Raw genomic sequence first — 57,671 nt, 5'->3', positions numbered from 1 at the left:
GGTAGTTGGGCACGTTATCGATAATGCCCAGTGACCTGAGTTGGCGGATCGGCACGTCGTAATCCAGGATTCGGGCGTCGACCTTGTCGATGAAGCTCTGGCGGCGCAATTCGGTGGAGGGGCCTGCTTCGTCGCCTATCGCCGTGTGTGCGCCGGCGATTTCCGACTGCCTGCTGCGCTCATTGGCGTCGAATTCGTCGAGCTGCCTGCGCAGGTCGCCGATTCGAGACGTATTGCGGATTTGCACGGCCTTGCGCCGGTTTTTGAAGCCACCACCGCGCAGGCGCAGGCGTGTGTCCACAAACCATTGGCCCGCCTTGTTGTTGAGTAGCATGGGGCCCATTCGCGAGGGATTGCCTGGGTCGATGATGACCACGTTATCCGCTTCGTCTACGTTGACTTCGAACCAGCGCGTGCCGACCACGGCGTACCATTTCTGGGCGTTCGGGTAGAGGTGCAGATAGATACCAGGCTCTGTGACCTGAGGTTCCAGGCCCGCGGGCCTCTCGATTTTGAAGCTGTCCAGCGTGGCCTCCAGGCTTGGACGGTCGGTGGGGATGGCGCCGCGAATGTTCAGCAGGCCCTGATGCCGACTCGGCAGCTCGGTGCCCGTTACGTTTTCCAGCCGGGCCACGGAGGTTTTGCTGGGCGGCGGCTCGATTTTTTCGGCGGGTTCGACCGCTGACGATTCTGTTTTCAGCCTGGTTTCTTCGCTGGGTTTTTCGACCGGCACGTGACGCAAGGCCCCGTGCAGCGCCAGGGCCATGCCAAGGTTGAGTAACAGGTCGACCTGGGCTATCCAGGCGCCTTCGGGGTCCGCTTCGGGGTCGTCCTGCTGGGCGATGTCCTGCAAGTCATCCATGATCTGCCAGATCCAGGCGGCGATACCGGCCGTGCGCCCCAGGAACGGCAACGTCGCATTGAAGATTTGCCAGCCTGCCTGGCGCAAGGTTGCCCAGCGTTTTTGCGCATTGGAGACTGACTGGCGGCCCGCCAGTTCGACCATGGCCTCGGCATTGGCTTTGAACAGTGCGGCCAGCGGGGCTGCGCCAAGCACCTGGTCGCTCAAGGTAATGGAGCCGCTCATGTACACCATGACCTGCGGCTCGACCAGCCCTCGAATGACCGTCCATGGCGATGGCCATTTATCGGGGAATACATACTGCGCGTAGTTGAAGCGCGCCGCCTCTGGCAGCCAGGCCAGCACCGAGTCGCGAAGTGGACGCGTGTGTTTGATGGCGTAGATCAGGTTTTGCCGTGACGGATACTGCAGCAGCGTTGGTTCCAGCAAGGGACGGTACAGCAGGCACGGGCCCGCGGCGGCGTCTTTGGCGCCGATCACGAACATATTGGCAACCACATCCTGATCATTGCCGGGGCGCAAGGTCGGTAAGAATGCTAAGGGGCGAATGACAATCTCCTGCCCGTCGACGAGTCGCCCGTGGTCTTCGTCCTGCATTACGGCAGCGACGTAGCGCGCACCGAGTTCATCGACCCCGTGTTGTTGGCGAATCTTGAGTTGCAGTGCCAGCAAAGGCAGCTGTACGCGCAAATGGTTGATGTAGAGCGTTTGTCTGCCCTTGGCCTGAACCGTATCTTCCAGCAGCGTGCGCTTGATCAGCGCCGGGTAGTGCTGGCCGATATCGATGTTTTCAATCACGCCCTTCAGGTAGGTGTAAGACAGCCACGGGGGAGCTGCGCTGCCGTTATAGAGCACGCGGGGTTGGCCGGTCGGCAGGCCTGTGAGGTTTTCCAGGGCTAGGTCGATCAGGTTACGGCGTGTTATGTCCGGCGCCGTGGGCACGATGAACGTGCTTCCCCAGACAACCGGGCTTTCGATGTGAACTTCGATCTTGTCGACGTTGATGTTTGCACCTTGGGCGTGCGCACGAATCTGGCTCTGCAACTGATCGCGGGTGTATTCGCGGATCGGCGCAATATCGTCATTGAAGGATGCGCCCTTCTGGAGGGTATGCAACTCGGCAAGATCGATCAGGCGCCGACTGTAGGTGGAAATATCCAAGTCCGAGGCGTGGGCCAGCCAGTCGGGCAACCGCTCATGGATGTCACGGATATTGGATAGCGAGTGATCGCTCAAGTCCTCGACCACCGGCAGGACGTTGGCAACCGCGACCAGGGGGCTGGCGTCGGCGTCCACGTTGATCGCTTTGCGGTCGTCTTTGTCAATCGAGCCTATTGCGTCGAGTTGCAACGCAATCAGTGCGCCGGCCAGGCTGTCGAAGAAATTGCCCGGCGGTTCGTACAGCCGCCACTGCAGGCTTAGCTCATTGTTCCGTGCGTTCATTCGGTCGGGCAGTTGTTCTCCGAATTGCTCCAGCGAGTCGAATTTCTCGTAGCCGTTGACCAGTGAGTAAACCAGGACCCGCTGGCCCTGCTCATGCTCGCCAATCACTACGGCGATGTCCATGAGGGCGGTGTGAGCGGTCTGGCTGTCTTGCAGCGCATCGACGTCGATCAGGTAGGCGTGAGTGTTGTAGCTGTCCTGGGCAGAGCGTGTGGCTCGCTCCGGAAAAAGGAACAGCGACCTGGCTATGGCGCAATCATGTTCATCCCAGCCCTCTTGCGCCGTGACATTCCATACTTTGCGCAGGGATTGTGAGAACACTTTCCAGCGGTGCCCGCTTCGGCCATCGGAGGCATTCCAGTAATTGAGGTACTGCTCCTGGAAGGCAGACAGCATCAGTTCTGACAGCTCATTGATCATGCGCGCAATGGCATCGATTTTTACCGGTAAATGCACCGGTGGCCGGGCGTCGGGTTGCAGTGTCAGGAAGTGTTCGCCATCGAGGTAGATCACCGGCTTCGGGTTCAGCATCTGGCTTGCCAGCACCGAAGTGAGCGACATGGCATAGGCCGGGGCGGATAGGACTTGATCATCGACGACGCGCCAATTCGGCGTGACGACCATGGCCAGGTCCGGGTCGATGGCCAGGGTTGGATACAGCTCCTTGAGCGCCGAGCGCAGGGTCACGGCGGCCACCTCCCGGCTGTTCGGGCCGGAGGTCAGTTGAGTCAGTAGCTCATAGGTAGTAGGGGGTCGATTGTGGCTGGTGGCCGACGGATGATCAGGAAGCGTTGCTTCAGGCATAGGCAAGTCCTTTGCAGAAATGAAGGGCGCTTGAGCGTGGGTGGCTCGGGGCCCTTTCTTGGGAAGTACGGCGCCGGGGTGCGGCGCCGTTGCAGAGGACAACGGTAGTGAGGGGAGGATTGGCGCGGGCGGTAATTACTTAGCCTGAGTCCTGTGTGAGGGGCGGTCAGGTCCCCGATTTGATCTTGGTCCAGGCCCGGGTCCTGGCGCGTTCAGCTTTACTGTCCAACGGCTTCAAGGTGTACAACGTCGCCATCGCCGCCTCGGTCGGGTACAGGTTAGGGTTATTGCGGATGGTCGGGTCGACCCGTTCGGTGGCGTCCTTGTTTGGGTTGGGGTAGCCGACGAAATCGCTGATCGGCGCAATCACCTCAGGTTGCAGCAGGTAGTTGATGAAGGCGTAGGCGTCCTGCGGGTTCTTTGCGCCCTTGGGAATGGCGAGCATGTCGAACCAGATCGGCGCGCCTTCCTTGGGCAGGCGCATGTCCACGGTCACGCCGTTCCTGGCCTCCTTGGCGCGGTTGGCAGCCTGGGAGAAGCTGCCGGAATAACCGACGGCCACACAGATGTCGCCATTGGCGATATCGGCCATGTATTTGGAGGAGTGGAAGTAGGTGATGTACGGGCGGATTTTAAGCAGCAGGGCTTCGGCTTTCTCATAGTCCTTCGGGTTATTGCTGTTGGGGTCCAGGCCCAGATACTGCAAGGCCAGCGGCAGGATCTCCGATGGCGAATCCAGCAGGGCGACGCCGCACTGCTTGAGCTTGCTGATGTTCTCTTCCTTGAAGATCAGGTCCCAGCTGTTCACGGGAGCGTTGTCGCCCAGCACGGCCTTGACCTTGGCCGGGTTGAAGCCAATCAGGATGGTGCCGTACATGTAGGGCACGGCGAATTTATTACCGGGGTCATTGGCCTCGATCAGCTTCATCAGCTTGGGGTCGAGGTGGTTCCAGTTTGGTAACTGGCTGCGGTCCAGGGGCTGAAACACACCGGCTTCAATCTGCTTGGCCAGAAACACGTTGGACGGCACCACCACGTCATAGCCGGAGTTGCCGGTGAGTAGCTTGGCTTCCAGGGCTTCATTGGTGTCGAAGATGTCGTAGACCAGTTTGATCTGAGGGTTCTGACCCTTGAAGTCTTCCAGCGCCTTGGGGGTGATGTAGTCGAACCAGTTGTAGACCCGCAGGGTTCTTTCTTCGGCGTGGACGGCGCTGCTTAATACGGCGGCGCACAGCGCAAGCGACTTGAGCATGTTCATTGGATTGACCCCTCAAAACCTTCGAGAACGTTGACGGCATTGATGCCGATTTCTTCCACCGCGTAGCCGCCTTCCATGACGAACAGCGTGGGCTTGCCCAGCCGGGCGATACGCGCACCCATCGCCAGGTAATCCGGGCTGTCGAGCTTGAACTGCGAGATGGGATCGTCCTTGAACGTGTCGACCCCCAGGGACACCACGATGATGTCGGCGCCATAGCGCTCGATTTGCGCGCAGGCCTGATCCAGCGCGGCGCTCCAGGTATCCCAGCCGGCACCGGCCGGCAGCGGGTAATTGAAATTGAAGCCTTTGCCGGCGCCGTCGCCCAGCTCATCGGCATAGCCGAGGAAGAATGGAAACTCGGCTTCCGGATGTCCGTGGATCGAGGTGAACAGCACGTCACTGCGGTCATAGAAAATCGATTGGGTGCCGTTGCCGTGGTGGTAATCCACATCAAGGATCGCGACCTTGGCATGGCCTTGATCGAGAAAGGCCTGGGCGGCAATTGCAGCGTTATTGAGGTAGCAATAGCCGCCCATCAAGTCGCCTGCAGCGTGGTGCCCCGGTGGGCGGCAGAGGGCAAAGGCACTTTGAGCACCTTGTTGAATCGCTTGTTGCGCGGTCAGCGCCACCTGCGCTGCGCTATAGGCCGCTTGCCAGGTGCCGGCGGTGATCGGCGCGCCGCCGTCGAAGCTGTAATAGCCCAATTGACCGTGCAGGCTGGTGGGCAGCACGCGGCGCAAGGTGCGGGCTGGCCACGTGTAGGGCAGCAGGTCGCCGTCCTGGCCGAACTCAACCCAGCGTGCCCAGGCCCCTTTGAAAAAATCCAGGTAGGCGTGGCTGTGGATGCGTTGCAGCGGTGCCAATCCAAAGTCCTCGGGGGCTCGCACCGGCCCCAGATCACGGTTCTTGACCCGTTGCAGTACGTGATCAGCACGGGAGGGCATTTCGAAACAGGGCATCAGTTGCCCGTCCATCAGTTCGCATCGACCGTGGTGCAGATGGTGATCGTCCGAGTAGATCGTCAGCATAGTGGTGTACTCGCAGGCGTTTGGCGGTGTCTTGCAGTGTTGCCTCGCCGACGCGGCAAGAGAACGGCAGGAGCGGCCAAAAGGGGATGAATATGGCCAAAGGCACTGTCCGTATTCACCCCGCCTGGACGTGGGGATCAGGGGCGGAACTGGCTTGGCGCGACCCCGCTCCAGCGCACAAAGGCATGACGGAAGCTGGCGGTCTCACTGAAACCCAGGTGCTCGGCAATGCGGTGGATGGGCATTGCATCGTTGGCCAGCCACTGCTTGGCCTGCTCGAAGCGCAGTTCGTCGAGCAACTCCTGATAGCTGCTGCCCAAGTCATGCAGGTGCCGGCGTAAGGTGCGTGGCGAGCAATTCAACTGCTCCGCCAGTTTATCCAGCCCTGGCGCTGCCGGCAGTTGCGCCGCCAGCAGTTGACGCACGCGGCCCAGCCAGGCCTGGCGTCCGGTGAACTCGGTGTTTTGTTTGCGGCAGCGCTCGGTCATGGCGCGATGGGTGACGGCGTCGGCCAAGGGCAGCGGTTGATCGAGCCACTGGCGGTCGAAGGCAAAGGCGTTGCTGGTGGCGTTGAATTCCAGCGGGCAGGCGAAGCGCTCTTCGTAACGCGCCTGGTAGGTCGGCGCCGGGTATTCAAAACGCGCACCCAGCAGAGGGAGCGGGCGACCGAGCAAGTCGTCGCAGATGACGTTGAGTGAAGCCAGGCACAACTCAATATTGAACGCGGCCAGCGCAGGGTCTTCACGGTAATCGCGGGCGGTGAACCAGACGCGTTGGCCGTCCTCCTCAAGGCTCAGCTCGAAAAGTGTTCCCAACAGCGCCGGGTAGCGTAGGGCCAGGCGCAAAGCGTCACCGAAGGTGGCACTGGTGAGCAGCGCGTAGCCCAACAGGCCGTAAGACGACACGCGCATGCGCTGGCCCAGTTCCAGGCCGATGGCTTGGCGCAGGGCCACCGCGTTGGCGCACACCTGCATTTCCTGGCGCGTGGTGATGCGTGTATCGGCGTGGTTCAGGTCCGCAGCTGCAATACCGCTGCCGGCCAACAGCACCTCAGGGCTGATGCCCTGGGCGCTGAAAGCCTCAAGCACCAGCGAAACGGCGTTGAGGGTAGTCAGGTGCGAGTGCAGCATGGGGATGATCCCGGCCAATGAATACCTGAGCCGAGCAATTCCCATGCCGTGCGCCGCCGGGATCGTGGCGGGAGTGACGCTCTACCGGATCGCTTGAGTGGGATCTCAAGCCAACTCGGCGCACAGGTCCAGTTCGACCAGTCGGCGAATCTCGGCGTTGGCCAGGCCTGCGCCGATCAACGCATTGAGCTTGCCGAACGCGGCCTCGCGGGTCATGCCGCCACCGGACAGCACGCCCACGCCGCGCAGGCGGCTGCCGGCTTCATACACATCCAGCTCCACGCCACCTTCATGGCATTGGGTGATTGCGACCACGACCACGCCCTGATCCTGCGCGCGCTGGAGGCTGGCGAGGAACGCCGGGTTGTCGCTGGGCCCGGTGCCGCTGCCATAGCATTCAAGCAGCAGCGCCTGGATGCCGCTGTCGACCAGCGGATCCAACTGCGCGGCGGCGATGCCCGGCACCAGCGGCAACACGCCGACGTTGGCCACGGCCTTGGGCTGGCGATAATCCAGGGCGGCGGGCAGTGCCTCCGCCTTGGCTACGCCACCTTTACGCTGCAGCGCGGCGAAGGGGTTGCGACCAAAGCTGCGCACTTTCGCGCAGCGGGTCGGCGCCATCAGCGCACCGTGGAAAAACAGGTGCACGCCGGCGTTCAGGCCTTCGCCCAGCGCGGTCAACGCGCCGCTGACGTTTTCCCAGGCATCGCTGTCAGGCACGCCGGCCGGCAGCATCGAGCCGGTAAACACCACCGGCGCCGGTAAACCCAACAGTTGGAAACTCATGGCCGCTGCGCTGTAGGCCAGGGTGTCGGTGCCGTGCAGGATCAACACCGCATCGCAGCCCTCGTCCACGGCCTCGACCACGGCACTGCGCAGGCGCTGCCAGTAAGCGGGGGTCATGTTGGCACTGTCGATCAGCGGCGCCATTTCGCGAAAGCGCCAGGCTGGCAATGGCGCGTCGGCCAGTTGCTCGCGCATGCGCGCTTCGAAGCCGGACGCGGGCGCCAGGCCATTCGCGCTGGCCTGCATGCCAATGGTGCCGCCGGTGTAGAGCACCATCACGTTGTTAGCTGGTTGCATGAACAAATCTCCTGAACGAAAAACGCCGCCGGGCCCAGAGCATGCCCAAGGCCAGGCGGCGTGTCATCTATCTAGCTGCGCTCAGCGTTGTACTTGAGCGTTCAGTTCAGCCGATGGGGCCGCGTCCGGTTTTGCCGGGTTGGCCGGCCAGGCCTTGCGGTCCAGATCCAGGTCCGGGAATTGGCTGGAATCGAACACCGGGGTCTTGATGCCCGCAGCGCGTTGGCGGTCGTAGTCGTCCAGCACACGCATGGCGATCTTGAACAGGAACGCCAGGGCGAACAGGTTGACGAAGGCGAGCATGGTCATGGTGATGTCGGCGAAGGCGAATACGGTGCCCAGGTTCTCGATCGAGCCCCAGAAAATCAGCACCAGCACCAGCGCGCGATAACCCATCAGCACCTTACGGTTGTTGCCCACCAGGAAGCGCAGGTTGCTCTCGCCGAGGTAGTAGTTGTACATGATCGAGGTGAACACGAACAAAGCCAGGGCCACCGAGATGAACATGCGGCCCCAGTCACCGACCACAGCGGCCAGGGAGTTCTGGGTCAGGGCAATGCCGTCGCCTTCAAAGCCTGGGGTGTAGAAACCGGAGAGCAGGATCAGCAGCGCGGTGCAGGTGCAGATCACGAAAGTGTCGAGGAAAACGCTGAACGCCTGGACCACGCCTTGGGCGATCGGGTGTTCTACGGAAGCCACCGCTGCCACGTTAGGCGCACTGCCCAGACCGGCTTCGTTGGCGAACACGCCGCGTTTCACGCCCATGATGATCGCGCTGCCTACCAGGCCACCGAAGGCTTGGTCGAGGCCGAAAGCGCTCTTGACGATGGTCGCGAGCATGGCCGGCACGTGGTCGAATTGCAGCACGATTACGTACAGGGTCACGGCGATGTACACCAGGGTTTTGACCGGGACCAGCAGGTCGGCGATGGACGCGATGCGCTTGATCCCGCCGATGAACACCAGGCCCAGCAGCACCGCCAGCGCGAGGCCGGTGTAGGTGGTGTCGAGTCCGAAAGCGTTGTTCAGCGAGTGAGTCACGGCATGGGCTTGCAGGCCGTTGAAGGCGAAGCCAAAGGTCACCAGCAGCAGGAACGCCATGACCATACCCAGCCAGCGCTTCTGCAAACCGTGCTGGATGTAATAAGCCGGGCCGCCACGGTAGGTGCCCTCTGCGTCGGTGCGCTTGTACAGCTGGCCGAGGGAGCATTCGATGAAGCTCGACGACATACCCACCAGCGCGGTGACCCACATCCAGAACACGGCACCCGGGCCGCCGAGGGTTACGGCAATGCCGACACCGGCGATGTTACCGGCACCCACGCGACCGGCGAGGCTGAGCATCAGCGCCTGGAACGAGCTGAGTTGGCCGGAGCTGCTCTTCAAGCTGTCTTTGAACACCGAGAACATGTGGAAAAAGTGACGCAATTGAACGAAACGCGAGCGGATCGTGAAATAACCGCCGAGCCCGACAATGAGCACGATCAGTACTTTCCCTGAGAGGAAGTCGTTGATGACTTCGAGCATGGAGTGTTCCTCGCTGATTTTTCTAATGGCAAACGCAGGACGGTCCGACACGTCGCATGGCACCAGGCAGTGCGCGACAGTTCGACCCCAATCCTTTTGCGGGTGTTGTTATTCATGCGGTTTCGCGCTGTACCGGGCCTCGTTACCGACGGCCGCAGACGCGAGAGGGGCGGCACTATACCTAGGAGTACGTGATACGTCTGCACGGGCCGATTAAAGGTTTCAGCGCCGCTGATTCGGGCAAGGCGGGTTTGCAGGGCGATATTGGAATTTTTATGGGCTTCATTTCACAACCTTGAGGCAAAAAAAAGGGCCTGAAGAACGAGCCTTCAGGCCCTCAAAAGGTGAGAGGTGTCTAGTCCCTCAACCTGGTGAGCGGTGCAACAAACGCTTAGGCCTTCAACGGGACCAAACGTGGAGCGATCATGTTTTCGGGGCGCAGGATGTCGTCGAGCATGGCGTCGTCGAGCAAGCCTTCTTCGCGCACCAGTTCCAGCACTCCGCGGCCGCTTTCGAGGGCGATACGCGCAATGCGGGTGGCGTTTTCATAGCCGATGTACGGGTTCAGCGCGGTGACCAGGCCGATGGAATGTTCCACCAGTTCGCGGCAGCGTGCTTCGTTGGCGGTGATACCGACGATGCAGTGCTCGCGCAGCATGTCCATGGCGCGTTGCAGCAGGCGGATCGAGTCGAAGATCTTGAAGGCGATCAGCGGCTCCATCACGTTCAACTGCAGTTGGCCGCCTTCGGCTGCCATGGTCAGGGCCAGGTCGTTGCCGATGACTTGGAACGCTACCTGGTTCACGGCTTCCGGGATGACCGGGTTGACCTTGCCGGGCATGATCGAGCTGCCTGGCTGACGCGCTGGCAGGTTGATCTCATTGATCCCTGTGCGTGGGCCGCTGGACAGCAGGCGCAGGTCGTTGCAGATCTTCGACAGCTTCACAGCGGTACGCTTGAGCATGCCGGAGAACAGCACGAAGGCGCCCATGTCGGAGGTGGCTTCGATCAGGTCGGCAGCCGGTACCAGCGGCTGGCCGCTGATGGTGGCCAGGCGTTGCACGGCCAGGGCCTGGTAACGCGGGTCGGCGTTGATGCCGGTGCCGATGGCGGTGCCGCCCAGGTTCACTTCGGTCAGCAGCTCTGGCGCCAGGGTTTTCAGGCGTGCCAGGTCTTCGCTGAGGGTGGTGGCGAAGGCGCGGAATTCCTGGCCGAGGGTCATCGGCACGGCGTCTTGCAATTGGGTGCGGCCCATTTTCAGCACGTGGCCGAACTCGACGCCTTTGGCGGCGAAGGCTTGGATCAGGCTGTCGAGGCTGGCCAGCAGCGCGTCATGGCCCAGCAGCAGACCCAGACGGATCGCGGTCGGGTAGGCGTCGTTGGTCGACTGCGCCATGTTCACGTCGTTGTTGGGGTGCAGGTATTGATATTCGCCCTTCTGGTGACCCATGGCCTCCAGCGCGATGTTGGCGATGACTTCGTTGGCATTCATGTTGGTTGAAGTGCCGGCGCCGCCTTGAATCATGTCCACCACGAACTCTTCGTGGAAATCGCCGCGGATCAGACGGGCACAGGCTTCGCTGATGGCAGCGTGCTTGGCTTCGCTAAGCTGACCCAACTCGCGGTTGGCATCAGCGGCTGCTTGCTTGACCATTGCCAGGCCGACCACCAATTTCGGGTAATGCGAAATCGGAACGCCCGAGAGGCGGAAGTTATTCACCGCTCGCAGGGTCTGGATGCCGTAATACGCTTGGGCGGGTACTTCGAGTACGCCAAGCAGGTCTTTTTCTGTGCGGAATGATGCAGCGGAGGACATGACGGAAATCATCTCAATATGGACCCGGAACAGGCCGGAACGCTGCGAATGCTAGGCCTGTAGGAAAATTTGGGCCAATGCTGTTAAGCACTGGCCTATGCATAAACGGCATAATGCAGATGTGACCCGGCTATCATGGCGGGCGTGTGTGCCAAAATGGTGCGTACCCGTGGGAGGCAGTGATGAACCTTGAGAGCAAATGGCTGGAAGACTTCAGCGCCTTGGCGGCGACGCGCAGCTTTTCCCAGGCGGCGGAGCGGCGCTTTGTCACTCAGCCAGCGTTCAGCCGACGTATCCGTAGCCTTGAGGCCGCGTTGGGCCTGACCCTGGTCAATCGCTCACGCACACCGGTGGAATTGACGGCAGCGGGGCAGCTGTTTCTGGTCACCGCGCGCACCGTGGTCGAACAGCTCGGCGAGGTCCTGCGCCATTTGCATCACTTGGAAGGCGGGCAGGGCGAAGTCATGCAAGTGGCCGCCGCCCACTCCCTGGCGCTGGGCTTCTTCCCGCGCTGGATCGCGCAGTTGCGCAACGAAGGTTTGAACATCGCCACCCGCCTGGTCGCCACCAACGTCGGCGACGCCGTGCACGCCCTGCGCGAAGGCGGTTGCGACCTGATGCTGGCGTTCTACGATCCGGACGCGGCGATGCAGATGGACGCCGAAATCTTCCCTTCGCTGCACCTGGGTAACACCGAAATGCTCCCGGTGTGCGCGGCCGATGCTGATGGCAAGCCGCTGTTCGATCTGGAAGGCGAGGGCAGCGTGCCGTTGCTGGCCTACAGCGCCGGCGCGTTCCTTGGTCGTTCGGTGCACTTGCTGCTGCGCCAGCGCGCGCTGCGCTTTACCACCGTTTACGAAACCGCCATGGCCGACAGTCTCAAGAGCATGGCCCTGGAAGGCCTGGGCATTGCCTGGGTGCCGCAGTTGAGCGTTCGTGCCGAACTTGCCCGAGGCGAACTGGTGGTCTGCGGTGGGCCGCAATGGCATGTGCCGCTGGAAATTCGGCTGTATCGCTGCGCGTTGGTGCGCAAGGCGAATGTGCGGTTGTTGTGGCGCAAGTTGGAAGGTGGCGCGGCGCAGAACACCTGAGCCCGATCTCGGACCGAATGCAGGGCAAATGTGGGAGGGGGCTTGCCCCCGATAGCGGTGTATCAGTGACAGATAAGTGCCTGGCACACCGCCATCGGGAGCAAGCCCCCTCCCACAGTATTTCGCGGTGTATGGGACTGACTCTTAAGTCAATAAAACCGCCGGTTTGCCCCGCTAGACAGATGGTCATCCGAGGGGCTGTTTATCTGGATTATTACGGTATACTGCGCGGCCTTCGGCCGGTCCAACCGGCCAAAATTCGTACAACAAGCCACGCCGGATTTCCCGCGTGGCTTGTTGTTTTTTGACGCGCCTGCGGGCGCCCAGAGAGAAGAGGCACGACGATGAGTGCATTGGTTGGCGTGATCATGGGCTCCAAGTCCGATTGGTCCACCCTTAGCCACACCGCCGATATGCTGGAAAAACTCGGCATTCCGTATGAAGTGAAAGTGGTCTCTGCCCACCGCACCCCGGATTTGCTGTTCCAGTATGCCGATGAAGCAGAATCCCGTGGCATCGAGGTGATCATCGCCGGTGCCGGCGGCGCAGCGCACCTGCCGGGCATGTGTGCAGCCAAGACTCACCTGCCAGTGCTTGGCGTACCGGTGCAGTCGGCAATGCTCTCGGGCGTCGATTCGCTGTTGTCCATCGTGCAGATGCCGGCGGGTATCCCGGTGGCCACCCTGGCAATCGGCAAGGCCGGCGCGATCAACGCAGCCCTACTGTCCGCCAGTATCCTGGGCGCCAAGCACCCGCAGTTCCACGCGGTGCTGAAAAAATTCCGTGCTGAGCAGACAGACAGCGTGCTGGACAATCCAGACCCACGTATCGCCTGAGGTTGTTGACGATGAAAATCGGTGTAATCGGTGGCGGCCAACTGGGCCGTATGCTGGCCTTGGCGGGCACCCCGCTGGGGATGAACTTCGCTTTCCTGGACCCTGCGCCGGACGCCTGTGCGGCGGCCTTGGGTGAACACCTGCGCGCTGACTACAGCGACCCGGACCACCTGCGCCAACTGGCCGATGAAGTCGACCTGGTGACGTTCGAGTTCGAAAGCGTCCCGGCTGAAACCGTGGCCTTCCTGTCCCAGTTCGTGCCGGTGTACCCGAGCGCCGAAGCCCTGCGCATCGCTCGCGATCGTTGGTTCGAAAAGAGCATGTTCAAGGACCTGGGGATTTCGACTCCAGCCTTCGCCGATATCCAATCGCAGGCGGACCTGGACGCCGCCGTCGCCAGCATCGGCCTGCCAGCCGTGCTGAAAACCCGCACTCTGGGTTACGACGGCAAGGGCCAGAAAGTCCTGCGCACTGCAGATGATGTGGTGGGTACCTTCGCCGAGCTGGGCAGCGTCGCCTGCCTGCTGGAAGGCTTCGTGCCGTTCACCGGTGAAGTCTCGCTGATCGCCGTGCGTGCCCGTGATGGTGAGACCCGCTTCTATCCGTTGGTGCACAACACCCACGACAGCGGCATCCTCAAGCTGTCCGTGGCCAGCACCGACCACCCGTTGCAGGCCCTGGCCGAAGACTATTCCAGCCGTGTGCTCAAGCAGCTGGATTATGTCGGCGTGATGGCGTTCGAGTTCTTTGAAGTCGACGGCGGCCTCAAAGCCAACGAAATCGCCCCTCGCGTGCACAACTCCGGGCATTGGACCACCGAAGGCGCCGAGTGCAGCCAGTTCGAAAACCACCTGCGGGCGGTGGCGGGCTTGCCACTGGGCTCCACGGCCAAGGTCGGCGAGAGCGCCATGCTCAACTTCATTGGCGTTGTGCCGCCGGTGGAAAAAGTCATCGCCATCGATGACTGCCACCTGCATCACTACGGCAAGGCCTTCAAGGCCGGGCGCAAGGTCGGCCACGCCAACCTGCGCTGCAAGGACCGTGCGACGCTGCAAGCGCAGATCCTCAAGGTTGAAGCGCTGATCGCTGAGCAATAAGCCTGGTGACGGCGGGAACCATTGGTTGCCGCCGTCTCTCTGATTGCAGGATGGCAAAGCCTGACTAGGCTTTGGCATGACTCACATTCAATCAGAGGGAAATGCCATGGGCATCATCGGAACCATCTTTATCGGCTTTATCGTCGGCCTGCTGGCGCGTTTCCTCAAGCCCGGCGACGACAGCATGGGCTGGATCATGACTATCCTGCTGGGTATCGCCGGCTCCCTGGCCGCGACCTACGGTGGTCAGGCACTGGGTATCTACCAGGCTGGCCAAGGTGCAGGCTTCCTCGGTGCGTTGGTCGGTGCCATTGTGCTGCTGGTGATCTACGGCCTGATCAAAAAGAAGTAATCAGCCGACAAAGTCCTCTGCGCTGCGCAGGCGCAGAGGGCTAGAATGCTCGGCACTTGTACTTGCCGAGCCTCTCCATGCGCCGTCTTCTGTTGACTCTCCTCCTGCTGGGCTCTGGCCTGGCGCACGCCGGCGAATTGCCGGAAACCGACTGGCTCGACCTGATGCCGCTGTCGGACCAAAAGGCTCTCGAAGCCATGCCCGAGATCGATCACAACTCCCCGGAAGCCCAAGGCACCTTTACCGATAAGGGCGGCCTCAAGCAGAGCAAAGGCTTGCCGGCGGTGATGTATTCCACCAAGACCGTGGCTGCGATGAACGGCAAGGACATCCGCATCGGCGGCTACCCGGTGCCGTTGGAAACCGATGCCAAGGGCCGCAGTACGTTGTTCTTCCTGGTGCCGTATCCGGGCGCGTGCATTCACGTCCCACCACCGCCGCCTAACCAGCTGGTGCTGGTGCGTTATCCCAAAGGGTTGAAGCTGGATGATATCTACACGCCGCTTTGGGTTACGGGTACGTTGAAGGTAGAGAAGGTGAATAACGACCTGGCGGATGCGGCGTATGCGCTGGATGCGGGCAAGGTGCGGGTGGTGAAGGAGTCAGATCTCTAAAATCCGGCGCTTAACAATGTGGGAGGTGGCTTGCTCCCGATAGCGGTCTATCAGCAATAAATCTGCTGACTGACACTCTGCTATCGGGAGCAAGCCCCCTCCCACATTTTCGATTGGGTTTACAGGGCGATAGAGGTGATGCTCACGCCCAGTGTGTGGCTTTCACCTGGGGCCAAGCTCACCACATCATCCAGCACATTCGCCGTCTCGATGCACAGCATGCCCTGCCAGCCATCGTCGGCCATGTCGTCGAAGGCCTTGGCGCGTTCGGTCCAGGGGTTCCAGATCACGGTCGATTTCGAGCCTTCACTGGTGAGTTGGATTTGGCGCTGCCAGTCTCTGTCGACAATGCTCAACTGCGCGGGCGTATCGAGGTAAATGCGGTCGGTTTCGGCACTGAAGTGCAGCAGGCCGGATTGCTTCTTCTCGCTCCAGCCATCGGCGGTATCGATGTACGCCGAGCCTTCCAGGCCGTCGACCTGCACGTTGCGCACATCGCTCACGGCGAAGTAGGTGTGCAGCGCCTGGCTCAGGGTTACGGTGTCGGTGCCACGGTTATGGCTGGTCAGGCGGATGTGCAGTTGATCGTTTAGCAGCAGACTCAAGGTCAGGTCGACCTGATGGGGCCAGCCGGGAAAGCCGCCTGCAGGAACAGGTAGTTCCAGGTCCACCCGCAGCGTTTCACCTTCAAGTGTTGTCCCGGCCAATGCCCAGGTCGCGGTACGCACGAAACCGTGAGCGCCCGCAGGTTGATCACTTTGGCGCATCGCCTTCACGCTCTGCGGGTTGCGGTCGAACACCCCGAACCATGGCCAGCACACCGGTACGCCAGTGCGGATGCCTTTGCCTTGCTTGAATACCGCTTCAGGGTTCGGCCAGATCAGCGGCTGCTCGCCCTCACGCCCGTAACTGAAGATATGCGCGCCCTGCTGGGCAATCATCAGTTCAGCGCCGTTGTGGCGGATACGCCAGCAGTCCAGCTCGTCGATTTTCACGGTTTCAACGTGGGGCGTAGGCATACACAGCACTCTCAATGGCAGGCAATGGGGCAATTGACCGTCAAAACCCGGCGAGGTTTAACGCGCGCGCGACGGCACTGAGCGCGTGCGGCCGCTGCCATCGATAGCGACGAATACAAACACCGCCTCGGTCACCTTGCGCCATTCACTGGACAGTGGGTCGTCGCTCCACACTTCGACCATCATCTGGATCGAGCTGCGGCCGATTTCCAGGGCCTGGGTATAGAAGGACAACTGCGCGCCCACGGCCACCGGCACCAGGAACGCCATGCGATCAATCGCCACGGTAGCCACGCGACCGCCCGCAACCTTGCTGGCCATCGCTGTACCGGCCAAGTCCATCTGCGCGACCAGCCAGCCGCCGAAGATATCGCCAAAGCCATTGGTTTCACGCGGGAGCGCGGTGATTTGCAGGGCGAGATCGCCTTGCGGGATAGGATCTTCTTGTTCGAGTTCGATCATGCCGTGGGGCCTCTGACCCGTGACGCTTTTATAGGTGGAGCAGGGTGGATAGCCGACTGTTAGAAAAACGTTTCAGCACAAACATACTCCGTTCGATACGTTTCTCGTAAGGCGTACTAAAGGGAAACTCTGCCAAATCGGCTGGATGGCACCCAACGACGTTTTGGCACAGCAGCCCCTCAAGGCTGCGGGTCTTGCGCTCGCAAGGGCCGAGTATATCGAGACCCTGGCGCCACGACGACCTCCCGGCGTTCATTTGGTCGGTAAATAGACGCTGTATCGCGGCTTTTGTGCACAACTGTTCTCCTGGCGCTGTGCTTTTACAAGCGATTTGCTATCTTGCCAGACCCGCCGCAAGTCCCGGGCGTGCCGTCCTTATTACGATGATTACTATAAGAGAAGCCTTGCCATGTCCTCCGTGCCCGCAAGCAGTGCGCAACCTTCGCGCCCGCTGACCCGCAACGACTACAAAACCCTGTCGCTGTCTGCCTTGGGCGGGGCGCTGGAATTTTATGATTTCATCATTTTCGTGTTTTTCGCCACTGTGGTCGGAAAGCTGTTCTTCCCTGCCGATATGCCCGAATGGCTGCGAATGATGCAGACCTTCGGCATCTTCGCCGCCGGTTACCTGGCCCGCCCGCTGGGCGGCATCATCATGGCGCACTTCGGCGACCTGCTGGGTCGCAAGAAAATGTTCACCCTGAGCATCTTCATGATGGCCGTACCGACCCTGATCATGGGCCTGCTGCCAACCTACGCGCAGATCGGCCTGTGGGCGCCGATCCTGCTGCTGCTGATGCGCGTCATCCAGGGCGCGGCGATTGGCGGTGAAGTGCCAGGCGCATGGGTGTTCGTCTCCGAACACGTTCCGCCACGCCACATCGGCTACGCCTGCGGCACCCTGACCAGCGGCCTCACCGCCGGCATTCTGCTGGGTTCGCTGGTGGCTACCGCGATCAACACTATTTATAGCCCTGAGCAGGTCTCGGATTACGCCTGGCGTATCCCGTTCCTGCTTGGCGGCGTGTTTGGCCTGCTGTCGGTGTACCTGCGTCGCTGGCTGCATGAAACGCCGATCTTCGCCGAGATGCAGCAACGCAAAACCCTGGCCGCCGAGTTGCCATTGCGCGCGGTACTGCGCGACCACCGTGGCGCGATCGTACTGTCGATGCTGCTGACCTGGCTGCTGTCGGCCGGCGTGGTGGTGGTGATCCTGATGACTCCGACCGTGCTGCAAACCATCTACCATTTCAGCCCGACCGTTGCGCTGCAAGCCAACAGCCTGGCCATCGTGACCTTGAGCCTGGGTTGCATCGCCTCCGGCGCCCTGGCCGATCGCTTTGGTGCCGGCCGCGTGCTGATCAGTGGTTGCGCGCTGCTGCTGGCGACCTCTTGGACGCTCTACCACAGCCTGCTGACTCACCCGGACTGGCTGTTCCCGCTGTACGCCTTGACCGGCCTGTTCGTCGGCACCATTGGCGTGGTGCCGTACGTGATGGTGAAAGCCTTCCCGCCAGTGGTGCGCTTCAGCGGCTTATCGTTTTCCTACAACGTGGCCTACGCCGTGTTTGGTGGCCTCACGCCGCTGGCGGTGTCCCTGCTGATGAAGGAAAGCCCGATGGGCCCGGCTTACTACGTGGCCGCGCTGTGTGTCATGGGGATGGTGGTAGGTGGGTATCTGTGGAAGCGTGGCCGCTAAAAGCAGCCCGATCCACCCGTGGCGAGAGGGCAAGCTCCCTCGCCACGGGGCAGGTGTCCGTTCATTGATTGCAGTGTGTAGCTGATTTACCCCGTTACCTGCGCATTACCCCCGTTTCTCCGCGCCATACCTTCCTGACCTGCTTGATCTCCCAATGCTGGCCTTTCATCCAATTGTCATATTTCAGACATAGAGTGTTCACACGGCCTCTCGATACTTGGCCCCGATCCAACTATCCCTATCTGCTAGGAGCAAGGCATGAAACTGAAACGTTTGATGGCGGCAATGACTTTTGTCGCTGCTGGCGTTGCGACCGCCAACGCGGTGGCCGCAGGTGTTGATCCGGCAATCCCGGCTTACGTTAAGACCACTGGTGTGTCGGGCAACTTGTCCAGCGTCGGTTCCGATACCCTGGCTAACCTGATGACCCTGTGGGCCGAGGGTTACAAAAAGGAATACCCGAACGTCAACATCCAGATTCAAGCTGCCGGCTCCGCTACCGCACCACCTGCGCTGACTGAAGGCACCTCCAACCTGGGCCCGATGAGCCGCAAGATGAAGGACACCGAACTGGCTGCCTTCGAGCAGAAGTACGGCTACAAGCCAACCGCTATCCCGGTTGCCGTGGATGCCCTGGCCGTGTTCGTGCACAAGGACAACCCGATCCAGCACCTGACCATGGAGCAAGTCGACGCGATCTTCTCCTCGACTCGCCTGTGCGGTGGCAAAGCCGACGTGAAAACCTGGGGCGACCTGGGTGTGACCGGCGACCTGGCCAACAAGCCAGTACAGCTGTTCGGTCGTAACTCGGTATCCGGCACCTACGGCTACTTCAAGGAAGAGGCCCTGTGCAAAGGTGACTACAAGCCTAACGTGAACGAACAACCTGGCTCGGCGTCGGTCGTGCAGTCGATCAGCTCCTCGCTGAACGGCATCGGTTACTCGGGCATCGGCTACAAGACCGCCAGCGTGAAGACCGTGGCCCTGGCCAAGAAAGGCAGCACTGACTTCATCGAAGACACCGAAGAAAACGCCCTGAACGGCAAATACCCGCTGTCGCGTTTCCTCTACGTTTACGTCAACAAAGCCCCGAACAAGCCTCTGGCTCCGCTGGAAGCTGAGTTCGTGAAGCTTGTGCTGTCGAAGCAAGGCCAGGAAGTTGTAGTGAAAGACGGCTACATCCCACTGCCAGCCAAAGTTGCCGCCAAGGCCCTGGCTGACCTGGGTTTGAAAGAAGGCAACTGATTGCCTCCGCGGGGCCGGCTCACCGGCCTCGCATCCGAATTTTCTAGTCCGCTGCCAGCTATGCTTCGCGGCGGATTTGTTGCGTCACTGCACTGTCATCTTTCTGTCATACAGGATCGCTAGGGTGTGCGCATGAATGATCTGGCCAATTCCACCATGACGACGACTTCTCCTCCCAAGCGCATTGATTTCAATACGCCTGAGCTGCAACGCAAGCGCCGCATTCGCGCGCTTAAAGATCGCCTGACCCGTTGGTACGTGCTGGTGGGCGGCCTCGCTGTCCTTGGCGCTATCACCCTGATCTTCTTCTTCCTTGCCTACGTCGTCGCGCCATTGTTTCAGGGCGCCTCGTTGACCAAGGAAGACGCGCTGACCCCGGCCTGGATTCAGGACGCCGGCAAGCCGCTGATGATCTCCCTCGAAGAACAGAACCAAGTCGCCATGCGGGTTTCCGACAAGGGCCAGGCGCTGTTCTTTGAAGTCGAGACCGGTGCTGAACTCAAGCGCGTCGACCTGCCGCTTCCAGCCGGCACCAGCGTTGCTTCTATTGGTGAAGATCAGCCGGGCAGCCCGCTGGTGATCCTCGGTTTGTCCAATGGCCAGTCCCTGGTGTTTCGCCACACCTATAAGGTTTCTTACCCGGACGGCAAGAAAACCATCACCCCGGCGATTGAATACCCTTACGGTGAAACGCCGATCGTGCTGGATGACGCCGGCCGCCCGCTGGAGCATGTCGCCCTCAACGCCACTGATAGCTCGTTGGTGATCGCAGGCTCGGCCGGTTCGCACTTGAACGTGCTGACCCTGAGCCGCGAAGAAAACATGATGACTGGCGAAGTCACCAGTGAGCAGAAGCGTGTCGAGCTGCCGCAAATGACCGAGCCGGTGAAGGCGATCTTCATCGACCCGCGCCAGCAATGGCTGTATGTGATCAACGGCCGTGCCCTGGCGGATGTGTTCAGCCTGCGCGACAAGAGCCTCAACGGTCGCTACAAATTGTTGGAAGACGGCAACGCTGAAATCACGGCCAGCACCCAACTGGTGGGCGGTATCTCGCTGATCATCGGTAACTCCAAAGGCGGCCTGGCCCAGTGGTTCATGGCCCGCGACCCGGATGGCGAACAGCGCTTCAAGCAGATCCGCACCTTCCAGATGGGCACTGCGCCTATCGTCGAAATCACCGCCGAAGAGCGCCGCAAAGGCTTCACTGCCCTGGACGCTTCCGGCAAGTTCGGCGTGTTCCATAGCACCGCCCACCGCACCCTGCTGGTGGACCCAGTGGTCGATGGCCAGGGCGTGTTCGGCCTGTCACCACGGGCCAACCGCGTGATCGTCGAAGCCGGCGGCAAGCTGCAACCGCTGTTGCTCGACAACCCGCACCCGGAAGTGTCATGGAGCGCGCTGTGGAGCAAGGTCTGGTACGAAAACTACGACGAGCCTAAATACGTGTGGCAGTCGACCGCCGCCAACACCGACTTTGAACCCAAAATGAGTCTGGCCCCGCTGACCTTCGGTACCTTGAAGGCCGCGTTCTACGCCATGCTGCTGGCCGCACCGCTGGCCGTTGCCGCTGCGATCTACACCGCCTACTTCATGGCCCCGAGCCTGCGCCGCAAGGTCAAGCCGGTGATCGAATTGATGGAAGCGATGCCGACGGTGATCCTCGGTTTCTTCGCCGGCCTGTTCCTGGCGCCGTATGTCGAAGGGCATCTGCCGGGGATTTTCAGTCTGCTGATGCTGTTGCCGATTGGCATCCTGGTGGCCGGGTTTGTCTTCAGCCGCCTGCCTGAATCCATCCGCCTGCGCGTTCCCGATGGTTGGGAAAGCGCAATCCTGATCCCGGTGATCCTGTTTGTGGGCTGGCTCTCGCTGTACATGAGCCCGTACCTGGAAACCTGGTTCTTCGGCGGCGACATGCGTATGTGGATCTCCCACGACCTAGGCATTACCTACGACCAGCGCAACGCCCTGGTAGTCGGCCTGGCCATGGGTTTTGCGGTGATTCCGAACATCTACTCCATCGCCGAAGACGCCGTATTCAGCGTGCCGCGCGGCCTGACCCTGGGCTCCCTGGCGCTGGGCGCCACGCCGTGGCAGACCATGACGCGCGTGGTGATCCTGACCGCCAGCCCGGGCATCTTCTCCGCACTGATGATCGGCATGGGCCGTGCAGTAGGCGAAACCATGATCGTGCTGATGGCCACCGGTAACACGCCGGTGATGGAGATGAACCTGTTCGAAGGCCTGCGAACGCTCGCGGCCAACGTCGCGGTGGAAATGCCGGAGTCGGAAGTGGGCGGCAGTCACTACCGCGTGCTGTTCCTCTCGGCGCTGGTGCTGCTGCTGTTCACCTTCGTCATGAACACCCTCGCCGAGCTGATCCGTCAGCGTCTGCGCAAGAAATACTCGTCGCTTTAAGAAAGGTAGAAGTCTGTGAAACAGAACTCCCTGAATGGATGGTTCAAGAGCGGCGCCCCCGGCGTCTGGATCAGCGGTGGCGCGGTGTCCATCGCGGTCATCATGACCATTGGTTTGCTGGCCGTGATTGCCGTACGTGGTTTGGGCCACTTCTGGCCAGCTGACCTGATCCAGGCCAACTACAACGTGCCGGGCCAGGAAAACCACATCGTCATCGGCGAAGTGGTGCAGAAAGAAGAAGTGCCCCGCGAGCGCCTGAAAAGTGCTGGCCTGCCGGTGCCTGATGAAGGCCCGGAGTTCATGACCCGCGAGCTGATCAAGGTCGGCAACCGGGATTTGAATGGCAACGACTTCACCTGGATCGTTGGCGAGTGGTTGAAAGACCAGAGCACACCGAAAAACCTCATGGCCATCGAGCGTCGTGAGTGGGGCAATTTCTACGGCACCCTGGTCAACGTCAAGCAGGATGGCAAGGTCATCGCCGAAGGCGAGGCCGCTTGGCCGGAGCTGCAGGCCCGTGTCGATCGCGTCAACAAGCTCGCCGCACAGCTCAAGAGCCTGGAAAAGACCGATATCGGCGCGATCAACGCCGGACTCGAACGCATTCGTCTGCACGGTCGCAAACTGGAGCTGGAAGGCAAGCTTGATGCCGCCGCCCAGGCCGATATGGATGCTGACCGCGCCGAGCTGAATGCCCGTTACCAGGACATCGAAGCGCGCCTTGCCGATCTGCACGCCCAGTTCAACCGCGATGCTTTGACTGCTCGCGATGGCAACGGCAAGGAAATTGAAATCGGCATCGGCAAAGTGGTCCACGCCTACCAGCCGAACGCCATGGGCACGATGACCAAGATCGGCTTCTACTTCAGCAAGGTCTGGGAATTCTTGAGCGATGACCCACGGGAAGCCAACACCGAAGGCGGGATTTTCCCGGCGATCTTCGGCACCGTGATGATGACCCTGATCATGGCGATGATCGTGACCCCGTTCGGCGTGCTGGCGGCCGTGTACCTGCGTGAATACGCCAAGCAGAACACCCTGACTCGAATCATCCGCATCGCCGTGAACAACTTGGCCGGTGTACCGGCCATCGTCTACGGCGTGTTCGGCCTGGGCTTCTTCGTGTATGTACTGGGTGGCTCAGTTGACCGCCTGTTCTTCGCCGAAGCCCTGCCGGCACCGACCTTCGGTACGCCGGGCCTGCTGTGGGCCTCGCTGACCCTGGCGCTGCTGGCGGTGCCGGTGGTGATCGTGGCCACCGAAGAAGGCCTGGCGCGGATTCCCCGCACCGTGCGTGAAGGCTCCCTGGCTCTGGGCGCGACCAAGGCGGAAACGCTGTGGAAGATCGTGCTGCCGATGGCCAGCCCGGCGATGATGACCGGCATGATCCTGGCCGTGGCCCGTGCCGCCGGTGAAGTGGCGCCGCTGATGCTGGTCGGCGTGGTGAAACTGGCCCCGTCGCTGCCGCTGGACGGCAACTACCCGTACCTGCACCTGGACCAGAAGATCATGCACTTGGGCTTCCATATTTATGACGTCGGCTTCCAGAGCCCCAACGTCGAAGCCGCACGGCCACTGGTGTACGCCACCGCCTTGCTGCTGGTGCTGGTGATCGCCACGCTCAACTTGTCGGCGGTGTGGATTCGTAACCACTTGCGCGAGAAGTACAAGGCGCTGGACAGCTGATCTGAATTGAACGCGGACTTATTTGTGGGAGGGGGCTTGCTCCCGAGCGGTGTGCCAGCCGGCACACATGTTCCTGAAGCATCGCTATCGGGGGCAAGCCCCCTCCCACACAACAGCACAGGGAGCATCCCATGCAACACGACACCCATTCCCATGGCATCAACATGTCTGCCCTGGGTCGCGACAAGCAGAGCCTGAGCCTGGCCCAGGAAACCGTGGCCATCGAAGTACCGGGCTTGAGCCTTTACTACGGTGACAAGCAGGCGCTCTTCGACGTCAGCATGAACATTCCCAAGCAGCGTGTGACTGCCTTTATCGGCCCGTCGGGCTGCGGTAAATCCACGCTGTTGCGCACGTTCAACCGCATGAACGACCTGGTCGACGGTTGCCGTGTGGAAGGTGCGATCAACCTCTACGGCACCAACATCTACCGTAAGGGCGAAGACGTGGCCGAGCTGCGTCGCCGCGTGGGCATGGTGTTCCAGAAGCCGAACCCGTTCCCCAAGACCATTTACGAAAACGTGGTCTATGGCCTGCGTATCCAGGGCATCAACAAGAAGCGCATCCTCGACGAAGCGGTTGAGTGGGCCCTTAAAGGCGCGGCGCTGTGGGACGAGGTCAAAGACCGTCTGCATGAGTCGGCACTCGGCTTGTCCGGTGGTCAGCAGCAACGTCTGGTGATCGCCCGCACCATCGCCGTGGAGCCGGAAGTGTTGCTGCTCGACGAGCCGTGTTCGGCACTCGACCCGATCTCGACCCTGAAAGTGGAAGAGCTGATCTACGAGCTCAAGTCCAAGTTCACCATCGTTATCGTGACCCACAACATGCAACAGGCGGCGCGGGTTTCCGACTACACCGCCTTCATGTACATGGGCAAGCTGGTGGAGTTCGGCGATACCGATACCCTGTTCACCAATCCGGCGAAGAAGCAGACCGAAGACTACATTACCGGTCGCTACGGCTAGGAAGCTGTGGTTCTGTTTGCATTGACGCTGCGGTTCTCCGCACCTTACCGGACGCTCCAAGGACGCCAACATGATTAGCAAAGAAGGCCTTACCCATCACATCTCCGCGCAGTTCAACGCCGAGCTTGAGGAAGTGCGCAGCCACCTCCTGGCGATGGGCGGCTTGGTGGAGAAGCAAGTCAACGACGCCGTGACCGCGCTGATCGAGGCCGACTCGGGCCTGGCCCAGCAGGTGCGTGAGATCGATGACCAGATCAACCAGATGGAACGCAATATCGACGAAGAATGCCTGCGCATCCTGGCCCGTCGCCAGCCAGCGGCCTCGGACCTGCGTTTGATCATCAGCATCTCCAAGTCGGTAATCGACCTGGAGCGCATCGGCGATGAGGCCACCAAGATCGCCCGTCGCGCCATCCAGCTGTGCGAGGAAGGCGAAGCGCCGCGCGGCTACGTGGAGGTTCGCCACATCGGCGACCAGGTGCGCAACATGGTGCGCGATGCGCTTGACGCGTTTGCGCGTTTCGACGCCGATCTGGCGTTGTCGGTGGCGCAGTACGACAAAGTCATCGACCGCGAATACAAGACAGCCCTGCGTGAACTGGCCACCTACATGATGGAAGACCCGCGCTCTATCTCGCGGGTCTTGAGCATCATCTGGGTGCTGCGTTCCCTGGAGCGGATCGGCGATCACGCGCGCAATATCTCGGAACTGGTGATCTATTTGGTTCGCGGTACTGACGTACGGCACATGGGCCTTAAGCGCATGAAGGCTGAAGTTGAAGGTTCCGCCGATCAAATCCCTAATGTTCCGGGCGAATCTGACGATAAGTAAGGTTGCCCGAGAAATTAACGCCCGGCCTTTGGTCGGGCGTTTTCGTTTCTGGTGTCTGAATTTTTTGCGCAGCGGAATAAATAAAGTCCAGCTGTGACTACCGAGTTTTGGCAAAATGCCATCAGTCAGGCGTTCTGCGTGCCGAAGTTTTTATAGGATGAAGGGTCGATGAGTAAAGTCAGTGTATTGGTGGTGGATGACGCCTCGTTTATCCGCGATCTGGTGAAGAAGTGCCTGCGCAACTACTTCCCCGGGATCAAGCTTGAAGATGCGGTGAACGGCAAGAAGGCCCAGACCATACTGATGCGCGAGAGCTTCGACCTGGTGCTGTGCGACTGGGAAATGCCGGAGATGTCCGGCCTGGAGCTGTTGACCTGGTGCCGTGAGCAACCGCACCTCAAGGCCATGCCGTTTGTGATGGTGACCAGCCGGGGCGACAAAGAGAACGTAGTGCAGGCGATCCAGGCCGGGGTTTCTGGTTACGTCAGCAAACCGTTCACTAACGAGCAACTGCTGAACAAGGTCAAACAGGCCCTGCACAAGGTCGGTCGCCTCGACGCCCTGGTTGCCAGCGCGCCGACCAAAATGAACTCGGCCTTTGGCAACGATTCCCTGAGCGCCCTGACGGGCGGCAAGCCTGAAGCGTTGCGTTCGGCCCCCGTTGCAGCTGCGGCGTCAGCGCCCAGCAAAGGCCTGCTCAACAGCCCGCCAGTGCAAGCCCCTTCCGCCGCGCCGGCCGCCGGTCGTGGCCAGGGTCAACTGCGGCTGTCCAGCGGCACCCAGCAATGTGTCATCAAAGCGCTGAGCATCAAGGAGGCGCTGCTGGTAGTGCGTCGCACTGAAGTCCTGCCTCAGGTGCTGGAAAGTGCGGTGCTCGACCTTGAGCAAGGCGACAACGCCGAGGTGGCCCGTCTCAACGGCTACCTGCACGCCATCGTCGCCTTCGAGCCCAAGCCCGACAGCGACTGGCTGCAACTGACCTTCCGGTTTATTGACCAGGATGCGCAGAAACTCGACTACATCTCCCGCCTGATTGCGCGCGGTACGGCTCAGAAGCATTTTGTGCCGGGTGCCTGACCCTTTAAGGTTCAGCTCACCACAAGATTGTCATTAACCCTTGCTAACCTGCCGCTCAGTCATCCCGGCAGGTTCGCGCCATGCTCCTTCGTCTTTTGATCTGCTGCGGGTTGGCCACGGTCACCACCTCGACCTTGGCCATGACCCTCTACAAATCCACTGACGCCAATGGCGTGGTGTTTTTCAGCGACCGGCAAACCCCCGGCGCCCAGGCGTTTGTGATCCAGGAACGCAAGGTCGAGCGTCCAATGCTCGACAGGCCAACCCCCCGTTATCGACCCCAAGCCTACCGCTACCCCTTGCCCTGGCGCGGCGGTCCGTTCCGCTTGACCCAAGGTCCCAGCGGCAGCTTCAGCCACACCGACGTCAAGAGCCGCTACGCCATGGACATCGCCATGCCCGAAGGCACGCCGATCATCGCCGCGCGCAGTGGCGTGGTGGTGAAGACCGAGAACGAGCAGGCCGGGCGGGGCAATGATGCATCGGGGAATTTTGTGCGGGTGCAGCATGATGACGGCACCGAGGGGGTGTACCTGCATCTGAAGCAGGGGTCGGTCAGTGTGAGGGTAGGGCAGCGCGTGGCGGTGGGGAGTCCGCTGGCGTTGTCGGGCAATACCGGCAACAGCAGCGGGCCGCACCTGCACTTTGTGGTACAGCGCGCCACCGAGGCAGGGCTGGTGTCGATCCCGTATGAGTTCAACCAGCCGGTGGGCGCATTGCCCAACTTTGCGTTGGGCAATTGAGGGTCAATCGAGCATCAATACCTTGGCCAGTACGATCTTCGGTCCTTTCATCTTCTTGATGATGATCCGCAGGCCTTCAACCTCCAGCACTTCTTCCTCTTCCGGCACCCGTTTCAGGGTTTCGTAGACCAGGCCGGCCAGGGTTTCGGCTTCGATATGGTCCAGGTCGATGCCGAGCAGGCGTTCCACCTTGAACAACGGGGTATCGCCACGTACCAGCAGCTTGCCCGGCTGGTAGGCCAGGATGCCGCGTTCGGCCTTGCGGTGTTCGTCCTGGATATCGCCGACCAGCACTTCCAGCACGTCTTCCATGGTCAGGTAGCCGATGATGTTGCCGTCGGCCTCTTCGACCACGGCGAAGTGCGAGCCGCCTTTACGGAACTGCTCCAGCAACTGCGACAGCGGCATGTGGCGCGACACGCGCTCCAGCGGGCGAGTCAGCTCGGCCAGGTTGAACGACTCGGGGATATGGTCGAGTTCGGCCAGCTCCAGCAGCAAGTCCTTGATGTGCAGCAGGCCGACGAACTCCTGGCGGACGCTGTCGTACACCGGGTAGCGGCTGAACTTGTGGCGGCGGAACAGTGCGAGGATTTCCTTGAGCGGTGCGTTGAATTCCAGTGTCACTAGGTCTTCGCGGGAGTTGGCCCAGTCGACCACTTCCAGTTCGCCCATTTCCACGGCCGAGGCCAATACGCGCATGCCTTGGTCGCTAGGGTCCTGGCCACGGCTGGAGTGCAGGATCAGCTTGAGTTCTTCGCGGCTGTAATGGTGCTCATGGTGCGGGCCGGGCTCGCCTTGGCCGGCGATGCGCAGGATCGCGTTGGCGCTGGCGTTGAGCAGGTAGATGGCCGGGTACATGGCCCAGTAGAACAAGTACAGCGGCACCGCCGTCCACAGCGACAGCAACTCGGGTTTGCGAATGGCCCAGGATTTGGGCGCCAGCTCACCGACCACGATGTGCAGGTAGGAAATCACGAAGAACGCCGCAAAGAACGACACGCCCTTGATCACTTCCGGCGATTCGACGCCCACGGCGGCCAACATCGGTTCAAGGATGTGCGCAAACGCCGGCTCACCGACCCAACCCAGGCCCAGGGAGGCGAGGGTGATACCCAGCTGGCAGGCCGACAGGTAAGCGTCGAGCTGGCTGTGTACGGTACGCAGGATCTGTCCACGCCAGCCGTTGGTGTGGGCGATGGCCTCGACTCGGGTGGAGCGCAACTTGACCATGGCAAATTCCGCCGCAACGAAAAAACCGTTGAGCAGTACCAGGATCAGAGCAAAAAGAATCATGCCGAAGTCGGCGAAGAGTGTAGAGAGGGTGATACCAGGGGAAGGGTCCATGATTGGGTTTTGCAGGTTCCATGTGTTCAATAAGGGGTGACAGGCAGGCCCGAGAGGCAGGCGCAAGTCGGCCAATGTAGCGGCTGGCGGGGCGCTTGCCTAGTACCCGCTGCCGGGCGGGGGCGGAATACGGCCTCCAAAATGATGCAAGTCTACTGTGGGAGGGAGCTTGCCCCCGATAGGAGCGGATCAGTTACAGATAACTTAACTGACGCACCGCCATCGGGGGCGAGGAGCCCCTCCCACATTATCTTTGTGTCGTCTTCGGGTTATTCATCTGCGGCGATCGCCCGCGAACGCGTCACCTGCGCCGGCGGAAAATGGCAGGTAAAGGTGCTGCCATGTCCCAGCACGCTGCTGATTTCCAGGCGCGCTCGGTGGCGCAGCAGCACATGTTTGACGATGGCAAGGCCCAGCCCGGTGCCGCCGGTGTTGGAGTTGCGGCTGGAGTCGACACGGTAGAAACGCTCGGTCAGGCGAGGCAAGTGCTTGGCGTCGATGCCGATGCCGGAGTCCTGCACGCTCAGGTGCGCGCCTTGCTCGTCGGCCCACCAGCGGATGCGGATGGCGCCTTTGTCCTGTGTGTACTTCACGGCGTTGAACACCAGATTGGAGAACGCGCTACGCAATTCGCCTTCGCTGCCCTTGAGCAACACCTGTGGATCGGCTTCCAGGCTGATCTGCTGCCCGCGCTCGCCGGAAAGGGCCTGCGCGTCATTCTTGATGGTCTGCAACAGGCTTTGCACCGCCACCGGATGATTGTCCGAGGGGTAATCGGTGGCTTCAAGCTTGGCCAGCAACAGCAGGTCGTTGAGCAGGGTCTGCATGCGCGAGCCTTGTTGCTGCATCTGCTGCAGGGCACGGCTCCAGCGTGGGTTGATCTCGTCGACGTTATCCAGCAGCGTCTCCAGATAGCCGCAGATCACCGTCAACGGCGTGCGCAGTTCATGGGAGACGTTGGCGACGAAGTCTTTGCGCATCTGCTCCAGTTGGTGGATGCGCGTTACGTCGCGAACCAGCATCAGGTGCTCGTTGTTGCCATAGCGCGTCAGGTACAGCTGGATGCGCACACGGTCGTTGGTCGGCGAGGGGATTTCCAAGGCTTCTTCGTAGTTGTCCTGCTCGAAGTATTCCTTGAAGCGCGGGTGGCGTACCAAGTTGGTCACCGGCTGGCCGCTGTCCTGGGGCGTTTTGAGGCCCAGCAAGGTCTCGGCGGCACGGTTCCACCATTCCAGGTTGCCGTCGCTGTCGAGCATGATCACCGCGTCCTTGAGCGCGGCGGTGGACTCCTGCACCCGGTCGATCACCGCTTGCAGGCGACCGCGTACCCGTTGGTCGCGGCGTTGCAGGTGGTAAATACTGTCGAACACCTCGCCCCACAGGCCGTAGCCGTCGGGTGGTGCTTCGTCGGGTTTGTGCTGGCGCAGCCATTCGTGCAGACGCAGCAGTTGCTTGAGGGTCCAACCCAAGTACAGGCCGATGCCGATGGCCAGGCTCCAGCCGTAGTAGCCGCTGATCAGCCCGACCAACAGGCAGCCGGTGATCAAAAGAAGCATGTGGCGGATCAGGGTGCCATGCCAGTTCTGGTTCACTTAAACATGCGTCCTTGTCAGCTGTTAAGGAAGTAGAAGGGTTGGCTCAGCTTTTGGTGGAGAACCGGTAGCCAGTGCCGCGCACGGTTTGTACCAGATTCTCGTAGGCGTCGCCCAAGGCTTTGCGCAGGCGGCGGATATGCACGTCAACGGTGCGCTCCTCCACATACACATTGCCGCCCCACACCTGGTCCAGCAGCTGGCCACGGGTGTAGGCGCGTTCCTGGTGGGTCATGAAAAATTGCAGCAGGCGGTATTCGGTCGGGCCCATCTCGGCCGGTGTGCCGTCGATGGTGACGCGGTGGCTGATCGGGTCGAGAATCAGACCGCCGACTTCAATCGGCGCTTCGCCATCGGTCGGGCCGGCGCGGCGCAATACCGCCTTCAGGCGCGCTACCAACTCCCGTGGGGAAAAGGGTTTGGTGATGTAGTCATCAGCGCCCACTTCCAGGCCCTGAATCTTGTTGTCCTCTTCGCCCTTGGCGGTGAGCATGATGATCGGAATATCCCCGGTCAGTTCATCACGCTTGAGGCGGCGGGCCAGTTCGATGCCGGAAGTGCCAGGCAGCATCCAATCCAGCAGGATCAGGTCCGGCTTACGGTCGACGATAATGGCATGGGCCTGCTGGGAGTTCTCAGCCTCCAGGCAGTCATAGCCGGCCATTTCCAACGCAACGGCGATCATCTCGCGGATGGGCGCTTCGTCGTCAACAATCAGAATGCTCCTGCCAACCATGCTCAAAAATCCTCTTGTCATTTAACTGTCTTGCGCCGCATTAGATAACGGAATTATTGCAGTCGTGTGACAGTAATTTAGTCGCTTGGGCAAATCACGGCACTCTGGACTACCCTTTGGGTCCGAATCCTGACAACCACAAAAGGAAGGTTCCTATGACTTACCGTACTGTTTCCTGGAAAGCCCTGCTGGTAACGGCCGCGTTGACGCTGCCGACCCTGGCGTTCGCGGCGGAGCCGGCGATGACCAAAGACGGGATGCTGGTGGATCACAAGGAAATGACGCTCTATACCTTTGCCAAGGATGCCGATGGCAAATCCATGTGCAACGACAAGTGCGCGACTAACTGGCCGCCGTTGATGGCCGAGTCTACCGACAAGCCAATGGGCAAATGGACTGTGATCACCCGTGATGACCAAAAGAGCCAGTGGGCCTACAACGGTAAGCCGCTCTATACCTTCGTCATGGATAAAAAGGCCGGCGACATGACCGGCGACGGCAAAATGGACGGCGCCTGGAAAGTCGCCAAGCCCTGATTCAGGCCACTCTCGGTGAGGGGCCTGGCCCCTCATCGAAACCCGTAATCCGCCACAATCCCAACAAAAATTGCCAACCCGGCCCAGTGGTTGTGCAAAAACGCCTTGAAGCATTTCAGGCGGTCCCGGTCGCGGGTGTACCAGAACTCCCAAGCGAAACACCCCGCCGCAGCTAGCAGCCCCAGATGGAACCATCCGCCCAACTCAAACCGCGTCCCCGCCAGCAACAGGCACACCAGTGCCAGGCTTTGCAGGGTCAGGATGATCACGCGGTCGGCATCGCCAAACAGGATCGCGGTGGATTTCACGCCAATCTTCAGGTCGTCGTCACGGTCGGTCATCGCGTAATACGTGTCGTAGCCTACCGTCCACAGCAGGTTGGCGATGTACAACAGCCACGCAGCAGCGGGCAGGCTGCCGGTCTCGGCGGTGAAGGCCATCGGCATCCCCCAGGAGAACGCCGCGCCCAGCACCACTTGCGGGTAATAGGTGTAGCGCTTCATGAACGGGTAGCTCGCCGCCAGCGCCAATCCACCAAGGGATAACAGGATCGTGGTGGCGTTGGTCAGCAGCACCAGCAGGAAACTGATACCCATCAGCACCGCAAAAAACACCAGCGCCTCTTTGGAGCTGATCTTTCCGCTCACCAGTGGGCGCTGCTCGGTACGCTTCACATGGCCATCGACCTTGCGGTCAGCCCAGTCATTGATCACACAGCCGCCCGCCCGGGTCAGCACCACGCCCAACACGAAAATCACAATATTGATGAAAGAGGGAGAACCCTTGCCCGCAATCCACAACGCCCAAAGTGTCGGCCACAGCAGCAAGTAAATGCCGATGGGCTTGTCCATCCGGGTCAACTGAATAAAGTCCCAGGCCCTCGGGTTCAGGCGGTTCAGGGATTTGAGCAGACGTTGGTACATCAGCAGTTCTCCGGATGTTCATGCAGCACGTGCCAGAAGTCCGGCAGGAAGATTTCCGCTACCAACACGCTTAGCGATCCACGATCAAAACGTGAGCGGCGTGCCCATAGCCCATCCGCCTGATCGGCTGTCGGCAGCCATTGCCGTGGGTAATAGCACACCTCGATTGCCTGGCGCGTGAAGGCTTGATCGCAGAACAGCAACTCGCCCAGGGAGCGGCTGCCCAGTTCATCCATGTGCAGCCCATCGCCCTGCAAGGCACTGCGCGCCGCCACGCTGCGGGCAAACACCCACGGCTGACCGTGCCCACGCAAGTACACCTCGCGCACCCAGCCGACAGTGGCCGGGGCCAAGTCCAGGGCGGCGCACTCGTCGTCTCGCAGCGGCTGCCAGCCTTCGAACAGTGGCGTTACGCTGAAACCGTCGTTGGACAGCCCTGTCAGCCGCCGTGTCAGCGAGCCGTCATCGAACAGCCAATTGAGGGTCAATGGTGTAGGCAGAGGGCTCAAACGGCTCTGGATCAGCCATTGGCAAGCATCGGGGAGGGCGATTGAGTGCGGCACGGTGAGTCAGTATTGGCAGCAAAAGAGGCGGCGAGCTTACCATGGCACCCTGGGCTTTTGCCGGGCTCAACCGGCACCTTGCGTCGATCGCGCTTGCATCTGCCGGCCCCGATCAGTACAAAACGCCCTGAGCCGCGCGGCAACGCTGGATCCAACGACCGCCGGCCAAGACGCCTGAACCTGAGGAAGCAAGTAATGAAGAAGTGGCAATGTATCGTCTGTGGCCTTATCTACAACGAAGCCGACGGCTGGCCGGATGACGGCATTGCGCCCGGCACTCGTTGGGAAGATGTCCCTGCAGACTGGCTGTGCCCGGATTGCGGCGTGGGCAAAATGGATTTCGAAATGATCGAAATCGCTTAATCCCGAATTTAAGAAACGTACTACAAGGAGAATGGAATGAACGCACCTGTCGTGATCATCGGCACAGGATTGGCCGGTTATAACGTGGCCCGGGAGTTTCGCAAGCTCGACAGCGAAACCCCCTTGCTGCTGATCACCGCAGATGACGGGCGCTCCTACTCCAAGCCCATGCTCTCCACAGGCTTTGGCAAAAACAAGGAGGCCGACGGCCTTAGCATGGCTGAGCCGGGCGCCATGGCCGAGCAACTCAAGGCCGAAGTGCGAACTCACACCCGTGTCAGCGGCATCGACCCGGGCCACAAACGCCTGTGGATCGGCGAGGAAGCGGTGGTTTACCGTGACCTCATCCTGGCCTGGGGTGCAGAAACCGTACGCGTCCCGGTTGAAGGCGACGCGGCGGAACTGATTTTCCCGATCAACGACCTTGAAGACTACGCACGCTTTCGCGCTGCCGCTGCTGGCAAACGCCGCGTGCTGCTGCTCGGCGCCGGCTTGATCGGCTGTGAATTCGCCAATGACCTGATCCTTGGCGGGTATGAAATCGACCTGGTCGCTCCGTGCGAGCAAGTGATGCCAACCCTGCTGCACCCGGCAGCCGCTGCCGCTGTACAAGCTGGCTTGGAAGGCCTGGGGGCGCGTTTCCACCTGGGGCCGGTGCTCAACCGCCTGCAGCGCACGGCGGACGGGCTGGAAGCGCACCTTTCTGACGGTGAAGTGATCCCCTGCGATCTGGTCGTTTCGGCCATCGGCCTGCGCCCACGTATCGACCTGGCTGCCGCCGCGGGCCTGCAAATCAACCGTGGGATCATGGTGGACCGTCACCTCAAGACCTCCCACGCCAACATCTACGCCCTGGGCGACTGCGCCGAGGTCGACGGCCTGAACCTGCTGTACGTCATGCCTCTGATGACCTGCGCCCGCGCTCTGGCCCAAACCCTGGCCGGCAATGCCACCGCCGTCAGCTACGGCCCGATGCCCGTCACCGTGAAAACCCCGGTCTGCCCGCTGGTGGTTTCGCCGCCGCCAAGGGGCACCGAAGGCGTCTGGAGCGTCGAAGGCCAGGGCGCCGACATCAAGGCCCTGTGCCGCGACGCCAGCGGTCGCCTGCTGGGTTATGCGCTGACGGGCACGGCGGTGATGGAAAAACTGGCCCTCAACAAAGAACTTCCGCCTTTACTGGCGTAAATGCCGGTCGTTCTGTCGGAATTAGCACATTCCTACCCTCAGAAAGGTCGCCGCGAGACTGGCGGAGCGTGCGAGGGCATGCCATCCTCACTCCCGTCTGCCGCAGAGTAGAGCCTGCGGCGCTTTGGGCGCTGCTCCAGAAGAGAGCAGCACGGACATAACAACAAAAAACCGTCAAAGAGGCTTCACACATGCGTAAACCAGAACTCGCAGCCGCCATCGCTGAAAAAGCAGATCTCACCAAAGAACAGGCCAACCGCGTCCTCAACGCCGTTCTCGAAGAAATCACCGGCGCCCTGCACCGCAAGGACAGCGTCACCCTGGTTGGCTTCGGCACCTTCCTGCAACGCCATCGTGGCGCCCGCACCGGCAAAAACCCGCAAACCGGTGAGCCTGTGAAAATCAAGGCGAGCAATACCGTTGCATTCAAGCCGGGTAAATCGCTTAAAGACACCGTTAACGCGTAATTGCAGTACCGTCTCGACAGGGGGCGGGGTGGTATAAAAAATGGGCACGCCGACTGGGTTGGGTGCCCATTTTTTGTGGGGACGTACCATCCGGCTATGTTGAACAGCGCCAGCATACGGGGCGCGGACCTATCTACCCGAACAAGTGCAACGCTTCTATCCGTTTGTGAGCTCACTCATAAACTCTTCAAATGATTCGCAAACAAATGCAAGCTCCTCTTCGTCCATCAAGTAAATATAAATGTATCCAAAGTCATTCTCCTTTACTGACAGGAGAAATGAGTTTCCGACCCTGTCATAAGCAAAGGGGATCATTTGTTTTAGCGATGGAATATCGTCAGTTAAATCTCTATAGATCGTTTCGACAGGTGCGTCACCATATTTGATAGGTGTAAAACCGCCCAAAAAAAAATCATTGTCGTCATTGCTGTCGGATAGATCACCGCCATTATGCTTTAGATAAAACTGTCTAAAGGCCGTCGGTAATTGCACGTGGAATATTTCTTGGAACTCGTTCAGTTCCTGTACAGAAAGAGCCTGTTTGGAGTCTTCAAGTTTCAGCCGCATTTGGGTGCTCCCTTTGTTCTACTCTTAAAGCGACCTGGGTGGGTGTAAGCCTTGCCTGTCGCTGCTTTGTATTGGGCGGCACCACCTTTATGGGTTATGCCGTTATGAGCATCTTTTTTAATTAGTTGCATAGTGCCTTTGTTGGTCTCCGGGTCGTAATCATCCAGGTGGTGCCAGACATGCCCGGCCGGTGCGCGCTTTTGATTCAATTTTGCCGCTTTGTTGGCGAGCTCTTCGTCTTTTTGATAGTCACCAGTGTATTCAATTCTGACAATTGGATTAACACCGGGTTTTTTATTGTAAAGCGCATTGCTGTTTGAATAGTCGAGCCCTCCGCCGGGGGTCTTCGTAACGCCTGTGTAGCCGCGATCTTTCAGTTTTACCAGCGGGTCAACTGCGAGTCCCAGAGGGTCAGCATAGCCGACAGGGTTAGGTGCATAAGTGTAGAAATTGAGGCCTCCAGCCAAACCTATCGGGTCGGGAGTGGTAAAGCGGCCTATGTCGGGATCGTAGAAGCGTCGGGTGTTGTAGTGCAATCCGATCTCACGATCCAGATACTGCCCCTGAAACCTTAGGTTCTGCTCTTCAATAAAGTAAGGCTCCCGCACCTCCTCCACGGTATTGCCCCACACCCGATAAGTCGCCTGCCACAGGGTGTGCCCATCAGCCTCTGTCAGTTGCTCCGGCAGGCCGTTGAGATCGTTGTGGTAGTAGCGAATTTTTTGCAGCTCCCCGATGCCATCGACGCGGGCCAGGGGTTGGTAGCCTTCGTCTTCATAGACGTAAAGGCTGGTCTGGCTGTGCTTTTGCTCCTGTAACAGACGCAAGCCGTCCCACAGGAACTGGGTTTCGCTCAGTGGATAACCATTGCTGCCGTGTTCGGTCTTGCCGATGCGCCGGCCCAGTGGGTCGTAGGCCATGCGCACTACGCTGCCGCCTTCATTACGCACTTCAATCAGCCGGCTTTCGGCGTCGTACGCAAAGTGTTGTACGCCTCGGGCGCCGCTGCGTTTTTCGATCATCCGCCCAAACGCGTCATAGCGATAACGTTTGTCCTGATAGGTCAGCAGCTTGTTATGCGCCACCAACCCGGCAGCGGCCTGCGGGCCGTCGAGCAGGTTGGCGGCGGCGTCGTAGGCGAAGGTTTCGCGTTGGCCGTGCAGGCTGTCCTGGCTGGCGATGATGCGGCCGGTGGCGTCGTAATGCAGCAGTTGGCGATGCTGCGTGGTGGGTTGCTGGTCGAGTTTGCCAATCAGGTTGTCGGCGGGGTCGTATTCGAAGTGCTTCTGTATCGCCGCCGGTACCAACGCCGGCTGGCTGGTGTGGCGGCGTTGGCGTGAGCGCAGGCGGCCGCTGCGGTCGTACTCGCTGCGGGTGCTGATCTGGCCTTGGGTGCGCAGTACTTCACGGTGCAGGCGGTCGCGCTCAAAGTCACTGATGACGTGGCCGTCGAGGTTGATCTGATGCAGATGACCACTGTCGTAATGTAGGCGATTGATCCAGCGCCCATCGGGCAGTTTGCTTTGGATCCGGTTCCCCAGTTCGTCGTAGTGATTTTGCAACGAGCCCGCTTGGCTCCGTTCTTCCAGCATTTACCCGAGAGCGTCGTACGAGAACCCCAGTGTCTGTGAATGACCGCTCGTGTCCATGAAGTGGACGCGAGTCAGTTGGTCCAACACATCGTAGGGGTATTGGGTGTGACCATCATCTGTCACCTTGGCGCTCAAGCGCCCCATTGCATCACGCTTGAGTCGATGAATAATGGGTTTTACAGCTATTTCCGGTACCAGCCCAATGGTGCTATGGCCGGCAGGATCCGTGTCAAAGAACAGGCCAACCGCGTCCTCAACGCCGTTCTCGAAGAAATCACCGGCGCCCTGCACCGCAAGGAAAGCGTCACCCTGGTTGGCTTCGGCACCTTCCTGCAACGCCATCGTGGCGCCCGCACCGGCAAAAACCCGCAAACCGGTGAGCCTGTGAAAATCAAGGCGAGCAATACCGTTGCATTCAAACCGGGTAAATCGCTGAAAGACACCGTCAACGCGTAAGCAGTGCCGTCTCGACAGGGGGCGGGGTGGTAGGAAAAATGGGCACGCCGACTGGGTCGGGTGCCCATTTTTTGTGGGGGTACCATTGAAACTAAGCGCCAAGCATGAACTTTATTTGATCGTCCTGTTTTGGGCTGTAGGCGGGGTAGTCCTGTGACGCAGCATTTGAGACAGGGCTGGTGTTGCCAAATATGTCGACTTTTTTACGGTTTTCTTCTGCACCATAAACGAAATAAAAGTTGTCTACGCCGCCAGGGATAAATTCGGGGCCTGAACCGATGATTCGCCACTCGCCCGATATTTTTTTATCGAACAGACCATAACTGTCCAGCACAACGGGTGGAATTATTCTCTTTGCGGCGCTTATCTGTTGCTCCGAAACAGTGGGTTCAGGCAGAAACAGGTCATAAATTTCTGCTGTGTGTCCGACGCTGACTTTGGCAATTATCCGTCCGAAGCAGTAACGGCCTTTACTCACTTCAAAGCAGAAGACATCCCCAGGCTTGATTGAGCGCAGTACCGTTCTTGGCTTTTTTTCCCAGCCGAATAATTTGAAATTACTCAACGACATTTTCCTCCTCCTCTTTTTCCTGGGCCGGAATTTTTGCTGTTATAGGCACCTGTAAAGTACTTATGGCGACCTCGTTCACGCGTGGTGTTGTCGTGATCGAAGGAGTTGTATTTATTGCCTCGGTTGGTGGCCGATGGGCTTTCGCCGATTATCCCGTTCTTGGTTTGATAGCGTTCGATATAGGCTTGTTCATAAGTGATGTCCTCATCAATCGGGATCAAACCGGTTTTTCTCGTTCCGGTCAGCCTTCCAGAGTCAACATGTTCTGCCGTTCTTCGATCAAGGTCGTTGGTGATGCCCACGTAATAGGGGTCGCCGACAGGCTTACCATTTATGTCCAGATCATACAGGCCGTATACGTTGTAGCCAGGAGCGTCAACTGGCGTCAGGCCTAGCGGATCGATATATCCGACAGGATTTTTAGCATACTGGTAAAGATTGATTCCTCCCGCCAACCCTATCGGATCAGGCGTGGTGAACCGGCCGATGTCGGGGTCATAAAATCGAAACGTGTTGTAATTCAGTCCCGTTTCTCGATCGAAGTACTGCCCCTGAAACCTCAGGTTCTGTTCTTCGATGTAATAAGGTTCCCGGATTTCTTCTACCGTATTACCCCATACGCGGTAACTGGCCTGCCATAGTGCATGCCCGTTGGACTCGGTCAGCAGTTCGGGCAGGCCATTGAGGTCATTGTGGTAATAACGCACTTTCGACAACGTACCTACACCGTCAACGCGTGCTAACGGTTGGTAGCCACTGCCTTCGTATAAGTACAGGCTGGTCTGCTGGTTACGGTTCTCAAGCAGCAATTGCAAACCGCCCCATGTGAAGCGGGTCTCCCCAAGGACGTAGCCGTTACTGTCATACCGGGTAAATCGCTGAAAGACACTGTTAACGCGTAATTGCAGTACCGTCTCGACAGGGGGCTGGGTGGTATAAAAAATGGGCACGCCGACTGGGTTGGGTGCCCATTTTTTGTGGGGGCCTTGCTGGTTAATCACACAAGCGAGTGATCCGGAAAATGGCTCAGTTTGAACTGCTTTAATTCTTGTGCAATGGAGTTTTCAAGTTTCTCGGGGGCCATCAGCGTTTAAGCGGAGAAAGGGACGGGACACGATTCTTAAATAAATACGTCCCCTTATTCTGAGGACCTCGCGGTGCAAGCGGTCGCGTTCGAAGTCGCTGATCACCTGGCCGTCGAGGTTGATTTGGTGCAGGTGGCCGCTGCCGTCGTACCGGCGATTGAGCCAGCGGCCATCGGGTCATATCGTCTGGCTTACTATCAAGTGTGGCCTGGTATCCAAAATAGGCTTTTACCTCCAGATTTAATGATTTTCTCAACCAGTTCAGTAAATGATTTTGCGATCAGTGTGCTCTCGTCGGCCGTTGGGTAACTGTCCCAGAACGAGTCGTAGCAATAGCCAAATTGCGGGCCGGGTTTCAGGTCAATTGAAATTATTTGATCCTCACATTTAACGAGCGCGTACCAGTTAGCTGAGTCTGGGTCGTCCAAGTCTTCGTTCATAACGACAAAGTCGGAACGTTCAAGCTCTGGCGCCAGAATTGTGAAGCTGTACTGTGCCTTTGGATAGAAAACAGCGCTGCTGTAATGCTTATAAAAATCGGCCAAGTCATCGGGGACGAGATTGCTCGGCAACCCAGTAGAAGGCGTTGTCGTGCAGTCAGAATTCTCTATCAAATCAACGATTTTAATCAGGCTCATCTTCCGCATCCCTTACGCAGGTAACCGTCCTCTTCATAGATATAGAGGCTGGTCTGGCTATGTCGGTGCTCCTGCAACAGACGCAACCCCTCCCAATCAAAGCGGGTTTCACCCAGCGGATAACCGTTGCTGTCATGTTCGGTTTTAGCGATGCGCTGCCCGAGTGGATCAATGTCACGACGCGTTTCGCATCCATCTTTCTCGCTATGGATTTCGATCAAGCGATGCTCGGCATCGTAGGTGAAGGTTTCCCGTTGACCTTGGGTGTTGTTCTGGCTATCAAGACAGATGCAGGTAAAACAGTTCCACTTCATTTGGGTCTTCAGAGGAACTCAGCACAGCTTTGTATTTGTCTTCAAATTTCTGATTTAGACCTTCGCTATATAGCAAATAAAGAGCAGGATAATCAGTGTTGGTGCGAATCCAGTCTTCCGAATCTGCTTCGTCAAACCAACATTGGGCTAATCCAATACTGGTCAGCAACTGCTCTTTCCAGTCAGGTTTTTCATCCAGGCTGTCAAATGAATACAACCATACTGAAAAACGCTCATTGAAGTTCTCAAGCGTTTCGCCGGGATTTTTTAGTGGCCGCCAGTCCGTCAGTTCGGCGACAACATAGTTGGAAGTTCGGATTTTAATAGTCTTCTCGATAATAGACTGGGACCAGTTTTCCGGATATTCAAACCGTTCGTCTCGGAGTGCTTTATTAAGGACGTTGTTCACACACGTCATCAGCGCTGGGTCCACTATCTGAAGCGTCAAGTGGAGAGAAAACCATCCCTTACTCTTGGATAGATTTATCGTGTAGCGACGAATTCGGCCACGCTCGCCATTCGTTTCAAAACATCTGCCTTTTTTTAGCGCGTACCCATGTTTCGCAAAGGGTTCTGCTAAGAATGAGGTCATTAACTTCAATATATCTTTTACAGTCTCAGTCATTACGGCAACCTCCATAGTGGAACCCTGGCTTCGCTAACGGTTACGCCTTTTGTGCTTTTTCCAGAATTACCAAATATGCCTTTCCCATCGGCGATGATTTTGTCTTTTGCAAGCTGGGCTTTAGACCGTACAGCACCACCTGACTTGACCTCAACTGCGACAACTTTCCCTGTTTTGTTATTTTTTATCAAAATGTCTACGTAGCGGCCTCTCCCTGCACCTGGAGTTTTGACATAAACCTGTGTACCGAGCACGGTCACTTTGGGATTATTTAATAGCTTCTGATGCACCAGGTTTTCAGCGGCTTTACCGTTGACTTTATTCTGCCTCCTTTGTGCTGAGGAACAGGCCCAGCCCCAGGGGTCTATCCAACCCGTCGGGTTAGGAGCGTATTGGTAAAGATTGCCGCCTCCCGCCAACCCAATCGGATCCGTCGTCGTAAACCTCCCCACATCCGGATCATAAAACCGAAACGTGTTGTAGTGCAGCCCAATCTCCCGATCCAGATACTGCCCCTGGAACCGCAAATTCTGCTCTTCGATAAAGTACGCCTCACGCACTTCTTCGGCCGCATTCCCCCACACCTGATACCGCGCCTGCCACACCGTTTTCCCATCAGCTTCGGTCAGTTGCTCAGGCAATCCGTTCAGGTCGTTGTGGTAATAGCGCACACTTTGATGCTCGCCCGCGCCGTCCACTCGAGCCAGCGGTACATAACCGTCCTCTTCATAGATATAGAGGCTGGTCTGGCTATGTCGGTGCTCCTGCAACAGACGCAACCCCTCCCAATCAAAGCGGGTTTCACCCAACGGGTAGCCGTTGCTGTCATGTTCGGTTTTAGCGATGCGTCGTCCGAGCGGGTCGTAGGTCATTTTCACGACCGTTTCGCGACCGTCTTTCTGGCTGCGGACTTCGATCAGGCGATGCTCGGCGTCATAGGCGAAATACTGTACGCCACGCGCTGCACTGCGCTTTTCGATCATTCGACCGAAACCATCGTAGCGGTAGCGTTTGTCCTGATAGGTCAACAGCTTGTTATGCACCACCAGGCCCGCATTGGCCTGTGGGCCGTCCAGCAGGTTGGCGGCGGCGTCGTAGGCGAAGGTTTCGCGCTGACCTTGCAGGTTGTCCTGGCTGGCAATGATGCGACCGGTGGCGTCGTAGTGCAGCAACTGACGATTGTCCCGTCCAGCGTCGCGGTCCCGCTCCAGGCGCCCGATCAGGTTGTCAGCCGGGTCATAGTCGAAGTGTTTTTGTTGGCCCGCCGGCAGTTGCACGGGTTGGCCGTTGGGGCGCCGCACCCGTGAGCGCAGGCGGCCGCTGCGGTCATATTCGCTGCGTGTGGTGATCTGGCCTTGGGTACGCAGGACTTCACGGTGCAGGCGGTCGCGTTCGAAGTCGCAGATGACGCGGCCGTCGAGGTTGATCTGGTGCAGGTGGCCGCTGCCGTAGTACAGGCGGTTGAGCCAGCGGCCTTCGGACAGTTGGGGCTGGATCAGGTTGCCGAGTTCGTCGTAGTGGTGGTGCAGGTTGCCCGCCGAGCTCTGTTCGGCAAGCAGTTGGCCGAGAGCGTCGTAGGCGAAGTCGAGCGCCTCATTGGGTGAGGGGGCTAATCAATTTAGAAAGCTAAATAAATTGCCCCGTTCTCCTATGCCGTTTTCTCATATCAAAATTGTAATGGTGAGGTTAGCGCAATGCTTTTCCAGCTGGCCTTACGTTTCTTCTCAAGAAGGGTGTCCAGGGCGGTACCTTCTGGTGGTCCTTTCTTCGGCAATTTAAGTGGCACCAAAACGAAGAGCTTTACCGAGTCATCGTGATGGTCGACCTCAGAATTTGTAGTCCAGATCTTGTCCACGACAACCAGCGCGTCAATATCGGCTGGCCAGCCCAGCGAGCTTAAGCATGGTTCTGAGCGCAATATGATTTGGCCCTCAGATAAAGGAGCCTTTTCCATTGTACGTTTTGAAAGCTCAGAAAGTAGGCCTTGAGGAAACATCCAGGGACTTTCGATAGCAAAGCCTTGTCTGGGCATCCGCCAATTCCCAGGCAGGCAGATAAAAAGTTCTGTTCGTGGCTTTTGCGTAAACAGCCCCAGGGTGAACAGTAGCTTGTAGTCGTTTTTATCGGCGATGCAACTGACTCTGAGTTTCACGCCCGCACCTTGCAGTTGGGGAGTGACTTTTTCAGGGAGCACCCAGCCGGCTGTTTCACTAACAAAGCTGACTATAGGGGCGCCGGGAATTGATTCTTCGTTGGCATCTTTTTCAATCGCAGAAACAGCTCCCTGTGTTTCAAGGCGTTCGGCTATCTTCGGGAAATTCCAAGATCGAGCTAGATCCAAGGCGGTTCGGTTGAATTTGGCGTGCAGTTGATTGACGTCTGCATGGTGCTCCAGCAATAGATCAACAGCCGTAGCCTGTCCGAACGTGACGGCTGCTATCAGGGGCGATGTCACCGAGAGAGGTGAACCGTCGACCTCTGCACCAGCCTCCAATAGCCATCGAACGATTTCTAGGTGCCCATTTTCGGCCGCCACCGCTAGCGGCGTCGTGTTTCCTGAGCCTACGGTGGGTTGATTGATATCGATACCCAGCTCAACTAGCAATTGGCATATGGCAAGTTGGTTATATTCGGCAGCGTGATGAAGGAGGCCAGGGTAACTGACTAGATTCAAACTAGGAGGCTGAATAAGCTGCGGGCGTTTGGCTAACTCGGTACGTATAAAGGCAAGATCCCCGGATTCGATATGAGCATAAAGTTCTCGAATAAGGGGGGCGTCCTCACCATATGTTTTCTCTAGGCTAGTCATCTAGAAACACTCCCTTTCTCATTTCTTTGCCCATGGATTGTAACGTCTTAATTACCTCGCTCTTACCGCCTTTGCGGGCTATAGCAAGGGCTTCAGAGACCTTTCTCGATGCTGCGATTGTATGGTTTCCACTACCGTTGGGTGCCCACACAAAATTGCGCGGGTCGTCATTCAGGCCAATACCGAATTTCTTGAGAATGCCTTGGGCATGTGCCACATAGCGACGATTGCTGTCCGTCCAATTCTTGGGTGCTTTTTCGCGCACGATATGGTGACGATGCGGGTTCGTCATTTCGTGCGCCTTCGGTTTAGGGCCCATCTTCGCTTTATCGTTTTTGGACAGTCGGCAGGTTTCCCAGCCAAGTGGGTCGATCCAACCAATTGGGTTCGGTGAGTATTGGTAGAGGTTCAGACCTCCCACCAAGGCTATTGGATCTCGGGTAGTAAACCTCCCCACATCCGGATCATAAAACCGAAACGTGTTGTAGTGCAGCCCAATCTCCCGATCCAGATACTGCCCCTGGAACCGCAAATTCTGCTCTTCGATAAAGTACGCCTCACGCACTTCTTCGGCCGCATTCCCCCACACCTGATACCGCGCCTGCCACACCGTTTTCCCATCAGCTTCGGTCAGTTGCTCAGGCAATCCGTTCAGGTCGTTGTGGTAATAGCGCACACTTTGATGCTCGCCCGCACCATCCACGCGAGCCAGCGGTGCATAGCCATCTTCTTCATAGATATAGAGGCTGGTTTGGCTGTGCCGATGTTCCTGCAACAGGCGCAACCCCTCCCAATCAAAGCGGGTTTCACCCAACGGATAACCGTTGCTGTCATGTTCGGTTTTAGCGATGCGTCGTCCGAGCGGGTCATAGGTCATTCTCACGACCGTTTCGCGCCCATCCTTCTGGCTACGCACTTCGATCAGGCGATGCTCAGCGTCATAGGCGAAATACTGTACGCCACGCGCGGCACTGCGCTTTTCGATCATTCGACCGAAACCGTCATAGCGATAACGCTTGTCCTGATAGGTCAACAGCTTGTTATGCACCACAAGGCCCGCATTGGCTGGCGGACCGTCCAGCAGATTCGCAGCCGCATCGTAGGCAAAAGTTTCTCGCTGGCCCTGGGTGTTGTCCTGGCTGGCGATAATGCGTCCAGTGGCGTCGTAGTGCAGCAGTTGGCGTTGGTCTCGGTGTTTTTCCCGGTCACGCTCCAGGCGGCCGATCAGGTTATCGGCCGGGTCATAGTCGAAATGCTTTTGCTGGCCCGCCGGCAGTTGCACGGGTTTGCCGTTGGGGCGCCGCACCCGTGAGCGCAGGCGGCCGCTGCGGTCATATTCGCTGCGTGTGGTGATCTGGCCTTGGGTACGCAGGACTTCACGGTGCAGGCGGTCGCGTTCGAAGTCGCAGATGACGCGGCCGTCGAGGTTGATCTGGTGCAGGTGGCCGCTGCCGTAGTAAAGGCGGTTGAGCCAGCGGCCGTCGGGCAACTGCGTCTGGATGAGGTTGCCGAGCTCATCGTAGTGGTAGTTCAGGCTGCCGGCGGCGCTTTGTTCGATGAGCAACTGGCCGCGCGCGTCGTAGGCGAAGGCCAGTGCCTGGCTGGTTTCGTCATTACCGATGAAGGTGACAGCGGTGAGTTGGTCCAACGGGTCGTAGGCGTATTCGGTGCGACCATCATCGGTTTGTTTCAACAGCATGCGGCCCACTGCATCTCGTTCGAGTCGATGCACAATTGAAGGCTCAGGTGTTTGCCCGGTGGGCACGTACTCAACGGCGGCTACGTTATCCAGAAGGTCATAGGCATAACGTCGGGCGCTGCCGTCGAGGTCTTGTTGCTCCACGAGGCGGTCGCACGGGTCCCAGGTAAAGCGGTAACTCTCACCATTTTCATTGGTCAGGGTTTGGAGGTGTCCGTAGGCGTCGTAGCGGAACTCAATCTGCCGGCCGTGTGCATCTATTCGTTGGCGCACTTGCCCGCGGCGCCCGTATTGGTAGCGGGTGGTGTGACCCGCTGCATCGGTATAGCCGATCAACAGACCGCTGGTGTCGCGCAGGTACTGTTCGGTGCGGCCGTCCGGCATTTCGGTCTGCAACAGCCGGCCTTGGCCGTCGTGTCGATAGCGCTGCCGTTCACCCAAGGCGTCGACGACCACCTGCAAATGGCCCTGGCGGTCGTACTCGAACGCCGTGGGATACCCCGAGCAATCGATATGCTGGATTAACTGTCCGGTTTCATTCCACCGCAGGGTTTTGCTCCTCCCCGTGGCATCGATGATTTCCACCACCTGACCAAAGGCGTCGTAGCGATAACGTGTGGCATGTCCCAAGGGGTCGACTTCGCTGACGCAATTGCCCCGCTGGTCGTACTGATATTGCCACGCGTGGCCTGCCGCATCGGTCTCCACCAACGGCAGCGACCAATGCTCCAGCCACAACGTCGACTCGATACGCCCCAACGGATCCTGAGTACTGCACAGGTTGCCGGACTCGTCGTAGCCGAACTGCCATTTGCCGCCTTGTGGGTCAGTCGCGCTGAGCAACTGACGCTCCTCATTCCATTCGAATTGCCAAGTCTTTCCCAGGTTGTCGGTGTACTCAGTGATCTGGTACTGCGAATTCCAGCGGCGTGTGCTGAGACGCTGCAAGCCATCAGTAATGCGCGTCACACCGGCCGGCAGGTCATAGTCGAACAGGTATTCGTCACCCTCATCGGTCCAGTGCCGCACCACGCGCCATTCGCTGCCGTCCACGCAGCCCCATTGGTAGTAACAACGCAGCCCGGTGGGCAGTTGATGCTCGACCATGCGCTGGCCGTTGTCATAGGAGAAGCGGCGTTGCACGTTTGCGTCGGTATCGCGAACTTCGGCCAGGTCGCCGCGAGAATCGTAGCTGTAACTGACAAGGGTTTCCCGGCTGTGATCGGGGTATAGCCGCTCGACTTGCTCCACTCGCGCAGGCCATTGCTGGCTGTAAACAAGTTCGACACGCACATGGTCGAACGTATCTCGTAAGTGGCTCAGCCGACCCTGAATGTCATAGTCGAGGAAGATTCGGTTGTCGTTGCGATCCCCCAATTGGCTAAGGCGCAGGCGTGAGGCGGTGCCTGGCGTTGGTTCGAATAGCCGATAGAGCCCATCAACGCTTTCAATCAGTAGCTGGCCATTGGTATTGCGCCGTACGCTCAAGCCTTCTCCTGCGCTGAATACGGCACCGCCCAGCGGGATGACGCCCATGTCGATCTGTCGCGCTTGCTCATCGGTATAGACCAGCCGTTCCCCACCTTCGGGGTGTACGCCAATCTCGACGCAGACCTCGTAGATCACGCTCCAGCTGGCACCGAACAGACCGTCGCGACGCTCGTCCCGGCTGCTGTAGTAGCGCTGCCACTCGATAGGGAGCAGGCCGGGTAGGGCGAAGTCCAGATCCTCTTCCCCATCAAGAATTTTCGCGCCAGTGGAGCTGTGTACCGGGTTGGGCGAGCCTGCTACTGCAGAGGTAATGGCATTGGTCACTTGGCTGGTGCCCCACGACACCAGTCCACCAACGACCATGCATGGCAGCTTGCTGAAGAACTTCGAGCCGCCACCGCGCAGCATCAATAGTGCGGTCACTGCCAGCCCGACACCGGGTGTCTTGCCGCTGCGGATCTCGCGGACCACCACCGGGCTTCCGCCAATACGCACGTTGCTGGAGATCATCCCCGACTCGACAATCGATGCGTCGCAGGTGCTTCGGTCTCCGCTGCGGGCGGCCGGTTGACCGTTGATAGTGACCTTGCTGGAGCCTTCGGCAATAAACTGCGGCGGCATTGGCGGATGCTTGGTGCAAATCACAATATCCAGCGGTTTCGGTACTGCGCCTGGTGCGGGAACCGCTACGGTGGGTCGCCACATCTGCGAGAAGAAACCCTTGGCCATATCAAGGTAGCTAGCCTCTTCGGGGCTACCACCTTCGGCAGGTTGCGAGCTGACCGGGCCGATGGCGCCTGCGGCACGTGCAGAGGGTATGCCGTTGGTGAAGGTGTTGTGGGAGCCGGTGGCGATTGTTGCCATCACCACCGGCGGGAATAACGCGCTGCCTATCCAGTCACAGACTTTTGTCAGCCCTTTGTCCGCCCCCGTCTTGCTCATGCCTATGCCGACGATAATTCCCACCACGGCGCCCAGCACAAAGCAGCCTAGCCCGCCGGTTACGACTGTAATTCCGGTGGCGGCCACAATCGCAGCAGTGGCAACGGCCGTAATAGCGATGTTGGCCGCGATTTCCAGCACGCCTCCCAGGATGTCGGCCATCGCCGAGGTGTGCAGCAGGCCGTCGCCGAGACGTGCCGCCCAGAGAGCGTCAGACATGGATTAGGGACTTCAAGGCTTGGGATTCAGCTGCAAGGTGTTTTTGATGGTTGCCCAATGGGCGCTTTCAGCATCGCCCAGGGGTTGGGCTTTGACATAACTCAGGGCAAGCATCTGCCGAGTGCCGGGTATCACAAGCGCTAACTGGTATTGATGGATACGCTCGGTGCCCTTGCTGAACTGGTTATGCACTTCGATGGCGTCTATATCCTGCGCCGCGCCTACACGAAGTGCCTTGGCCGGTTGGTAGCGCAGGTCCTGTACCTGCTTCTCCAGCTTCGCCAGTTGCTCTTCGAAGTTGCTTTGCAGCGTCTCACCATCACCTAGAAGGCTACGGCTGACGATCAACGACGTACCCAGAGCGGCGAACTTCAGGATATTGATGGAAGCATCCTGAACGTCATCGCTGGGCAGCGTGAATTGCAGTTCATTAAGTTGATAGGTCATGAAACGGAATCTCGTTATTGGCCGGAAGGCGGCTTAGGAAACATGGAATTGACGGCCGCGTCGATTTCACCCTTGACCCCTTGGCCCATGGGGGTGGTGCCGCCTTTGCCACCAATGTTCAAATGCAAATTACCTCCGGTGTTGATCTCCGAGCTGCCTTCGGAATACACATTGATCTGCACACCAGTGAGATTGATCTGGCCGCTGGCGTTGAGCTCCAGCACGCTTTTGCCACAAACCAGGCGCAAGTTTTCGCCCACTTCAATTAGATAGCTCTTGCTGATGGCGTCGGTTTTGCTGAACCCCACCATAAGCATGTCGTCATGCTTGACCGCACGCACGCGGTCGTTGCCAATCGTCACTACCTCGTCATGCCCAATGCTCTTATTGCGGTCATGCCCTACTGAGTGACTTTCGTCCACTTCGACGACGATGTCCTGGTTACGCTCGGCATGGATGTACAACTGCTCCAATCCCTTCTTGTCCTCCATGCGGATTTCATTGAAGTTGGCCGGTGTGCCGCCCTTGCTCGAACGGCTTTTCATGCCGCTCTGGGTCGCGTTTTCCGGCAGATCGTAGGGTACGGTCTGCTCAGCGTTATACACGCGCCCCGTAATGATCGGCCGGTCGGGGTCGCCTTCGAGGAAGCTGACAATCACTTCCTGGCCAATCCGTGGAATCTGCATCGAGCCCCAGTTCTTGCCAGCCCAGGACTGCGATACGCGAATCCAGCACGAGCTGTTTTCGTTGGATTGGTCGTGGCGGTCCCAGTAGAAGTGCACCTTTACGCGGCCGTACTGGTCGGTCCAGATCTCCTCGCCTTTGGGGCCTACAACCAAGGCGGTCTGCGGGCCTTTGACGATGGGGCGGTGGGTGTTGGCCAGCGGGCGGAAGCTTTGTTGGGCGTCGATGCAGGTCAGGCTGCTTTCGAACTGCGCCGAGCCCGAGCCGCCGCCGCTTTCCAGGCTTTCCTGGACGATGTAATAGCGGCAGCCGACGATCAGGTATTCGCGGTTCTGGTCCTGGCGGCTGAAGCCGGTGAGGCTGAACAGGTGGCCAGAACCTAGCCCGCGCGCGTTGCCGGCGAACTCGATTTGCTCATGCAGGGTTTGCAGGGCTTCGATGCGGGTGCGCGCGTAGTGTTCGCCGTCGGCGCTTTGCACGTAGGTGCCGGGGTAGTCGTACAGCGGGTAGTCGCCGGCAGTGTGCGGGCGCGGCATGGCCGAGCGCACGTCGATGCTGGCGCTGGGGCGCTGGAAGTCGTAGTCGTTGAGCTCCAGGGAGCCCGGTTGCACTTCCTGCGCCAGGTGCCAGTTGTGCATGTGGTCGCGTTCGCGCTGCTGCTCGTCCTTGGGGTAATACGGGATAGACGCGTAGCCTGGCACCGTGGTGTGGGCGCCATAGGCGTCGGCCAGCACCAGCACGTGACGGTCCTGTTCATGGCGGAAGAAGTAGTAGATACCTTCCTGCTCCATCAAGCGGCTGACGAAATCGAAGCTGGTCTCGCGGTACTGCACGCAGTACTCCCACTCGCGGTACGGCCGGCTCAGGGCGTCTTCGAAGTCGGAAAAACCCAGGTCGCGGAACACCTGCTTGATGATCTGCGGGATGCTCAGGTTCTGGAAGATCCGGCAATCGGAGGTGCGGCTGAGCAGCCAGAACCACGGGCGCAGCGTCACCTGATAACTGGCGAACTGACCCTGATCGATGTTCTGGCTGCAACGCGCGACGATTCCGTGGAAGTGCCGCTCGCCACCGTCCGCCAGTTGCACGCCGACGCTCATCGGCTTGCCCAGCAACTGGTTGAGGTCGATGTTGGCGTCCAGGGACGTCAGTTGCAGCTCATAGTTGAACAGGCGGCCCAGCTCTTCGCCGCCGCCCATTTCATTGAGCAGCAGCACATCCGGCCCGAGGGGGCTGGTGATCTTGGCCAGGCGTGAGGCTTGGTTGAATAGCATCGGGCGTCTCGAAAATGACTAAATAACCGAAGAAACTGAGTTCAAATGTGGGAGGGGGCTTGCCCCCGATAGCAGTGTGTCAGTTGAGGTATCAGGCGACTGATTCACCGCCATCGGGGGCAAGCCCCCTCCCACATTTGCATTGCATTCCAACAGTCGTTATTCGGCGTCGCTGAAGTCGTAGTGCAATTCATTATCCCGGCTGCTGATGCGCACACCCGCCAGCGCCTTGCCCTCAAGCATGCGCGTGAGGAACTCACGGCTCATGTCCGGCAGCAGGCTGTTGGTGAGGATGGTGTCGATCATGCGCCCGCCGCTTTCGGTTTCGGTGCAGCGCGAGACGATCAGGTCGACCACCGCGTCGTCGTAGTCGAAGGCGACCTTGTGCGTATTCTCCACGCGCTTCTTGATGCGGTTGAGTTGCAGGCGGGTGATCGCCTTGAGCATCTCGTCGCTCAGCGGGTAGTAGGGGATCGTCACCAGGCGGCCAAGCAAGGCAGGCGGGAAGATCTCCAGCAATGGCTGACGCAGGGCCTTGGCGATTTCTTCTGGCTCGGGGATGTTCGCCGGGTCTTTGCAGACGCGGGAAATCAGCTCGGTACCGGCGTTGGTGGTCAGCAGGATCAGGGTGTTCTTGAAGTCGATCACCCGGCCTTCGCCGTCTTCCATCACGCCTTTGTCGAACACCTGGAAGAAAATTTCATGCACGTCCGGGTGGGCTTTCTCCACCTCGTCCAGCAGCACCACGCTGTAGGGTTTACGCCGCACTGCTTCGGTCAGCACGCCGCCTTCGCCGTAGCCGATATAGCCCGGTGGCGCGCCCTTGAGGGTCGACACCGTGTGAGCTTCCTGGAACTCGCTCATGTTGATGGTGATCACGTTCTGCTCACCGCCGTACATGGCCTCGGCCAAGGCCAGGGCGGTTTCGGTCTTGCCCACGCCGGAGGTGCCGGCGAGCATGAACACGCCAATCGGCTTGCTCGGGTTATCGAGGCCGGCTCGGGAGGTCTGGATGCGCTTGGCGATCATCTGCAGGGCGTGGTCCTGGCCGATGATGCGTTTCTTCAGATGCTGGTCGAGGTTAAGCACCGTCTCCAGTTCATTGCGAGCCATGCGGCCCACCGGGATACCGGTCCAATCAGCGACCACCGAGGCCACGGCCTGGTAATCCACGGTCGGTAGGATCAGCGGAGTTTCGCCTTGCAGCGCGGTCAGTCGCTGTTGCAGATCGACCAGTTTCGCACGCAACTCATCGCTCTCGTTGTTACCCGCATCGCTGTCCACAACCCCGGCCTTTTCACGCAGGGTGGCACGGGTGGCGAGCAATTCATCCACCAGGGTTTTCTCTTCGGCCCAGCGGCTTTCCAGGGTCGCCAGGCGCTCACGCTCGGCGCTTAACAGGGTTTCGCTGTTGCTCTGGCGCGCACCAATGTCGATGCCGATGGCATGCTCGCGGGCGATGATTTGCAGCTCGGTTTCCAGGGCTTCGATGCGGCGGCGGCTGTCGTCCACTTCGGCCGGTACGGCGTGCAGGCTGATGGCGACGCGGGCGCAGGCGGTGTCCAGCAGGCTTACGGATTTATCGGGCAACTGGCGCGCCGGGATATAGCGGTGAGACAGCTTTACCGAGGCTTCAAGGGCTTCGTCGAGGATCTGCACCTGGTGGTGTTTCTCCATGGTCGATGCCACGCCGCGCATCATCAGCAGAGCTTTGTCTTCCGACGGTTCAGCAACTTGCACGACCTGGAAGCGGCGGGTCAGCGCTGGGTCTTTCTCGATGTGCTTCTTGTACTCGGCCCAGGTGGTGGCCGCCACGGTACGCAGGGTGCCACGGGCGAGGGCAGGCTTGAGCAGGTTGGCCGCATCACCCGTCCCGGCGGCGCCACCGGCACCTACTAGGGTATGGGCTTCGTCGATAAACAGGATGATCGGCTTGGGCGAGGCCTGGACGTCTTCGATGACCTGGCGCAGGCGCTGTTCAAACTCGCCTTTCATGCTGGCGCCGGCTTGCAGCAGGCCGACATCAAGGCTGCGCAGTTCCACGTCTTTCAGTGCAGGCGGCACGTCACCGGCGACGATGCGAAGGGCGAAACCTTCGACCACGGCCGTCTTGCCGACGCCGGCTTCACCGGTGAGGATCGGGTTGTTCTGGCGGCGGCGCATGAGGATGTCCACCAGTTGGCGGATCTCTTCGTCACGGCCGACGATAGGGTCGAGCTTGCCGCTGCGAGCTTGTTCGGTCAGGTCGACGGTGAAACGCTTGAGGGCTTCCTGTTTGCCCATCGCACTCGGTGCCATGGCGCCGCTGGCCTCGCCTGGAACACCGGCGTTAAAGCCGTCGCTGGCGCTCAAGGCGTTTTCCGGCGAGTCGCCAACGTATTCATCAAAACGCTCGCTCAGTGCCTCGGCCTTGATCTTTTCGAATTCCGAAGACAACCCCAGCAGCGCGTGGCGCAAGCTTGGCGTCTTGAGGATGCCTAGCACCAGATAACCGGTGCGCACCTGGCTTTCGCCGAACATGAGGCTGCCGTATACCCAGCCGCGCTCCACGGCTTCTTCCACATGGGACGACAGGTCGGTGATCGACGTCGAGCCACGCGGCAGGCGGTCTAGGGCTTCGGTGAGGTCACGGGCCAGGCGCGCCGGCTCGACGTTGAACTGGCGGATGATGCGGTGCAGGTCCGAGTCCTGCAGTTGCAGCAACTGGTGAAACCAGTGGGCCAGTTCCACATACGGATTGCCCCGCAACTTGCAGAACACGGTGGCGGCTTCGATGGCCTTGTAGGCCACGCTGTTGAGTTTGCCGAACAGTGCGGCGCGACTGATTTCACCCATGCTCTGGATTCCTTGAGGTGGTGGCTTGATCGGCGTAATGCCGGGCCAGGATTAGGTCGTTGGCGTCATGCTCGGGATTGCCGAGCCAGGTGTTAAAGCCCAGGCGGAACTGGCCATTGAGTTGCAGCGCCGGTACTTCGGGTTGTTGCAAAACCAGGTTCAAGTCCCAGTCCAATTCATGGCCCAGGTACTCGGCCACCCACGCCACCAGCTCGTTGAACGGCTGACTGCCGGGCAGCATGCCCATGTAGTCGTCCAGCTTGAGCGGGCCCAGGCGGATACGGAATTTGTGCTGGCGGTCCCACACATGGCTGCCCAGGCAAAAGTCCACACCCAGCCGGTTGGCGCTGACACTCACACGGCTGCGCTCTGGCAGTTCCAGCCATTGGCCGACGTATTCTTCAATCTCCACCGGCAGGCCGAAATACTCGCCGAGGATTGCCTTCAAACCGTCTGGGTAACGGGTTTGCGCTGATAAGTGACCGCTGTAATGCAGCTTCGCCGTGTCGGGAATCAGCCCTTGGTTGAGCAGACTCGGCATGCCTCGACCACTTAAGGCGGCGAGGCGTGCAGACCAGTAGTCATCATCCGGTCGGTCATGGCTGACCGTCGGCCGCGCCTCGGCCCAAGCCCGATAAAACAGGCTTAGCAGGCGGTGGTGGAAGACGTCCAGGAACTGCTTGCTGGTACTGTCAGCATTGTTGCGCTGGCGCTCGCGTACGTACTCGGTGATGTGCAGCGGCAACGGGCCGTTCGGGCCGCCGAGGCCAAAGAAGAACTGCTCCAGGCGTGCGGGTTTGCCATCGCCGCCGGGGTCGACCGACGCCAGGGTGGCCGGGGCGAAGGTGCAATCGGCCTGTTGCCCCAAGCGTAGCGGGTCGTCTGCCAGGCGCAGGGAATGGCCCAGGCGCGGCAGGTCCGGCGATTCGCACTCGATACGCCGCAACGCCTGGAAGAAATCGTATTCCCAGGGCTCCTGATGCATCGCATCCAAAGTACTCACAGGGTCGGACGACGCCCGGGCTTGGCTTTCCATCGCATGATCTCGCCGCGTTCGGTGGTACGGATCACCGTCTCGGTAAAACTGTTGATCGACACGTAGCGTGCCAGGAAGCGTTCCAGCACCGCACCGAGCAGGAACACGCCGGTACCGCGAAACGCGTTTTCATCGAACTCCAATGTGATCTCAAGACCGCGGCCAAATACGATCGGTCCGGGCATCGGCAGGCGCCGGGTGACGGCCTTGCTGCTGACGTCGCGCAGACCTTCGATCTGCAATTGCAGGGCGGCGTCATTGCTGTCGCCATACAGGCGCAGTAATTCGCGCAAGGCACCCGCGCCCTGGCCTTGTTCGCTCAGGGACAAATAGTTGAGCGACAACTGGCTGATCAGGCGCCAGGCCTTGGCGTCATGGGCATGGCTGGCGCGCGGGCGACTTGGGCCGGCGACGCAACGCACGGATAAAACTGGCGCGCTGTCGGAGAGGGTGAAGTCGGTCTTGCCATTGCCCACGCTCATGAACAACGGCAGATCGCGATTTGTGCACAGCGCTGTCACGCCCAGTTGGCGCAGGTCGTGGCCGTAGGGCGCCTGGCGGCTGTCCACCAGGCTGACGAAGGTTTCGCTGCCCACGTAGGTAGAGCGTGGGCCATTGCGGCGTTGGTCGCTGGATAGCACGCGCGGCTCGCGACGCACCGTGTAGTACGCCTGGTCGCGGCCATAACGGGATGGATCGCGTACTGCATAGAACGGCAAAAATGGCTGCTCTGGCCCAGTACCGTGGCCGGTGATGCCGCTCAGCGAGTGAATCTCGAAATCCATTGGCCGTGTGCGGTCGGCGATCACGTGGTGCTCGTTGACCCGGTCGGACAAGTGGATGCGGTCCACGCGCTTCGGGAACAGGTTGATCGCCGGGGTGCAGAACGGCAGGAATTGCGCCGCGCCGACGCTGCCTTCCAGGCTCGGTTCGTGACGGTCGAACAGCACGATCAGCTCCAGCTCCTGGCCGTCGCAACGTTTGACCGCGCGGCTCAGTTCGGCGAATTCGACGAACAGGAAACGGTGGGGCAGGGCGAAGTATTCCTGCAACAACCGATAGCCCTGGAATGCGCGCGCAACGACCGGCATAGCCGCGTCGGCATCGTCGAAACCCCGGGAGCGCAGTGCGTCCTGGGGCAACCGCTCAACCCAATCGCCACCGGGCTTGCGCGCAAACACCGCGCAGGCGTTGCCCAGCAGTTGTTCGTAAAGGCGGAACGGCTGCTCGTCGGCGCCGCTGAGGTACAGCGGCAGGTTGTCCAGGTCGAGGCTGTTGAACGGCAATTCGGCGCCGGTGCGTAGGGTCAGGCGCAGGCCGGCCTTGGCTTTCGGCTCACTGGCGGCCAGGCGACCGAGTACGGCGGCGGGGTTGCCGAAGTACTCGGCATTGCTGACCTGCAACGGCCACAACGTCACCGGGTGTGCGGTGCGGTACTCGCAGCAGGTCTGGGTTTCGCGGCCCAGGGCGGCACGCAACACGGTGTCGCGCGGCAGCGGGAAACCGCTGGCCAGGGAGCCTTCGTCGGGGTCGGTCTGCAATTGCACCACGGTCATCGACGGGGTCGGCGCCAGGTAGTGCGGGTAAGCGATTTCCAGCAGGTTGTGGGTGAAGGTCGGGTACTCGGCGTCGAGTTTGAGCTGTACGCGGGCGGTGAGGTAAGCGAAGCCCTCAAGCAAACGTTCGACATACGGGTCGGCGCAGTCCATGCCAGACAACGTCAGCCGACTGGCGATCTTCGGGTATTCCTTGGCGAACTCGGCGGCGCTCTCGCGCACGTGATGCAGTTCCTGGTTGTACAGCTCCAGCAGACGCGGATTCATGGGCGTCTCCGCTGGTCGGCATTGACCACGCGCACGTGGCCGGATTCAAGGTCGAGGTCGGTTTGCAGCAACAGGCGCAACGGCACTGGCTGCGCCCACAGGTCGCCTTCGATCTCGAAACTCAGGGCGTTGTGATTCATCTCGCCATGGCCGACGCGGGCCTTCACCCGCAGGGTATGGCGAAGGATGCGCGGTTCAAAGGTGGCAATCGCCTGGTAGATCAGGGCTTCCAGAGCCTTGATGTCGACACTGGAAACGCTGTTGCCCGCCAATGCAGGTAGGCCGTAATTGACCACCGAGGTACCGGCCGGGGTGTGCAGCGTGGCGTCGGCATCGAGCAACGACGTGGTATTGAGCAGCCACGCCAGGTCGCGCAGCACCGAGGCTTTCAATTGGGTCAGGGACAGCACGCGTTTGTCGGCGCTTTCCTTGGGGTTGGTTGGGTCGTCGTCAGTCAGCCGGTCCAGCAAGGACGCTTGCAGACGGTCGCGGGAAGCGATTTCAGTTACCACCAAAGCAGCTCCACGGACGGGTTGTGAGAGGGACGATTGTTCTGAGGGGCAGGGCTAGTGGCCGTGGCATGAGACCACGGCCACCAGGGCTATCAGCGCTTGGTGTTGGAACGGATGTTCCAGCCAAACTTGATTGCACCGCCGTCTTTGGTGCCGTCGGCTTTCTGCGGCTGGTAGTCAACCATCACTTGGGCGAAGTTCAGGGTGACGTTCTCGGTCAGGCGATCATCGGAGCCCGAACCGCCGGTGCTCAGGGACGTGACCAGCACTTCTTCCAGGTTGATCACCATGTACTCGACCTGGCTTTCACCACCGGCCTTGCGCACAGTCAGCTTGACCTTGTCGATGTGCTTGCCGCTGGCGCAGTGCATCATCAGGTTCGGCGAAGCTTTGTCGACGTACTTGGTCAGCGACAGGTCCTGGATATTCACCTTGCCTGCACCACCACCACCGCCCACGTGCATGTTGCCGGACTGGGCCATGCCCCAGCTCCAGTTCAGTACGTCGATTTCGTCCTTGTGGGCCTTGTCCATGGACTCGCCCTTGATGTCGCCGATCTTGATGAAAATATCAACAGCCATGTTTTCTCCCTGTGTGGCGCTTGCCACTGAATTTGAGTAACTCCAAATGGGCAGTGCCTTTGTGTGGGAGGGGGCTTGCCCCCGATGCAGGCACCTCGGTGTGTCAGTCACACCCCAGTGATGCTATCGGGGGCAAGCCCCCTCCCACAGAAGAGCCAGCTCATCCGTGGGTTAGGCGCTTTTCGCCGAAGGCAGTTTCGATACCAGTCGCAGCGACACGGTCAGCCCTTCGAGCTGGTAGTGCGGGCGCAGGTAGAACTTGGAGTTGTAGTACCCCGGGTTGCCTTCGACGTCTTCCACGATCACTTCGGCGGCAGCCAATGGGTGCTGGGCCTTGGTGGTTTCGGTGGAGTGCGCCGGGTCACCGTCGACGTAGTTGAGGATCCAGTCCTGCAACCAGCGCTGCATCTCGTCCTTCTCTTTGAAGGAACCGATTTTGTCGCGCACGATGCACTTCAAGTAATGCGCGAAACGGCAGGTGGCGAACAGGTACGGCAGGCGCGCGGCCAGGTTGGCGTTGGCGGTGGCGTCCGGGTCGTCGTATTCGGCCGGTTTCTGCAACGACTGAGCGCCGATGAACGCGGCGAAGTCGGTGTTTTTCTTGTGCAGCAGCGGCATGAAACCGTTCTTCGCCAGCTCCGCTTCACGGCGGTCGCTGATGGCGATTTCGGT

The 57,671-nt window shown here is 59.6% G+C and carries 46 protein-coding genes and 4 pseudogenes (2 of these 50 only partly in view); 18 read left to right on the top strand and 32 right to left on the bottom strand.

The window, feature by feature from the left end; genetic code table 11:
• The 7 genes from G9Q84_RS06165 to aspA form a co-directional block, all read right to left on the bottom strand.
• On the bottom strand, nt 1–3,109 hold the 5' portion of the coding sequence (locus G9Q84_RS06165) for a dermonecrotic toxin domain-containing protein (protein WP_181643035.1). The gene continues 1,535 nt to the left of window position 1, outside the view; the window shows 3,109 of its 4,644 coding nt (coding positions 1–3,109); it begins with the start codon at nt 3,107–3,109; the stop codon falls past the left edge of the window.
• 166 nt (nt 3,110–3,275) lie between these two features.
• Nucleotides 3,276–4,367 (bottom strand): polyamine ABC transporter substrate-binding protein, encoded by a 1,092-nt coding sequence (locus G9Q84_RS06160; protein ID WP_032884471.1) that lies wholly within the window; start codon nt 4,365–4,367, stop codon nt 3,276–3,278.
• On the bottom strand, nt 4,364–5,398 hold the full coding sequence (locus G9Q84_RS06155) for a histone deacetylase family protein (protein ID WP_181643034.1): 1,035 nt from the start codon (nt 5,396–5,398) through the stop codon (nt 4,364–4,366). Before G9Q84_RS06155 ends, G9Q84_RS06160 begins: the two co-directional genes overlap by 4 nt.
• Before the next feature lie 137 nt (nt 5,399–5,535).
• Complete coding sequence (locus G9Q84_RS06150; protein WP_032884469.1) at nt 5,536–6,528, bottom strand: AraC family transcriptional regulator; 993 nt, start codon at nt 6,526–6,528, stop codon at nt 5,536–5,538.
• A gap of 105 nt (nt 6,529–6,633) precedes the next feature.
• A complete protein-coding gene (locus G9Q84_RS06145) occupies nt 6,634–7,611 on the bottom strand; it encodes an asparaginase (protein ID WP_181643033.1) in 978 nt (325 codons plus the stop codon).
• A gap of 81 nt (nt 7,612–7,692) precedes the next feature.
• The gene (locus G9Q84_RS06140) at nt 7,693–9,138 is read right to left on the bottom strand and encodes an alanine/glycine:cation symporter family protein (protein ID WP_095185233.1); all 1,446 of its coding nucleotides are present in this window, start codon (nt 9,136–9,138) and stop codon (nt 7,693–7,695) included.
• A gap of 391 nt (nt 9,139–9,529) precedes the next feature.
• Nucleotides 9,530–10,954: an aspartate ammonia-lyase gene (gene aspA / locus G9Q84_RS06135; protein WP_032884466.1), complete on the bottom strand. Its 1,425-nt coding sequence runs from the start codon at nt 10,952–10,954 to the stop codon at nt 9,530–9,532.
• Nucleotides 10,955–11,136: 182 nt separating this feature from the next.
• Here aspA and G9Q84_RS06130 point away from each other — a divergent pair, with 182 nt between their 5' ends.
• From G9Q84_RS06130 to G9Q84_RS06110, 5 genes are all read left to right on the top strand, one after another.
• Entirely contained in the window at nt 11,137–12,045 is a 909-nt protein-coding gene (locus G9Q84_RS06130) for a LysR substrate-binding domain-containing protein (RefSeq protein WP_010566930.1), read from the top strand.
• 344 nt (nt 12,046–12,389) lie between these two features.
• Nucleotides 12,390–12,881, top strand: coding sequence for a 5-(carboxyamino)imidazole ribonucleotide mutase (purE, locus tag G9Q84_RS06125; RefSeq protein WP_003176980.1), 492 nt, complete (start codon nt 12,390–12,392; stop codon nt 12,879–12,881).
• Nucleotides 12,882–12,892: 11 nt separating this feature from the next.
• Entirely contained in the window at nt 12,893–13,978 is a 1,086-nt protein-coding gene (locus tag G9Q84_RS06120; RefSeq protein WP_181643032.1) for a 5-(carboxyamino)imidazole ribonucleotide synthase, read from the top strand.
• Between the two features lie 106 nt (nt 13,979–14,084).
• Nucleotides 14,085–14,330 carry a GlsB/YeaQ/YmgE family stress response membrane protein gene (locus G9Q84_RS06115; RefSeq protein WP_032884464.1) on the top strand — a complete coding sequence of 82 codons (246 nt, stop codon included), beginning with the start codon at nt 14,085–14,087 and terminating at the stop codon, nt 14,328–14,330.
• A gap of 77 nt (nt 14,331–14,407) precedes the next feature.
• Nucleotides 14,408–14,944 carry a DUF3299 domain-containing protein gene (locus tag G9Q84_RS06110; RefSeq protein ID WP_032884463.1) on the top strand — a complete coding sequence of 179 codons (537 nt, stop codon included), beginning with the start codon at nt 14,408–14,410 and terminating at the stop codon, nt 14,942–14,944.
• Between the two features lie 119 nt (nt 14,945–15,063).
• Here the strand turns inward: G9Q84_RS06110 and G9Q84_RS06105 are convergent, their stop codons facing one another.
• Both G9Q84_RS06105 and G9Q84_RS06100 read right to left on the bottom strand, forming a co-directional pair.
• Entirely contained in the window at nt 15,064–15,963 is a 900-nt protein-coding gene (locus tag G9Q84_RS06105) for a D-hexose-6-phosphate mutarotase (protein ID WP_181643031.1), read from the bottom strand.
• Nucleotides 15,964–16,020: 57 nt separating this feature from the next.
• Nucleotides 16,021–16,425 carry an acyl-CoA thioesterase gene (locus tag G9Q84_RS06100; RefSeq protein ID WP_003176975.1) on the bottom strand — a complete coding sequence of 135 codons (405 nt, stop codon included), beginning with the start codon at nt 16,423–16,425 and terminating at the stop codon, nt 16,021–16,023.
• A gap of 409 nt (nt 16,426–16,834) precedes the next feature.
• On the opposite strand from G9Q84_RS06100, the gene G9Q84_RS06095 reads away from it, so the two are divergent.
• From G9Q84_RS06095 to G9Q84_RS06060, 8 genes are all read left to right on the top strand, one after another.
• Nucleotides 16,835–18,124 (top strand): MFS transporter, encoded by a 1,290-nt coding sequence (locus G9Q84_RS06095; RefSeq protein WP_032884461.1) that lies wholly within the window; start codon nt 16,835–16,837, stop codon nt 18,122–18,124.
• A gap of 258 nt (nt 18,125–18,382) precedes the next feature.
• Nucleotides 18,383–19,369 carry a phosphate ABC transporter substrate-binding protein PstS gene (locus tag G9Q84_RS06090; protein WP_032884460.1) on the top strand — a complete coding sequence of 329 codons (987 nt, stop codon included), beginning with the start codon at nt 18,383–18,385 and terminating at the stop codon, nt 19,367–19,369.
• Nucleotides 19,370–19,753: 384 nt separating this feature from the next.
• Nucleotides 19,754–21,787 carry an ABC transporter permease subunit gene (locus G9Q84_RS06085; protein WP_177326410.1) on the top strand — a complete coding sequence of 678 codons (2,034 nt, stop codon included), beginning with the start codon at nt 19,754–19,756 and terminating at the stop codon, nt 21,785–21,787.
• Between the two features lie 15 nt (nt 21,788–21,802).
• A complete protein-coding gene (gene pstA, locus G9Q84_RS06080) occupies nt 21,803–23,473 on the top strand; it encodes a phosphate ABC transporter permease PstA (RefSeq protein ID WP_032884458.1) in 1,671 nt (556 codons plus the stop codon).
• A gap of 131 nt (nt 23,474–23,604) precedes the next feature.
• Nucleotides 23,605–24,438: a phosphate ABC transporter ATP-binding protein PstB gene (gene pstB, locus G9Q84_RS06075; protein WP_032884457.1), complete on the top strand. Its 834-nt coding sequence runs from the start codon at nt 23,605–23,607 to the stop codon at nt 24,436–24,438.
• 70 nt (nt 24,439–24,508) lie between these two features.
• The gene (gene phoU, locus G9Q84_RS06070; protein WP_032884456.1) at nt 24,509–25,270 is read left to right on the top strand and encodes a phosphate signaling complex protein PhoU; all 762 of its coding nucleotides are present in this window, start codon (nt 24,509–24,511) and stop codon (nt 25,268–25,270) included.
• 168 nt (nt 25,271–25,438) lie between these two features.
• On the top strand, nt 25,439–26,347 hold the full coding sequence (locus G9Q84_RS06065) for a response regulator (protein ID WP_032884455.1): 909 nt from the start codon (nt 25,439–25,441) through the stop codon (nt 26,345–26,347).
• Between the two features lie 80 nt (nt 26,348–26,427).
• On the top strand, nt 26,428–27,090 hold the full coding sequence (locus G9Q84_RS06060; RefSeq protein ID WP_032884454.1) for a M23 family metallopeptidase: 663 nt from the start codon (nt 26,428–26,430) through the stop codon (nt 27,088–27,090).
• Between the two features lie 3 nt (nt 27,091–27,093).
• On the opposite strand, the gene G9Q84_RS06055 is transcribed toward G9Q84_RS06060, so the two are convergent.
• The 3 genes from G9Q84_RS06055 to phoB form a co-directional block, all read right to left on the bottom strand.
• Nucleotides 27,094–28,434 (bottom strand): hemolysin family protein, encoded by a 1,341-nt coding sequence (locus tag G9Q84_RS06055; RefSeq protein WP_032884453.1) that lies wholly within the window; start codon nt 28,432–28,434, stop codon nt 27,094–27,096.
• A 269-nt stretch (nt 28,435–28,703) separates the two neighbouring features.
• Nucleotides 28,704–29,990 carry a phosphate regulon sensor histidine kinase PhoR gene (gene phoR / locus G9Q84_RS06050; protein ID WP_185160015.1) on the bottom strand — a complete coding sequence of 429 codons (1,287 nt, stop codon included), beginning with the start codon at nt 29,988–29,990 and terminating at the stop codon, nt 28,704–28,706.
• Nucleotides 29,991–30,072: 82 nt separating this feature from the next.
• A complete protein-coding gene (phoB, locus tag G9Q84_RS06045) occupies nt 30,073–30,762 on the bottom strand; it encodes a phosphate regulon transcriptional regulator PhoB (protein ID WP_032884451.1) in 690 nt (229 codons plus the stop codon).
• Nucleotides 30,763–30,917: 155 nt separating this feature from the next.
• Between phoB and G9Q84_RS06040 the strand changes: the two genes are divergently transcribed.
• Complete coding sequence (locus tag G9Q84_RS06040; RefSeq protein WP_032884450.1) at nt 30,918–31,298, top strand: COG4315 family predicted lipoprotein; 381 nt, start codon at nt 30,918–30,920, stop codon at nt 31,296–31,298.
• A 32-nt stretch (nt 31,299–31,330) separates the two neighbouring features.
• On the opposite strand, the gene ubiA is transcribed toward G9Q84_RS06040, so the two are convergent.
• Together ubiA and G9Q84_RS06030 are read right to left on the bottom strand one after the other, a co-directional pair.
• On the bottom strand, nt 31,331–32,221 hold the full coding sequence (ubiA, locus tag G9Q84_RS06035; protein ID WP_032884449.1) for a 4-hydroxybenzoate octaprenyltransferase: 891 nt from the start codon (nt 32,219–32,221) through the stop codon (nt 31,331–31,333).
• Nucleotides 32,221–32,784 (bottom strand): chorismate--pyruvate lyase family protein, encoded by a 564-nt coding sequence (locus tag G9Q84_RS06030; protein WP_181643030.1) that lies wholly within the window; start codon nt 32,782–32,784, stop codon nt 32,221–32,223. The genes ubiA and G9Q84_RS06030 overlap by 1 nt, the downstream gene beginning before the upstream one ends.
• A 195-nt stretch (nt 32,785–32,979) precedes the next feature.
• On the opposite strand from G9Q84_RS06030, the gene G9Q84_RS06025 reads away from it, so the two are divergent.
• From G9Q84_RS06025 to G9Q84_RS06015, 3 genes are all read left to right on the top strand, one after another.
• The gene (locus tag G9Q84_RS06025) at nt 32,980–33,147 is read left to right on the top strand and encodes a rubredoxin (RefSeq protein WP_032884447.1); all 168 of its coding nucleotides are present in this window, start codon (nt 32,980–32,982) and stop codon (nt 33,145–33,147) included.
• A 36-nt stretch (nt 33,148–33,183) separates the two neighbouring features.
• Complete coding sequence (locus tag G9Q84_RS06020; protein ID WP_032884446.1) at nt 33,184–34,332, top strand: NAD(P)/FAD-dependent oxidoreductase; 1,149 nt, start codon at nt 33,184–33,186, stop codon at nt 34,330–34,332.
• 191 nt (nt 34,333–34,523) lie between these two features.
• Nucleotides 34,524–34,799: an HU family DNA-binding protein gene (locus tag G9Q84_RS06015; protein ID WP_003176958.1), complete on the top strand. Its 276-nt coding sequence runs from the start codon at nt 34,524–34,526 to the stop codon at nt 34,797–34,799.
• 156 nt (nt 34,800–34,955) lie between these two features.
• Here G9Q84_RS06015 and G9Q84_RS06010 read toward each other — a convergent pair whose 3' ends face one another.
• Together G9Q84_RS06010 and G9Q84_RS06005 are read right to left on the bottom strand one after the other, a co-directional pair.
• Nucleotides 34,956–35,366: an SMI1/KNR4 family protein gene (locus tag G9Q84_RS06010; RefSeq protein ID WP_032884445.1), complete on the bottom strand. Its 411-nt coding sequence runs from the start codon at nt 35,364–35,366 to the stop codon at nt 34,956–34,958.
• Nucleotides 35,357–37,153: pseudogene (locus tag G9Q84_RS06005) on the bottom strand (HNH endonuclease signature motif containing protein); the annotation flags it as partial. The gene G9Q84_RS06010 and the pseudogene G9Q84_RS06005, both read right to left, overlap by 10 nt.
• Before the next feature lie 15 nt (nt 37,154–37,168).
• On the opposite strand from G9Q84_RS06005, the gene G9Q84_RS06000 reads away from it, so the two are divergent.
• Nucleotides 37,169–37,414 carry an HU family DNA-binding protein gene (locus G9Q84_RS06000; protein ID WP_181643029.1) on the top strand — a complete coding sequence of 82 codons (246 nt, stop codon included), beginning with the start codon at nt 37,169–37,171 and terminating at the stop codon, nt 37,412–37,414.
• 91 nt (nt 37,415–37,505) lie between these two features.
• Here the strand turns inward: G9Q84_RS06000 and G9Q84_RS05995 are convergent, their stop codons facing one another.
• The 16 genes and pseudogenes from G9Q84_RS05995 to tssC form a co-directional block, all read right to left on the bottom strand.
• Nucleotides 37,506–37,985 (bottom strand): Imm26 family immunity protein, encoded by a 480-nt coding sequence (locus G9Q84_RS05995; protein WP_181643028.1) that lies wholly within the window; start codon nt 37,983–37,985, stop codon nt 37,506–37,508.
• Nucleotides 37,976–38,851 (bottom strand): annotated as a pseudogene (locus tag G9Q84_RS29975) (RHS repeat-associated core domain-containing protein); the annotation flags it as partial. The pseudogene G9Q84_RS29975 and the gene G9Q84_RS05995, both read right to left, overlap by 10 nt.
• A gap of 416 nt (nt 38,852–39,267) precedes the next feature.
• Nucleotides 39,268–39,708: a hypothetical protein gene (locus tag G9Q84_RS05985; RefSeq protein WP_181643027.1), complete on the bottom strand. Its 441-nt coding sequence runs from the start codon at nt 39,706–39,708 to the stop codon at nt 39,268–39,270.
• A 20-nt stretch (nt 39,709–39,728) separates the two neighbouring features.
• Nucleotides 39,729–39,959, bottom strand: a pseudogene (locus G9Q84_RS05980) (hypothetical protein); the annotation flags it as partial.
• A gap of 28 nt (nt 39,960–39,987) precedes the next feature.
• Complete coding sequence (locus tag G9Q84_RS05975) at nt 39,988–40,647, bottom strand: hypothetical protein (protein WP_181643025.1); 660 nt, start codon at nt 40,645–40,647, stop codon at nt 39,988–39,990.
• Nucleotides 40,647–42,242, bottom strand: a pseudogene (locus G9Q84_RS05970) (RHS repeat-associated core domain-containing protein); the annotation flags it as partial. The gene G9Q84_RS05975 and the pseudogene G9Q84_RS05970, both read right to left, overlap by 1 nt.
• A 71-nt stretch (nt 42,243–42,313) precedes the next feature.
• Nucleotides 42,314–43,456 (bottom strand): ankyrin repeat domain-containing protein, encoded by a 1,143-nt coding sequence (locus G9Q84_RS05965; protein WP_181643024.1) that lies wholly within the window; start codon nt 43,454–43,456, stop codon nt 42,314–42,316.
• Nucleotides 43,449–47,807, bottom strand: coding sequence for an RHS repeat-associated core domain-containing protein (locus tag G9Q84_RS05960; RefSeq protein WP_181643023.1), 4,359 nt, complete (start codon nt 47,805–47,807; stop codon nt 43,449–43,451). The genes G9Q84_RS05965 and G9Q84_RS05960 overlap by 8 nt, the downstream gene beginning before the upstream one ends.
• 12 nt (nt 47,808–47,819) lie before the next feature.
• Complete coding sequence (locus tag G9Q84_RS05955; RefSeq protein ID WP_150055750.1) at nt 47,820–48,254, bottom strand: DcrB-related protein; 435 nt, start codon at nt 48,252–48,254, stop codon at nt 47,820–47,822.
• Between the two features lie 14 nt (nt 48,255–48,268).
• The gene (locus G9Q84_RS05950; RefSeq protein WP_181643022.1) at nt 48,269–50,212 is read right to left on the bottom strand and encodes a type VI secretion system Vgr family protein; all 1,944 of its coding nucleotides are present in this window, start codon (nt 50,210–50,212) and stop codon (nt 48,269–48,271) included.
• A gap of 159 nt (nt 50,213–50,371) precedes the next feature.
• Nucleotides 50,372–53,047: a type VI secretion system ATPase TssH gene (gene tssH / locus G9Q84_RS05945; RefSeq protein WP_181643021.1), complete on the bottom strand. Its 2,676-nt coding sequence runs from the start codon at nt 53,045–53,047 to the stop codon at nt 50,372–50,374.
• Nucleotides 53,040–54,083 (bottom strand): type VI secretion system baseplate subunit TssG, encoded by a 1,044-nt coding sequence (gene tssG / locus G9Q84_RS05940; protein WP_032884439.1) that lies wholly within the window; start codon nt 54,081–54,083, stop codon nt 53,040–53,042. The genes tssH and tssG overlap by 8 nt, the downstream gene beginning before the upstream one ends.
• Complete coding sequence (gene tssF, locus G9Q84_RS05935; protein WP_095185221.1) at nt 54,047–55,906, bottom strand: type VI secretion system baseplate subunit TssF; 1,860 nt, start codon at nt 55,904–55,906, stop codon at nt 54,047–54,049. The genes tssG and tssF overlap by 37 nt, the downstream gene beginning before the upstream one ends.
• Entirely contained in the window at nt 55,903–56,418 is a 516-nt protein-coding gene (gene tssE / locus G9Q84_RS05930) for a type VI secretion system baseplate subunit TssE (protein ID WP_181643020.1), read from the bottom strand. The genes tssF and tssE overlap by 4 nt, the downstream gene beginning before the upstream one ends.
• Nucleotides 56,419–56,510: 92 nt before the next feature.
• A complete protein-coding gene (locus G9Q84_RS05925; protein WP_017735732.1) occupies nt 56,511–56,999 on the bottom strand; it encodes an Hcp family type VI secretion system effector in 489 nt (162 codons plus the stop codon).
• Between the two features lie 171 nt (nt 57,000–57,170).
• Nucleotides 57,171–57,671 carry the end of a type VI secretion system contractile sheath large subunit gene (gene tssC, locus G9Q84_RS05920; protein ID WP_032884437.1) on the bottom strand. 996 nt of this gene lie beyond the right edge of the window, so only the last 501 of its 1,497 coding nucleotides appear in the window; its start codon lies beyond the right edge, outside the window; the stop codon is at nt 57,171–57,173.

This window comes from Pseudomonas sivasensis (assembly GCF_013778505.1).
In the GTDB taxonomy this organism is placed as follows: Bacteria; Pseudomonadota; Gammaproteobacteria; order Pseudomonadales; family Pseudomonadaceae; genus Aquipseudomonas; species Aquipseudomonas sivasensis.
Note: the sequence above shows the minus strand (reverse complement) of the source record. Positions and strands in the feature narration are given on the sequence as shown.

Coding starts and splice junctions, on each gene's coding strand:
- G9Q84_RS06060 (WP_032884454.1), top strand. CDS start 26,428: ATGCTCCTTCGTCTTTTGATCTGCTGCGGGTTGGCCACGGTCACCACC.
- ubiA (WP_032884449.1), bottom strand. CDS start 32,221: ATGTACCAACGTCTGCTCAAATCCCTGAACCGCCTGAACCCGAGGGCC.
- G9Q84_RS06015 (WP_003176958.1), top strand. CDS start 34,524: ATGCGTAAACCAGAACTCGCAGCCGCCATCGCTGAAAAAGCAGATCTC.
- G9Q84_RS06160 (WP_032884471.1), bottom strand. CDS start 4,367: ATGAACATGCTCAAGTCGCTTGCGCTGTGCGCCGCCGTATTAAGCAGC.
- pstB (WP_032884457.1), top strand. CDS start 23,605: ATGCAACACGACACCCATTCCCATGGCATCAACATGTCTGCCCTGGGT.
- G9Q84_RS06090 (WP_032884460.1), top strand. CDS start 18,383: ATGAAACTGAAACGTTTGATGGCGGCAATGACTTTTGTCGCTGCTGGC.
- phoU (WP_032884456.1), top strand. CDS start 24,509: ATGATTAGCAAAGAAGGCCTTACCCATCACATCTCCGCGCAGTTCAAC.
- G9Q84_RS06145 (WP_181643033.1), bottom strand. CDS start 7,611: ATGCAACCAGCTAACAACGTGATGGTGCTCTACACCGGCGGCACCATT.
- G9Q84_RS05965 (WP_181643024.1), bottom strand. CDS start 43,456: ATGACTAGCCTAGAGAAAACATATGGTGAGGACGCCCCCCTTATTCGA.
- G9Q84_RS06010 (WP_032884445.1), bottom strand. CDS start 35,366: ATGCGGCTGAAACTTGAAGACTCCAAACAGGCTCTTTCTGTACAGGAA.
- G9Q84_RS06000 (WP_181643029.1), top strand. CDS start 37,169: ATGGCCGGCAGGATCCGTGTCAAAGAACAGGCCAACCGCGTCCTCAAC.
- tssH (WP_181643021.1), bottom strand. CDS start 53,047: ATGGGTGAAATCAGTCGCGCCGCACTGTTCGGCAAACTCAACAGCGTG.
- G9Q84_RS06110 (WP_032884463.1), top strand. CDS start 14,408: ATGCGCCGTCTTCTGTTGACTCTCCTCCTGCTGGGCTCTGGCCTGGCG.
- G9Q84_RS06055 (WP_032884453.1), bottom strand. CDS start 28,434: ATGGACCCTTCCCCTGGTATCACCCTCTCTACACTCTTCGCCGACTTC.
- tssG (WP_032884439.1), bottom strand. CDS start 54,083: ATGGAAAGCCAAGCCCGGGCGTCGTCCGACCCTGTGAGTACTTTGGAT.
- G9Q84_RS06120 (WP_181643032.1), top strand. CDS start 12,893: ATGAAAATCGGTGTAATCGGTGGCGGCCAACTGGGCCGTATGCTGGCC.
- G9Q84_RS05985 (WP_181643027.1), bottom strand. CDS start 39,708: ATGAGCCTGATTAAAATCGTTGATTTGATAGAGAATTCTGACTGCACG.
- purE (WP_003176980.1), top strand. CDS start 12,390: ATGAGTGCATTGGTTGGCGTGATCATGGGCTCCAAGTCCGATTGGTCC.
- G9Q84_RS06025 (WP_032884447.1), top strand. CDS start 32,980: ATGAAGAAGTGGCAATGTATCGTCTGTGGCCTTATCTACAACGAAGCC.
- G9Q84_RS05925 (WP_017735732.1), bottom strand. CDS start 56,999: ATGGCTGTTGATATTTTCATCAAGATCGGCGACATCAAGGGCGAGTCC.
- G9Q84_RS06095 (WP_032884461.1), top strand. CDS start 16,835: ATGTCCTCCGTGCCCGCAAGCAGTGCGCAACCTTCGCGCCCGCTGACC.
- G9Q84_RS06100 (WP_003176975.1), bottom strand. CDS start 16,425: ATGATCGAACTCGAACAAGAAGATCCTATCCCGCAAGGCGATCTCGCC.
- G9Q84_RS05955 (WP_150055750.1), bottom strand. CDS start 48,254: ATGACCTATCAACTTAATGAACTGCAATTCACGCTGCCCAGCGATGAC.
- tssF (WP_095185221.1), bottom strand. CDS start 55,906: ATGAATCCGCGTCTGCTGGAGCTGTACAACCAGGAACTGCATCACGTG.
- G9Q84_RS06040 (WP_032884450.1), top strand. CDS start 30,918: ATGACTTACCGTACTGTTTCCTGGAAAGCCCTGCTGGTAACGGCCGCG.
- G9Q84_RS06150 (WP_032884469.1), bottom strand. CDS start 6,528: ATGCTGCACTCGCACCTGACTACCCTCAACGCCGTTTCGCTGGTGCTT.
- aspA (WP_032884466.1), bottom strand. CDS start 10,954: ATGTCCTCCGCTGCATCATTCCGCACAGAAAAAGACCTGCTTGGCGTA.
- G9Q84_RS06020 (WP_032884446.1), top strand. CDS start 33,184: ATGAACGCACCTGTCGTGATCATCGGCACAGGATTGGCCGGTTATAAC.
- G9Q84_RS06130 (WP_010566930.1), top strand. CDS start 11,137: ATGAACCTTGAGAGCAAATGGCTGGAAGACTTCAGCGCCTTGGCGGCG.
- phoB (WP_032884451.1), bottom strand. CDS start 30,762: ATGGTTGGCAGGAGCATTCTGATTGTTGACGACGAAGCGCCCATCCGC.
- G9Q84_RS06115 (WP_032884464.1), top strand. CDS start 14,085: ATGGGCATCATCGGAACCATCTTTATCGGCTTTATCGTCGGCCTGCTG.
- G9Q84_RS05960 (WP_181643023.1), bottom strand. CDS start 47,807: ATGTCTGACGCTCTCTGGGCGGCACGTCTCGGCGACGGCCTGCTGCAC.
- G9Q84_RS06105 (WP_181643031.1), bottom strand. CDS start 15,963: ATGCCTACGCCCCACGTTGAAACCGTGAAAATCGACGAGCTGGACTGC.
- G9Q84_RS06065 (WP_032884455.1), top strand. CDS start 25,439: ATGAGTAAAGTCAGTGTATTGGTGGTGGATGACGCCTCGTTTATCCGC.
- G9Q84_RS06155 (WP_181643034.1), bottom strand. CDS start 5,398: ATGCTGACGATCTACTCGGACGATCACCATCTGCACCACGGTCGATGC.
- G9Q84_RS05995 (WP_181643028.1), bottom strand. CDS start 37,985: ATGTCGTTGAGTAATTTCAAATTATTCGGCTGGGAAAAAAAGCCAAGA.
- G9Q84_RS05950 (WP_181643022.1), bottom strand. CDS start 50,212: ATGCTATTCAACCAAGCCTCACGCCTGGCCAAGATCACCAGCCCCCTC.
- phoR (WP_185160015.1), bottom strand. CDS start 29,990: ATGCTTCTTTTGATCACCGGCTGCCTGTTGGTCGGGCTGATCAGCGGC.
- G9Q84_RS06140 (WP_095185233.1), bottom strand. CDS start 9,138: ATGCTCGAAGTCATCAACGACTTCCTCTCAGGGAAAGTACTGATCGTG.
- G9Q84_RS05975 (WP_181643025.1), bottom strand. CDS start 40,647: ATGACTGAGACTGTAAAAGATATATTGAAGTTAATGACCTCATTCTTA.